This is a genomic window from Allobosea sp. OK403 (genome assembly GCF_900113835.1).
In the GTDB taxonomy this organism is placed as follows: Bacteria; Pseudomonadota; Alphaproteobacteria; order Rhizobiales; family Beijerinckiaceae; genus Allobosea.
In genome coordinates this window covers 111,763-168,024 of the sequence record NZ_FOQV01000002.1, presented here as the reverse complement: position 1 = coordinate 168,024, position 56,262 = coordinate 111,763, and the positions used below count along the sequence as shown (strand labels likewise).

Sequence of the window (56,262 nt, the reverse complement as noted above, 5' to 3'; positions counted from 1 at the left end):
CGTCTGGCCGATGGTTGTTGACTTGCTCCCTGGATCTGGCGCGGCAGCGAAGCTGCGCGCAGCCGGACGAAAACGGTCCCGCGAGAGGGCCGGTCCTCCAAGGGAGATACGCCATGACTCTGACACGCCGTACCATGCTGAGCTCCGGTGGGGCCGCCGTCACGCTTGCTGCCACGGCCGCGCAGGCGCAGCCTGTTGCCACCGTGAAGACGCCCTTCGCGGTTGCGCAGACGACGATCCCGATCGTCGGCTCACAGGATGTCTTCCCGGTCCGGCGAATCTACTGCATCGGGCGCAACTATGCTGCCCATGCCCGGGAGATGGGCTCCGACCCGACACGCGAGCCGCCCTTCTTCTTCCAGAAGCCGACCGATGCGATCCAGCTGGTCAAGCCCGGCGAGGTCGCCGACCATCCCTATCCCTCGCTGACCAAGAACTATCATTACGAGGTCGAGCTCGTCGCCGCGCTGAAATCGGGCGGGCGCAACATCCCGATCGACAAGGCGCTCGACCATGTCTTCGGCTATGCGCTTGGCCTCGACATGACGCGGCGCGACCTTCAGCGCGCCTCGGGTGATGAGAAGAAGCCCTGGGAGATCGGCAAGAGCTTCGACAGCTCGGCCCCGATCGGCCCGATCCACCCTGTCGGCACGGTCGAGCACTTCACCAAGGGCGCGATCTCGCTTTCCGTGAACGGCACGGTGAAGCAGAATTCGAACCTGACCCATATGATCTGGTCGGTGGCCGAGCAGATCTCGAAGCTGTCGGAAGCCTTCGAGCTCAAGGCCGGCGACATCATCTATTCCGGTACGCCAGAGAATGTCGGCCCCGTGGTCAAGGGTGACGTGATCCTGTGCAAGCTCGACGGCCTGCCGGATCTCTCGATCAAGATTGTCTGAGGCGCGGCTCTCAAGCGCTTGCACCGGGCGTTACCCTCGGAACCACGCCGTCATCCCGGGCTTGACCCGGGATCCATCGGAGGGCTCCGGAGCCTTACGATGGATCCTGGATCTGCGCGGCTTTGCCGCTTGTCCGGGATGACGGCGTGGTTCCGAGCCAAGACGGGATAGCGCGATAGCCGAAGCGCAACCTACTCCCGCCGCAACGCCTCGATCGGATCGAGCCGCGCTGCCTGCCTTGCCGGATAGAAGCCGAAGAAGACGCCGATCATCCCGGAGACGCCGACCGCGATCAGGATGGTCTCGATCGAGACGACGGATGGCCAGCCGGCGAAATTCGCGATCGTCACGACGACGCGGCGATGTCGAAGTGAAAAACCTTGGCGATGATGCGCCACCGCCCGTCGAGCCTGACGAAGCTCAGCAGGTCGGTGAAGCGCTTCTCGCCGATTGCGCATTCGACCCGCGCCAGCGCCGTGACTGGACCGGCGAATTCGATCGACAGGATGCGGTCGCGCCTCTCTTCGCCACCACTCGCCGGCGACGGCCGGTTCGCGACCATGGGCAGATAGGCGTCCATGGTCAGATGGGTGAGCCTGCCTTCGCAGGTGCAGGCATAGATCGCCTGCTCGTGGAAGACGCGGCCGAGTTCGGCCGCGTCGCTGTGGTGGAGGCTGTCGAAATAGCGCCCCAGGGTTTCAACGACCTCGGAGAAGCGCGGGCACATTGCGCTCACTGGACCAGCCCTTCGGCGCGCATCGCCTGCCGAACCGAATCGCGGGTCGCCACGCGGCTCATGAAGGCCTGAAGCCTCGGCCAGGGCTCCAGCGCGAGCCCGACATGGCCACCCCAGTTCACCACGGTGAAGAGATAGGCGTCGGCGACGCTGAAGTCCTTGCCAAGCAGATGGTCGCGCCCGTCCGAGAGCGTTTTCTCGACATGATCGAGGCGTCTGGCGACGATGGCGCGGGCGTCGCGCTTGCCGTCCTCGCTGGTGGTGGGGCGAAGCAGCGGCACAAAGGCCTTGTGCAACTCGGTGGCGACGAAATTGAGCTCCTCCTGCAGCCGCGCCCGGGCGAAGGTGCCGGCTTTGGGGGCGAGACCGGCGTCGGGAGCAAGGTCGGCGATGAACTGGACGATGGCCGCGCCTTCGGTCAGCACCGCGCCGTCGTCGAGCTGCAGGGCGGGTACGTAGCCCTTCGGGTTGACGGTCGCGAAGGCCTTGCCCGTTTCCGTGGTGCCGGCCTTGGTATCGACCTTCTCGATGGTGAAGGGCAGCCCGGCCTCGCGCAGCGCGATATGGGGGGAAAGCGAGCAGGCGCCGGGGGAATAATAGAGCTTCATGTCCGTCGGTCTCCGTGTTGGCTATGCGGCGGAGTTAGGCGGAGCTGATAACCTTTGTATATGAGATAACTTGTTGTAATCGAATTTTCGGGTATCATTCCGGTAACCGGAGCTTTGCTGCCATGGTCTTGAAAATTCGACGGAATCGCGCGCCAAAGCCGCCGCAGACCTGCGATATCGGGACCTGCATGCAGATCCTCGGCGGAGCCTGGACGCCAAATGTAGTTTGGCTTTTGAGCGGCGGCCCGCGCCGTTTCGGCGAGCTCAGGCGCGACATTCCGCTGATCTCCGCGAAGATGCTGAGCGCAAGGTTGCGGGCGCTGGAGGAGAAGGGCGTGGTGGCACGCCGGGTCGTGCCGAGTTCGCCGCCTTCGGTCGAATACAAGCTGACCGCGCTGGGCGAGGAACTGATGCCGGCGATCCAGGCGATCGCAGGCGTGGGCGTCAAACTGAAGGCGCAGGCGCTTGCAGCAGCGCAGGCGGCCTGAGCCTATTCGCGCCTGAGCGCTTCGATCGGGTCGAGCCGCGCCGCCTGCCTTGCCGGGTAGAAGCCGAAGAAGACGCCGATCATGCCGGAGACACCGACGGCGATCAGGATCGTCTCGATCGAGACGACGGATGGCCAGCCGGCGAAATTCGCGATGGTCAGCGCCGCTGCGATGCCGAGCGCGATCCCGACCGCGCCGCCGATCGTCGCCAATGTGGTCGCCTCGATCAGGAACTGCGCCAGCACGTCGCGCTGGCGCGCGCCGACGGCGAGCCTGAGCCCGATCTCGCGGGTACGCTCCGTGACCGAGACCAGCATGATGTTCATGATGCCGATGCCGCCGACTAGGAGCGAGACGGCTGCGACCGCCGCGAGCAGCCAGGACAGCGTGTTGGCGGCGGCGGTGGCGGTGTTGGCGATCTCGGTCAGATTGCGGATGATGAAGTCGTCATCCTGTTCCTCGGCGATGCGGTGGCGCTGGCGCAAGAGCGCGCGCGTCTGCTCGATGCCGGGATCAATCGCCTGCTCGTTGGCGAATTTCACCATCACCGTCTGGACAGAGCCGTCGCGGGCGTAGTTGCGCCCGACGATGCGGCGGCGGCCGGTGTCGAGCGGCACGAAGATGACGTCGTCCTGGTCCTGGCCGAGCGCCGACTGGCCCTTGCCCGCCATCACGCCGATGACCTTGAAGGGCACGTTGCGGATGCGGAACTGCTGGTCGAGCGGGTTGACCTCGCCGAAAAGGTTCTTCGCCACCGTCTGGCCGATGACGGCGACGATCTCGCCGCGGCGCAATTCCTCCGGCTCGAACAGACGCCCCTCCGCGATATCCCATTCGCGCGCGGTGAAGAAATCGAGATCGGTCGCGGTGATCTGCGTCGACCAGTTCGTGCCGGCAAAGACCGCCTGGGCGCGGGTGACGAGAATGGGGGCGGCGGCCACGACGTCGTCGACCTCGCGAATGATGGCGCGGGCGTCCTCGTCCGTCAGCGTCGAGGAGGCGCCGGCGCCCAGCCTGACGCCGCCTTGCGTGACATTCCCGGACTGGATGATCGCGAGATTGGCGCCGAGCGACTTGATCTGCGCGGTGACGCGCTCACGCGCGCCCGAGCCGATCGCCACCATGGCGATGACGGCGGCGACACCGATGATGATGCCGAGCATCGTCAGCGCCGAGCGCAAGGCATTGGCGCCGATGGCTGAGAGCGCCGAACGGATCGCTTCGATCAGGCTCATGCCGCGACCTCGGTTGTCGATGGAGAGCCCTCCAGAGCGGCGAGGGCGATGCGAGCGTCGGCCGCCTCCTGCCTCTCGTCGGACAGCAGATGGCCGTCGCGGAAGCGGATGACGCGGCGGGCGTGACGCGCCACCTCCGCGTCATGGGTGACGATGACAACCGTGACGCCTTCGCGGTTGAGATCCTGGAACAGGCCCAGGATTTCGAGCGCGGTGCGGCTGTCGAGCGCGCCGGTCGGCTCGTCGGCGAGTAGCAGGCGCGGTTCGTTGACCAGAGCGCGGGCGATGGCGACGCGCTGCTGCTGACCGCCGGAGAGCTGCATCGGCCGGTGATGGGCGCGATCGGCCAGGCCGACGCGGTCGAGCGCGGCGAGCGCGCGCGCCTTGCGCGTCCGGCCGTCGATCCCGGCATAGACCATCGGCAATTCGACATTGGCGCAGGCGTCGACACGCGGCAGCAGGTTGAACTGCTGGAAGACGAAGCCGAGCTTGCGGTTGCGCAGTTCAGCGAGGCCGTCGCTGGAGAGCGTCTCGACGGCGACGCCGTCGAGACGGTAATGCCCGCCGGTCGGCCGGTCGAGGCAGCCGATCAGGTTCATGAAGGTCGATTTGCCCGATCCCGACGGACCCATGACCGCGACGAGATCACCGGTCTCGATTGCGAGCGAGACGCGGTCGAGCGCGGTGACGCGGCCGGAATCGAGGTCGTAGACCCGGGAGAGCTCATGCGCTTCGATCAGGGGCATGGCGTATCTCCGGCATCAATTCGGTGCAGGCAGCCGGATTGAAGGGCGCGGGGAACCCTTCTCCCGTGTGGGAGAAGGGCAGGGATGAGGGCCCGCCCTGACCGCAGAAAGCGCAGCGGCCCCGCTGCGGCATCAATTCGAGATGGCAGGCCCTCACCCCTGCCCCTCTCACTGAACCCGGGTACACCCGGGTTCAGCTCTTGGGTGTCGAAGTCGGGTAGACCCGACTTCGATGCGGGAGAGGGGATCCCGCGCCAGCTCTCGTTGGCGTTGGCTGGCGACGAAGGCTTCAACGTCGCCATCAGAACAGACGCGGGCCGCGCGCCGGCGGGCCGCTGGTTGGTGCAGCGGGACCAGCCGGGCGGGGCCCGCCGCCGATGATGACCTGCGTCGCGTCCTTGATCTCGCCCGCGAGGATTTCGGTATAGGCGCCGTCGGTCGGCCCCAGCATGAGGGCGACCGCCTTGGGCTGCCCCTCAGCATCGAGGGTGTAGACCCGGCCCGGAATGCCCGCCTGCTGCGGGCTGGGGCGGCCTTCCCGCATCAGCACCTCGAATTTCGCGCGCCGCTCGGGGTCGAGCGCGGCGGCGATCTTCTTGATCATCTCGATGCGGGCGGTGCGGAAGGCGGCGCGGCGCTCCTCCTCGGAGAGCCCGGCCAGCGCCTCGCGCCCGCCGCGCCGCTCCTGGAAGATCGCGGCTATGGCCTGCTTCTGCTCCGGCGTGGGCTGGATATCGGCTTCGATGCGCTCGCGCAGGGCGGCGGCGCTGCGATTGCCGCCGCCGGCCTGCTGGCTCTGGGCGGCTACGGGCAGCACGACCGGTGCGGGGCCTTGGGCCATGCCGACAGGGCGGAAGCGCAAAGCCGCATTGGGTGCGCGCAGGACGTTGTCGCGGTCCTCCGTGACCACCTGGAGATTGGCGGTCATGCCGGGCAGCAGCGCCATGTCGGTGTTGGCGACGCGGACGACCCCGGTATAGGTGACGACGTTCTGGATCGTCTGCGCGCCGAGCCGGACCATTTCGACGCGGCCCTCAAAAGTGCGGTTGGGATAAGCGTTGACGGTGAAGCTGACCGACTGTCCGACCTTGAGGCGGCCGACATCGGCCTCATCGACATTGGCGTAGATGTCGATGACGCGCAGATCCTGCGCGATCAGGAACAACGTCGGCGTCGAGAGCGAGGCCGCGACCGTCTGGCCGAGATCGACCTGGCGCTGGACCACGACACCATCGACCGGCGAGCGGATATCGGTGCGCTCCAGATCGATCAGGATGTCCTTGAGCTTGGCGTCGCGCTGGGAGATTGCCGCCTCGCCGGACTGGACCTGGCCCTCGGCCAGAAGGATGTCGGCATCGAGCCCGTTCAGCTCCGCCTTGGCGGAGGCGATCTGCGCCTCGCAGGAGGCGAGCGTCGCCGCCTGGACCTCGACTTGTGTGCGCGCCGTGTCGAGGTTCTGCTGCGAGCCGGCCTTGCGCGAGAACAATTCGTTCTGGCGTTCAAAGGTGCGCTTGGCGTCTGCGAGCTGGGCTGCGGTGCGATCACGCTGGGCCTCGAGATCCTTGATCGTCGAATTGGCCCTGATCCGCGTCGAGCGCGCCCGGTCGAGCTGGGCGCGCTTGACCACGAGGTCGGCCCTGGCTTGCGCGACATCGGCCTGGGCTGCGTCGCGGCGCGTCTTGATCTGGTCGCTGTTTAGCCTGGCGACGACCTGGCCGGCCTTCACCTGCGAATTATAATCGGCGAGGATCTCGACGATCTGGCCCGAGAGCTGCGAGCCGACAAGGACGGTGGTGACCGGGGTCAGCGTGCCGGTGGCGCGCACCGCGGCGGTGATCCGGCCGCGATCGAGCGCGGCCGTGCGATAGGCTGCGTCATTCGCCGAGCCTCCGGTCGGACGCAAGGTCCAGTAGCCGGCTGCGATGGAGAGCACCGCCAGTCCCGATCCGATCAGCCACTTGCGCAAAACCGTTCCCCGATGCGGCGCAGCTCCGAGAATGGGCGCGCACTTGATTTCAGAATGCCAGAATGGCGTGCGAACGGCGAGTTAACTTACCGCAATGTTGCGGGGCGATTGGTGGTGCGTCGGTTTTCTGCATGCGCGAACCGGACGTTCGCCAAGAGCAGTTTGAAAGCCGGCATCGTGCCCAAAGCCGGGCCTCAGCAATAACGTGTACGAGGAGCGCCGCCAGCGCCTGTCAGAATCTGTACCGCAGCCCGACGATCCTGCCGTCCTCCGACCAGGCGATACGGAACGTCAGAGCGCCAGTGTCGAATGTAGCTTTATAAACATCGTGACCGCCTAGTCCGACTCTCCTGAATTGCAGGGCCCGTAGCGACCCCTTAGCCACCAGGATCGCGGAGGAAGCGTCAAATTGTTCGCGCACCGCTTGCGCTAGTTCCGGCGTCATGCGGTCGACGCAAGGCCGCCCCGCCTGGTACTCAGAAATAAGGTGGCGGAGCGTCGCTTCGCTATCAGGGTTCGGAGAACCGCTTTTGATGCGGTCGTCGAGCGCTGCGGCGGCTTTGTGCGCCTCTTCGGCCTCTATGCGTATGGCCTTCCGCTCATGGCCGTTGGCGTGGAGAACCAGTTCGGCTGCGGGGCCATCTGCGCTTGGAATGAATGTGACTTGAGCGGGAGTTCCTTTGCGAAAGAAGGTCCGCTCGCTCTCGGCAAGAAATTCAATCGCGACATCTTCCCCGGGCCCGCGAACGAATAGCCTCCCCGTTTCCGCAGTGACCTCGAATATTGGGCCGGCGGTGTAGCGATAGTATCCGACATAGTTTTTCAAAAGCGTCGAATCGACCCGGATTGCAGATCGAGGTCTGGCTTGCTCGTAGCGGCGCCATGCGATCTCATCGGTCGTTGTTTCCGTCATATTGGCCTCCTTCGCGAGCTTGATCAGGTCGTCGGTTGAGACAGGGCGGCCGTCAGCAAGCGCGGCACGCGCGGCGCCAACCAGCGAAAGCCCGCGCTCGAGGCGTACCCGCTGCTGCGATAGCGCCGCGTGCTGCAAGGCAAGCGTGCTGTCGAGATCGACCGCCTTGCCCTGCAAGAGCGCGGTGATACGGGATAGGCTTAGCCCAAGCAGCTTCAGCGCGAGGATCTCGTGCAGCCGAGCGATTTCCGCCGCGCCGTAGAGGCGCCAGCCTTTCGCGGTCCGTGGTGGCCGGATCAGCCCTCGTTGCTCGTAGAGACGCAAGGCCCGTACACTCAGGCCGATGCGGGCGGCGCATTCATTCGCGGCCAGCAGCGTTTCGTCATTTCGCCGATTGATCGTCATCCAGCCCTCCTGAATATCCGTCTAAGCTATGACGCAGGGGCCGGCTCAAGTGGCTTTATTTGAGCCAAACACGCGTATGCACCAAGCGCCTGCCACGACGGGCATTGCGCTGATGAAGAGGTCTGAAATTCGTCGATGCGGGAGAGGAAGAGGGGTCGCGGCAGCGAAGAGCGCGGGGGACCCTTCTCCCGGATGGGAGAAGGGCAGGGATGAGGGTGTGCCGCTGATTACTGGGGCGCTACGGCACCGCTTTGCCTTCTATTGAGAGGGCACACCCTCATCCGGCGCTCCGCGCCACCTTCTCCCATCCGGGAGAAGGGAAGAGGCGTCGCGGTAGCGGCGAAGGGGCGCGGGGAAACCTGGCGGAGTTCAAACCGATGCACGAACAAGAGGTCCGGATCGGCCTCACCCCGTCCGCGCTTCCCGGGTCATGGCCAACAGATCGCGTAAGGTGGTGATCGTCGAGGCGTCGGCGACGCCGTCGACCTTCTCCTGCCGCCAATGGCGCTGGAAGGCCGCGACCACGGCCTCGAGCCTCTCGTCGAAGACGCCGTCGACCGTCACGCCATAGCCCAGCATCGCGAACATTGCCTGCAGCGCCTCGACCGGCTGGCCGCTCTCGCCACGCGCCAGGAAACGGCCGCTGCGGATCGGAGCGGGGTCCGCCCAGACACCGACGCCGCCTTCGGCGAAATAGCGCCAGGGAAATTTCTCGCCGGGGTCGATCTTGCGACCGGGCGCAATGTCGGAATGGGCGAGCACGCGCTCGGGCGGAATGGCCCAGCGCTCGCAGATGTCGCGGCACAGGTTCAAGGTCGCCGCGATCTGTTCGGGTGGGAAATCGGGCAGGCCGCCGGGATGGCCGGGATTGGCGATCTCGATGCCGATCGAGCAGGAGTTGATGTCGGTCTCGCCGGCCCAATGCGAGGCCCCGGCATGCCAGGCGCGACGGCCCTCCGGCACGAGCTGCAGCGTGTGGCCGTTCTCGAAGACGAAATAATGTGACGAGACCTGCGAGACAGGATTGCACAGCCATTGCAGCGCCTCGCCGGCGTCGCTCATGCCGGTGTAGTGCAGGATCAGCATGTCCGGGCGGCGGGGAGGGGCGTCATCTCCGGCACTATTGCCGGCGGGCTTGCGCTCGCCATGGTTCGGAGACGGAAAGATCTTGGCCGCGAAGCGGCTGTCGGGATGCGGAGTTTGGCTCATGGCGGGTTCTCTCAGGCCGGCTCGCGCGGGCGTTTGGCCGCCAGGCCTCGTTCCGCCTCGATCATATCCCAGGCGGCGTTGATTGCGGCGAGGCGGCGCGTGGCGATGGCCACAGCCTCCTCGGGCAGGCCACGCGCGATCTCGCGGTCGGGATGGGTCTGCGCGACCAGCTTGCGATAATGCTGCTTCAAGGCGGCGTCGTCCATTTCGCGCGCCGCGCCCAGCACCAGATAGGGATCGTCGGGCCGGCGCATATGGCGCGCCTCGATACGAGCGAACCCGGCCTCGGCGATGCCGAAGATCGTGGCGACGTCGCGCAGATAGGCGTGCTCGTCCTGATGGATCGCGCCATCGGCCGCCGCTATCAGGAACAGCCCGTCGAGAACGTCCTCGAGCAGGGCAGGCTCATCGCGGAAGGCTTCCGCGATCTGCGTCGCATAGGCCTCGAAGCCGGCGCTGGTCTGTTTGGCGAGGTCGAACAGGCTTTCGATGCGGGCCTGCTGGTCAGGCGGTACGATGACGATACGCCGGAAGGCGGCGATCTCGTCGCGCGTCACGACGCCGTCCGAGCGCGCCATCTTGGCCGCAAGCGCGACCAGCCCGGTGGTGAAGACGAGCTCGCGTGGGGCCGGCCCGAACGGTGCGCCCTCCCGGTCGATCAGGACATGGCCTGCGACCGCGCCGATCAGCGCGCCGAGCGGGCCGCCGAGCGCAAGACCGAGGCCGCCACCGCTCAGCGCCCCCCAGAATGACGAAACCATGATACGGGCAACTCCCGGCCTGACTTGGTGGATAAGGATAGTGACGAAGGGCCGCGTCGGACAGGCCGGCTCGGCGCGGGATGGAGCTGTTGGCGATATTTTTTCGCTGCGGCGTCGCCCGAGAAGGCGATTTCACCACTCCGGCCGTGAAATGCGTCCTCAATGGGGCAATGTCTTCGGTCGAGATTGTCGCTGCGTCAGCGCAACCCTTGGTTGCTCGCTCTTGATTCGAATACATGCCGAATACTCCAGCGACAAATATCGAATAATTTCCTGTTGATAGCGCCTAAGCATAGCTTTGTTTTGCGTGGGGTCAGATTATAGTCACATTTACTGATCATTTGCCTCTGCCCTTCAGCCATGTTCCAGCATGAAGGGTAAAGTTGATCATGCGATATACCACAAGCGCCGCCGCCGTTTTCGCGATTTGCCTCGTCGGATTTCAGCCTGCCAGGGCTGAATCGGTCAACGACGAAAAGGATGCCCTGGCGTTCATCGTGAGGGACGCCGAGATTGCTCGCGAGAAGGCTGCCGCGCAGGGCGGGCACGAGGCCGTGAAGACAGAAAAGGCCTCGCAGGCGCGGCTTGCCCGCTCCGGGAAGATGGCGACGCGCGCGGCCCCTGCGCTGGCCGCGCCGGCCGGTTCTGAGGGTCTCAAGGCGCTGGTTGCGCGCCATGCCGCGGCCAATGGCGTGCCGTTCGCGCTGGCCGATGCCGTCGTGCGGATCGAGAGCCGCTATAATCCCCGTGCCACCCATGCCGGCAATTACGGCTTGATGCAGATCCGCCACCAGACCGCGCGCGGCCTGGGCTATACCGGCGGGGCGAGCGGCCTGCTCGATGCCGATACCAATGCGCGCTTTGCGATGAAATATCTGGCTCAGGCCTATCGTCTTGCCGGCGGCGACACCTGCAAGACCGTGATGAAATATCAGAGCGGCCACATGACCGAGCGGATGAGCGGTGCCAACCGGACCTATTGCGCCAAGGTCCGCACCATCAGCGCCCATAGCTGAGCCGCAACCCGGCTGGCTTGACGCGGCGCGCCCAAGCGCGCACTAGCGGATCCGCCAGTCGGCCGGACGGCCGCTCCCGTTCGCGGGGGAGGGAAAGTCCGGGCTCCACGGAAACACGGTGCCGGATAACGTCCGGCGGGGGCGACCCCAGGGAAAGCGCCACAGAGATCGAACCGCCTTCTGCCAAGCGCTTCGGCGCCTCGGTGCGAAGGTAAGGGTGAAAAGGTGCGGTAAGAGCGCACCGCGGACCCGGCAACGGGGACGGCATGGCAAGCCCCACCGGGAGCAAAACCGAATAGGGACGATGCTTTCCGCGCAAGCGGGGAGGGGCCTGTTTCTGAGCCTTGTCGTCCGGGTTGGTTGCTCGAGGCGCGCAGCAATGTGCGTCCCAGAGGAATGGCCGTCACGTCGGGGGAGCGATCTCCCGGCCATCCAGAACCCGGCTTATAGGCCGACTGGCAATTCTACTCCGGTGGCCGGCTGAAGCGATGCCCTGCGCTTCCGGTGCTCACGGACAAAACGTCCGCTCCGCTCCGGTTCTCGGGCACCGCTCCATCCGGCTCACCAGAGCGAATTGTGCCGCGCCTTTGCCTCGGCGATCATGCGACCTTCAGCTCGACGTCGATATTGCCCTTGGTCGCGTGCGAGTAGGGGCAGACGATATGGGCTTTCTGGACCAGATCTTCGGCCACAGCCTTGTCGATGCCCGGTACCGAGATGGTCAGCTTGACCGCGATGCCGAAGCCGGCGCCGTCATCGCGCGGGCCGATGCCGACATCGGCGCTGACGCGGGCGTCCTCGGGAATCTTCACCTTTTCTTTGCCGGCGACGAATTTCAGCGCGCCGAGGAAGCAGGCGGAGTAGCCGAGCGAGAAAAGCTGCTCGGGATTGGTGCCGTTGCCGCCGCCGCCGCCGAGCTCCTTGGGCGTGTTGAGCACGATTTCGACATTGCCGCTGTCGGTGGCGGCCTTGCCCTCGCGGCCTCCGGTGGCGGAGCCATGGGCGGTGTAGAGGATTTTCATCGGGGGTCTCCTTGATCTTGGTGATCGTTCGGCGGGTCGCGATGCGGGACCGGTTGATCGGTGAGCTTGCATCGGCGATTTAGATCGTGCACAATTAAATTGTCAACGAGCAAAATAGCTCCGCTCACATTGAGTTGATTGCGCCGCCGGCTGCGTTCTGGTCTTCGGTGTGCAGGAGGCGGCGGCTCGTGCTGGGAAGGGAAGCGATGACGGCTAAGAAGGTTCCCGGGCAGCATTCGCCCCGGCTGGAGGATCAGCTTTGCTTTGCCGTCTATCAGGCCGGCCACGCCTTCAACCGTGTGTATCGCTCGGTGCTGGCCGAGCTCGGCCTGACCTATCCGCAATATCTGGCCATGCTCGTGCTGTGGGAATGTGACGGGTTGACGGTGAAGGCGATGGGCGAGCGGCTCATGCTCGATTCCGGCACGTTGACGCCGCTCCTGAAGCGACTGGAGGCCGCCGGCCTGATCCGCCGCGAGCGCGACCGCGAGGATGAGCGGCAGGTGCGGTTATACCTGACGGCGCAGGGCGAGAGCCTGCGTGAGAAGGGGGGCTGTGTGCCCGACAGCATGGCGCGCGCACTCGGCGGCTCAGTGGAATCCAGGGGCGGACTGCTGGAGCAGTTGAACGCTTTGCGCGATGCGCTGCTCGCAGCGGCCGAGCCGGCCTGAGGCTCAACAGAAGCCCCGAAATTATTTCGCATGGGCTGCCGCCTGCGCGGCTGCCGCATGGTCGCCGCGGAGGCGGTTTCAGCGTCAATCCGCGCGTGCTTACGGATACTTAACCTTAACGGGCTGTGATGGGGCGAAGCATCGGCAGGCACCTGTCGGCGCATGCGATTCCATTGACGCCCATAAGAACCCATGCTATCCCAAATCATCCCGTCGAAGCAGACAGGCGACAGTCAGGTCAAGGTCCGTGTGCCGCGCGGATTTCGGCCCGCCCTCGCGCTTTGCCTGCTTCGACGGGGTGTTGTGCCCCCGGCTGTTGCCGAGCCGGGCACGCATGTGAAGAGCAGGCCGGGAGGCGGCGTTGACAGACCGCTTCGTCTCGAACTTCACCAATCGGCTCGACGCCAAAGGGCGCGTGTCCATCCCTGCGAGTTTTCGATCGGTCCTGGCGAAGGACGGCTACGAGGGGCTTTACGTCCATCGCACGCTGGACCTGCCGGCGCTGGATGCGGGCGGCCACGCCTTGCGGGCGACGATCGACGATATCTTGGCGCGCTTCTCGCCCTTCTCGGACGAATGGGAATTGCTGTCGACGGCTCTGAACGGCGCCTCGGAGGTGCTGAAAGTCGATCCGGAGGGACGCATCATGCTCAGCGAGGCGCTGAAGACGCATGCCGGCATCGGCGATGCGGTGACCTTCGTCGGCCATGGCCACAAATTCCAGCTCTGGGAGCCCTCTCGCTTCGAGGCGCATCTGGAGGCGGCGCGGACGCGGCTGCGCGACGTCAAGCGCAGCTTGGGAGCATCATTGCCCGCTCCAGCGGCTTCGGGGGTGGGGACATGAGGGGACGTCGCAGGCCCGATGAGATCGCGGTCGACACGGGCGCCCGCCATGTGCCGGTGCTGCTGGCTGAGGTCTTGCAGGCGCTCGCACCGCAGCCAGGCGGCCGCTATCTCGACGGTACCTTCGGGGCGGGCGGCTATGCCCGCGCCCTGCTCGAGGCTGCGCCCGGCGCGACCCTTCTGGGGCTCGACCGCGACCCGACGGCGATCGCGGGCGGAGCGGATCTCGTCGCCGAGATGGCTGGCCGGCTGACCTTGTCGCAGGCGCGCTTCGGAGAACTCGCCGAGGAGGCGCAGCGCTTCCAGATGGTGCCGCTCGACGGCGTTGTGCTCGATATCGGCGTCTCTTCCATGCAGATCGATCAGGCAGAGCGGGGTTTTTCGTTTCGCTTCGACGGGCCGCTCGACATGCGCATGGGGCGCGAGGGTCAAAGCGCGGCCGACATCCTCAACGAGAGCGAGGAAGGGCTGCTCGCCAACATCTTCTATCACTATGGCGAGGAGCGGCGCTCGCGCGCCGTGGCGCGCGCCGTGGTCGAGGCACGGCGCAAGGAGCCGCTGACGACGACCAAGCAGCTTGCCGATCTCGTCGCCGGCATCGTCCGGACCGAGCCCGGCGGGGCGCATCCCGCGACGCGGGTGTTCCAGGCCTTGCGCATCGCGGTCAATGACGAGCTCGGGGAGCTGGTCAAGGCGCTCCACGCCGCCGAGGCCGTGCTCAAGCCCGGCGGACGGCTGGTCGTGGTGACCTTCCACTCGCTGGAGGACCGCATCGTCAAGCAGTTCATGGCGGCGCGTTCGGGCCGCAGCCCTGCGGGCTCGCGCCATGCGCCCGTGGTCGCCATCGCCGAGCCGACCTTCAGTCTCGTCTCGAAGGGGGCGGTCGCGCCGAGCGAGGCCGAGATGCGGCTCAACCCGCGGGCGCGCTCCGCCAAGCTGCGCGCGGCACAGCGGCTGGCCACAGCCGCGCGCGCGGCCGAGCCCGATCTAGTGGCGCTTGCCGAAGTGCCCGACCCACAGCCGCGCCGGAGGCCCTGAGCGTGATCAAGCTGCTCCATGTCGTCGCCATCGGCGCGCTCGTCTCCTCGGCGCTCTATGCCTACACGATCAAATACGGCACCACTCTGGAGGCCGAGCAATTGCAGAAGATCAAGAGCAAGGCGCAGCGCGAGCGCGAGGCCATCGCCGTGCTCAAGGCCGAATGGCAGTTCCTCACCCGGCCTGATCGCTTGCAGGCGCTGGCCGAGCGCCACCTCGATCTGCAGCCTTTCTCGGTGACGCAGGTCGTGCGCGCCTCCGACATTCCCAATCGCGGCCCCAAGGTCGACGCCATCGGCCGCAAGCTCGAGGATCTCGGGCTGGGCCTGCCGACTGAGACCCCCAGGGATCGCAAGGCGAGCGCAACCACGCCCGGAGGCCGGCCATGAGCGTTGAGACGACCTCCGAGCCTGGCGTCGAGGCGCCGCCGCCGGCACGCCGGCTCTTCAGCTTCCTGCGCGAGGTCTTCCGCATGAGCGGCGAGAAGAGCCAGCCGCGCGTCGGCCTGGTGATCCTCGCCTTTTCCGCGCTGTTCCTCGCCATCACCGGCCGGCTCGTCATGCTGGCGACACTGCCCAGCGAGCAGGTCGGCCTGCGCCGGGCCACTGCGAATGCAATCTCCGCGGCGCGGCCCGATATCCTTGACCGCAACGGCGTGGTGCTGGCGACCGATATCAGGACGGTTTCAGTCTTCGCCGAGCCGCGAAATATTCTCGACAAGGACGAGGCGACGGAGCTGCTGACCGCCGTCCTGCCCGATCTCGACGCCAAGGAATTGCGCGAGAAGCTCGGCACCAAGAAGGGCTTCGTCTGGGTCAAGCGCGAGATCACGCCGCGCCAGCAGGCAGAGGTCCACCGGCTGGGCATTCCAGGCGTCGGCTTCGTGCCCGAGAACAAGCGCGTCTATCCCAACGGGCCGGCTGCCGCCCATGTGCTGGGCTTCGCCAGCGTCGACAATGTCGGTATCGCCGGCATCGAGAAATATATCGACACGCAGGGCCTGCAAGATCTGTACGGGGCGGGGCTCGCGACGCAGGCTTCCGACCTGAAGCCGGTGACGCTCTCGGTCGATCTGCGCGTCCAGCACCTGCTGCGCGACGAATTGGTCAAGGGCATGGAGCGGTTCAAGGCAATCGCTGCCGCTGGCGCAATCCTGGACGTCAATACAGGTGAGGTGCTGGGGCTGGTCTCGCTGCCGGATTTCGACCCGGGCAATCCGGTCGACGCGCTGGAGAAGGACCGGATCAACCGGATGAATGTCGGCGTCTACGAGATGGGCTCAACCTTCAAGGCACTGACCATCGCGATGGCGCTGGATTCAGGCAAGGCCAACATCAATTCGAGCTACTCGACCGCGGGCGGAATGATGCGCTTCGGCCGGCAGGTCATCAAGGAATACCATGGCACGGGGCGCACGCTGACCGTGCCGGAGGTGTTCGTGCATTCGTCGAACATGGGTTCGATCAAGATGGCGCTCTCCGTCGGCGTCGAGGGCCACAAGGCCTTCCTGAAGAAGATGATGCAGCTCGACCGGATGACGACGGAACTGCCCGAGAGCGCCGCTCCGATCGTTCCGAGCCGTTGGGGCGAGATCAACACGGCGACGATCGCCTTCGGTCACGGGCTCGCGGTCGCGCCGATACAGGCGATGGCGGCGGTGGGGGCGCTGGTCAATGGCGGCACCTTCATCACGCCCACCTTCCTGAAGCGTTCCGAAGAGGACGCGAAGAAGATCGGTGTGCGCGTGATCAAGCCAGAGACCTCGGAAGCGATGCGCTTCATCATGCGCATCAACGGTGAGAAGGGCTCGGCGCGCAAGGCCGACATCCCCGGCTACTTCGTCGGCGGCAAGACCGGGACGGCCGAAAAGGTCATCAACGGGCGCTATGCCAAGAACCGCAACTTCACCACCTTCACGGCGATTGCGCCCTCCGACAAGCCGCGCTTCCTCTTCCTTGCGATCTACGACGAACCCAAGGGCTATGCCGAAAGCGGCGGCTATTCGACGGCTGCATGGAACGCCGGCGTCACCACCGGCAAGGTCATCGAGCGCGCTGCGCCGATCCTCGGCCTGGCGCCGCGCTTCGAGCCTCCGATCGCGCCGTTCCCGCTGATGGCGAAGCTCGGCGCCTGGGGCAGTCGCTGATACGATGGCGGGGCGATTGTTGTGGGCAGCAGGGCTTTGACCGAGCGATGAATGCGCGAAACTGGAGCCTCGGCAAACTCTTTCCCCGAGCCTTCCCCTCAGACACGGAGCGCAGCGTAACGGGTGTCGCCTTCGACAGCCGCAAGGTCGCGCCCGGCATGGTCTTCGTCGCGCTCAGCGGGGCCAAGGCTGATGGCGCGCGCTTTATCGCGGACGCGGTCGCGCGCGGTGCAACCGCCATCGTCTCGGGCCAGCCCAGGCCGGCCGATCTCGATGGTGCGATCGCCTTTGCGCAGGTCGAGGATCCACGCCTCGCTCTGTCTCTGGCCTCGGCGGTTGTCCATCCGCGCCAGCCAGCAACCATCGTCGCGGTGACGGGCACGAGCGGCAAATCCTCGGTCGCCGACTTCACCCGCCAGATCTTCCAGGTGCTCGGCCATGAGGCGGCGAGCCTCGGCACGGTCGGCATCGTCACCGCCAAGGGCTCGAAATACGGCTCGCTGACGACGCCTGATCCGCTGTCGCTGCACACCTCGCTCGACAAGCTCGCCGGCGAGGGCGTCACGCATCTGGCGATGGAGGCCTCCTCGCACGGGCTCGACCAGCGCCGGCTCGACGGGGTGCGGCTTGCTGCCGGCGCCTATCTCAACCTCGGCCGCGACCATCTCGACTACCATCCGACCGTCGAGGACTATCTCGATGCCAAGCTGCGGCTCTGGGACCTGCTGCCCGCTGGCGCCCCGGTCGTGATCAATCGCGACGGCGCGTTTGCCGACAAGGCGTCGGCCGCAGCTGTGGCGAAGGGCCACCCCATCATCGGCGTCGGCCGCGCAGGCGAGACGCTGAGACTGCTGGAGGTGCTGCGCGAGGGTTTTTCGCAGCGTCTGCGGGTCCGCGCCCAAGGCCGGGAGATCGAGGTCGTGTTGCCGCTGGTCGGCGATTTCATGGCCGGCAATGCGCTGGCCGCCGCCGGGCTCGCTATCGCGGCGGGCGAGGCGCCGGAGGCGGCGCTCAACGCCTTGTCGGGCCTCGTCGGCGTGCCGGGACGGCTCGAACGCGTCGGTTCGCTGAAGGGTGGGCTCGCCGTTGTCGATTTCGCCCATAAGCCCGACGCGCTGGAGGCGGTGCTTGCAACCTTGCGGCCCTATGCGGCCGGGCGTCTGATCTGCGTTTTCGGCTGCGGTGGCGATCGCGACCGTGGCAAGCGGCCGGTGATGGGCCAGATCGCGGCCGACCTCGCCGATCTGGCGATCGTCACCGACGACAATCCACGCAGCGAGGATCCCGCAGCGATCCGGGCCGAGATCCTGGCGGCTTCGCCCAAGCTGACCGAGATCGGCGGCCGGGCTGAGGCCATTCGCCACGCCGTCGGCTTGCTGGGAACAGGTGATGTCCTCGTCGTAGCCGGAAAAGGTCATGAAACCGGCCAGATCATCGGCGACCGGACATTGCCGTTCTCGGATCAGGACGTAGTGCGGGCGGCGATTGCGGAGATGGATCAATGAGCGCGCCCTTGTGGAGCGGAGACAGCCTGGTCGCGGCCATGGGGGCGCGGCCTGCCGGCGCAATGCCGTCCGTCGTGAGCGGGGCATCGATCGACACCCGCACGCTGGAGCCGGGCGACGCCTTCTTCGCCATCCAGGGGGAGGCGCGCGACGGCCATGAATTCGTCGCCGGGGCGCTCGCGAAAGGCGCCGCGCTTGCGGTGATCGACGAAGCGCATGCCGCAAGATTCAGCGGCGAGGGGCCTTACGCCGTGGTGCCCGACGTGCTGCGGGCGATGGAGCTGGCCGGTGCGGCGCGCCGGGCCGAACTCAAGGCCCAGGTCGTCGCGGTGACGGGCTCCGTCGGCAAGACCGGCACCAAGGAGGCGCTGCGGCTCGTCCTGTCGCATCAGGGCAAGACGCATGCGCCGGTCGCCTCCTACAACAATCACTGGGGCGTGCCGCTGACTTTATGTCGTACTCCCCGCGACGTGGCATATGCGGTCTATGAGATCGGCATGAGCAACCCCGGCGAAATCCTGCCGCTGGCACGGCTCGTGCGCCCGCATGTCGCGATCATCACGACGATCCAGCCGGTGCATCTGGCGGCCTTCGCCTCGCTCGAAGGCATCGCCGAGGAAAAGGCCTCGGTGTTCTGGGCCCTGGAGCCCGGCGGCACCGCCATCGTCAACGCCGACATCCCGCAGACCGAGCTTTTGCGCAGTCTCGCCAAGGCCGGCCCGGCCGGACGCATCATCAGCTTCGGCGAGAGCATGGATGCCGATGTCAGGCTGGTTTCTTGCGCGCTGAAGCCCGATGTCTCCACGGTGGACGCCGTCGTGATGGGCCAGCCGGTTACCTATCGGCTCGGCAGCCCGGGCAAGCATATCGTGCTGAATTCGCTCGCGGTTCTCGCTGCCGTCACGGCGCTTGGCGCCGATCTCGCTTTGGCGGCGCTGGCGCTGGGTGATCTCAAGCCGCCGGCCGGACGAGGCGCGAGGCAGATCCTGCAAGGGCCGGGCGGGGCCTTCGCGCTGATCGACGAGAGCTACAACGGCAACCCGGCCTCGATGCGGGCGGCGATCGAGAATCTCGGCCGCATGCCGGTCTCCGGGCGCGGCCGGCGCGTTGCCGTGCTGGGTGACATGCTGGAGCTCGGGCCGAGCGGGCCCGACCTCCACAAAGGTCTGGCCGAGGTCGTCCTCGGCAACGGCGTCGACAAGGTTTTCGCCTGTGGTCCTTTGATGCGCGGGCTCTACGACAGCTTGCCATCCACCCTCAGGGGTGCTTATGCCGCCCAGTCGAGCGGGCTCGAGCCGCTCGTACTGGATGCGATCAGGGCCGGAGACGTCGTCACGGTCAAGGGGTCGCTGGGTTCGCGCATGGGGCCGATCGTGAAGGCGATCGTGGCGCGTTTCCCGACCCTGCAGGCCGATGAATAGAACAAGAGACTGAAAACCGATGCTCGTCTGGCTCGCCGATTTCTCCGGCACGTTCCCGATCCTGAACGTGTTCCGCTACATCACATTCCGCGCCGGCGGCGCGACCGCTACTGCGTTGCTCGTCGTCTTCTTCTTCGGTCCGGCCGCGATCTCCTGGCTGCGCATCAAGCAGGGCAAGGGCCAGCCGATCCGCACCGACGGACCGGAATCCCATCTCGCCAAGCGCGGCACGCCGACCATGGGCGGGCTGATGATCCTGGCCGGGCTGTTCGCCGCTACGCTGCTGTGGGGCAATCTGCGCAATCCCTACGTCTGGATCGTGCTCGGGGTCACCGCGAGCTATGGCGCCATCGGCTTCTACGACGATTTCCTCAAGGTCACGAAGCAGTCCCACAAGGGCTTCTCCGGCAGGGCGCGCATCGCGCTCGAGGTGGTGATCGCGGTGATCGCCTGCACCTTCATCATGCAGACGCAGCCGCCGGCGATCTCGTCGAGCTTCGCCATGCCCTTCCTCAAGGAAGCGATCATCCCGCTTGGCATCCTGTTCCCGCTGGTCACAGCCTTCGTCGTGGTGGGCGCTGGCAATTCGGTGAACCTGACCGACGGGCTCGACGGGCTCGCCATCGTGCCGGTGATGATCGCGGCCGGCACCTTCGGTTTCATTGCCTATCTCGCCGGTAACGCCATCTTCGCCAACTACCTGCAGATCCATCATGTACCCGGCGTCGGCGAGCTCGCCGTGATCTGCGGCGCGATGATGGGGGCCGGGCTCGGCTTCCTTTGGTTCAATGCGCCGCCAGCGCAAATCTTCATGGGCGACACCGGCTCACTCGGCCTGGGCGGCATGCTCGGCACCATCGCGGTCGCGATCAAGCATGAGATCGTGCTCGCCATCGTCGGCGGCCTGTTCGTGGTCGAGGCGCTCTCGGTCATCATCCAGGTCGCGGTGTTCAAGCGCACGGGCAAGCGCGTCTTCCTGATGGCGCCGATCCACCATCATTTCGAGAAGCTGGGCTGGACCGAGCCGCAAGTGGTGATCCGCTTCTGGATCATCTCGGTGGTGCTGGCGCTGGTCGGTCTCTCCACGCTCAAGCTGCGCTGATCATGACACCTGTGACTGTTTTCAAGGGCAAGCGCCTGGCTCTGTTCGGGCTTGGCGGCTCGGGGCTGGCGACGGCGCGCGCCCTGAAGGCGGGCGGGGCGGAGGTCGCGGCCTGGGACGACAACCAGACGAGCCGCGACAAGGCCGCGGTCGAGGGCATTGCGATTGTCGATCTCGCACTGGCGGACTGGGCGGGTTTCGCGGCGTTCATCCTGTCGCCGGGCGTGCCGCTGACCCATCCGCAGCCGCATTGGACGGTCGAGAAGGCCAGGGCTGCCGGGGTCGAGATCATCGGCGACGTCGAGTTGTTCTTCCGCGAGCGGGAGGCGATCGCGCCTGCCGCGCCGGTCGTCTGCATCACCGGCACCAATGGCAAGTCGACGACGACGGCGCTGATCGCGCATGTGCTGGGCCAAGCCGGCCGCGACGTGCAGATGGGCGGCAATATCGGCACGGCCGTGCTGGCGCTGGAGCCGCCGACGCAAAACCGCATTCATGTCATCGAATGCTCGAGCTACCAGATCGACCTCGCGCCTTCGCTGGCGCCGACCGTCGGCATCCAGATGAACCTGACGCCGGACCATCTCGACCGGCACGGCACCTTCGAACACTACGGCGCGATCAAGGAGCGCCTCGTCGCCCAGTCCGACATCGCCGTAATCGGCGTCGATGACGAGCCGTCCAAGCAGATGGCGCGGCGCCGCGCCGCCTCCGGGCGCCCCTTGGTCAAGATCAGCGGCGAGCAGCCGCTCGATGAGGGCGTCTTCGCCGGCATCACAGCCAATGCCGGCAAGCTCGATACCCGCATCGTCCAGGTCAGGGACGGCAAGCCCAAGGTTGTGGCGAACCTCGCCGGCATCGGCAGCTTACGCGGCTCGCACAATGCCCAGAACGCGGCGGCGGCTTTCGCCGCCTGTTTCGCGCTAGGGCTGAGCGCTGAGGAGATTGCGGCGGGCTTCAAGACCTATCCGGGCCTAGCCCACCGCATGGAGGAGATCGGCCGCGTCGGCCGTGTCGTCTTCATCAATGATTCCAAGGCGACCAACGCGGATTCCACCGAAAAGGCGCTGACCTCCTTCCGCGACATCTTCTGGATTTTGGGCGGGAAGGCGAAGGAGGGCGGCATCGAGAGCCTGACGCGCTACTTCCCCAATATCGCCAAGGCCTATCTCATCGGCGCGGCGAGCGATCTTTTCGCTGCGACCTTCGATCAGGACGGCCGCGTCGCTTACGAGCGCAGCGGCACGCTCGATGTCGCAGTCGCTGCCGCGACCCGCGACGCGCAGGCTCAGCCCGGCGAAGGCGAGATCGCGGTGCTGCTCTCGCCGGCTTGCGCCTCCTTCGACCAATTCCCGAATTTCGAGGTGCGTGGCGACGCCTTCAGGACGCTGGTCAAGGCGCTGCCGGGCTTGGTACCGTTCGGAGCGGGCTAGAGCATTTCCGCGTTTCTCCGAATCGCGGAAATGCTCTAGCTCCTTGTTTTAACGCGTTTTCTTCACGCGAACCGGTGTCCACTTCGCTCGAAAACGCTCTAGCCCGGGACAACCGGGCGTTCGCGCATCACATAGCTGCTGGCTGCGTCGCGATCGAAGAGATGCTGTATCGTCCGCGTCCGGCCTCCTTGGCCGCGTAGAGTTCGCGATCGGCTTTTTGCAGGAGCGCGTCGGGCTCGTCGCCCGGTGGTTTGCAAATCGTGACGCCGACGCTCACTCCGACCCGGATTTCGCGCCCGTCGATCATGACCGGCGCGGCTACGGTCTCGACCAGGCGCAGGGCCAGGGCGCAGGCCTCGGCCTGCTCCGTGAGAGGCGTCTGAATCAGCGCGAACTCATCTCCGCTCAATCGCGCGACGATATCCGACGACCGGGCCGCCGCCTTCAGCCGCCGGGCGATCTGGCGCAGGAGCTCGTCGTCGGCGGCATGACCCAGCGTGTCGTTGACCGCCTTGAAGTGATCGAGGTCGAGATAGAGAACCGAGAAGCTCTGGCTGTAGCGCCGGGTCCGGTCGCACTCCTCCTGGAGGCGCTGGCGGAAAAGGGCGCGGTTGGGCAGCATGGTCAGATCGTCATGCAAGGCCTGCCGCGCCAATTCGCGATGGGCGACGATCCGGTCGAGGATGGTCAAGTGCAGGTGCGCGATCATCTCGAAGCCGATAATCAGATAGGCGATCAGCATGGCCGCCATCAGGAGATGCTCGGGCTCGCCATTGACCAGGCTTGCGACGATCGGCGGGGCGAGCGTCAGGACAAGCTGGACACGAGCGATCATTGGCCGAACGGCGACGCGAATGATCATCCCGCAGGGATAGGCGACCAGCACGGTCGCGATCAGCAATTGCGCCGAGGCGTCACCGGTCAGGAAGACATAGGCTGCGACACCGCCCAGCAGCGCGCAAAATGCGAAGCCCCCGACGGCATAGCGACGCTCCCACCGTCGGGCCTGTTCAGCGCTTTGGATCCGGGGCCTGGCCCGCCGATACGCAACCGTGATCAGGACGCGCCCGGTCGTGACGATCGCCGCCGCGATGCCCGCCGCCGCGACGATCTGATCCTCGTACAGGGCCGAACTCATCCACGCTGCCGCGGCCAGAGCGATGCCGACGGTGACGACGGAGGCCAAGGACGTGAACATGATGTCGACGAGCTCGGGCAGGACGTTGTCCGGGGCTCGGGCGGGCGCTGTCGTCATGAACCTATCTCCGTGCGTGCAGGTAGCATGGAGGGCTTAATCAAAGTTGTCTCGCGGAACTCGAATTCTGCCGGTGACCGGCTCTACGAAACATCGAAGCCGGGGTGAAAGGTGACTTCGCCTTTCGGCGCAGGTCCCTGGAATGTCAGGAACTGCAGATAGCCGGGCGGGACATCGCCGTAATGGAGATCGGAATCGCTCTCGAAGCCGAAGCGAGAGTAGTAGGCGGGGCTGCCGAGCAGGATGCAGCCGGCCGCCCTCATCGCCTTGAGTCTGCCGAGACCATCGTGAATCAAAGCCTGGCCGATGCCCTTGCGTTGCTGGGCGGGCCGGACGGAGACGGGCCCCAGCCCATACCAATCGCCCGGTTCGCCGTTGATCCTGACAGCCGAAAAGGCGACATGGCCGACGATCTCGCCGTTCTGACGCGCAACCAGCGACAGCGTCAGTGCCCCTGCCGCCCGCAAGGCGTTGACGATCCTGGCTTCGGTCTGCTGGCTGAAGGGTATGTCCTTGAAGGCTTCCTCCGTCAGACGGTGGATCGCCAAGGCGTCTTCAGGGTGCTCTTGTTCAATCTGCATCGGGGGTCTCCATCGCAGTTCTTGCATGCCTCAGCGCCGCGCTCGGAATCAAACGCTTAACCATTCATTGACAGAGTGATTCGGAAACGAGGCGCATCTCTGCGCCGTGCTCGATCTTGGAGCCAAGCATGGTCTCTCGCGCGGAACCCAGTCTCAGCGGCCGCTGGTGGTGGTCGATCGACCGCCTCATCCTCAGCGCTCTCGTGGCGCTGATGGTGTCGGGCGTCGTCTTGCTGATGGCGGGCGGGCCGCCGGTTTCGGAGCGGCTCGGGCTCTCGACTTTCCATTTCGTCAACCGGCAGGCGGTCTATCTGCTGGTTGCGCTCACGGTCGTCATCGCCGTCTCGTTCATGACGCCGCGCCAGGTTCGGCGCTCGGCTTTGCTGCTCTTCGTGGTCTCGCTAGCCATGGTGGTGGCGACGCTCTATCTCGGCGTCGAGGTCAAGGGCGCGCGGCGTTGGCTGACCATGGGGCCTCTGGGCTCGGTGCAGCCTTCCGAATTCCTCAAGCCCGCCTTCGTCGTGCTTGCGGCCTGGGCCTTCGCCGAGGGCACGCGCCGGCCCGACCTGCCGGGTACGATCATGGCCTTTCTGCTGCTGCCATTGACGATCGTGCCGCTCGTGCTGCAGCCCGATTTCGGCCAGACCATGCTGATCACGCTGGTCTGGGCCGGGCTGTTCTTCGTTGCCGGTCTGCACTGGTTCTGGGTGCTGGGACTGGGTGGAGCCGGCGCCTTCGGCATCCTGGTCGCCTATCAGCTCGTGCCGCATGTCCGCGCCCGCATCGAGCGCTTCATGGACAAGGGCTCGGGCGACACCTTCCAGGTCGACACCGCGCTGGAGAGCTTCGCGCAGGGCGGCTGGCTCGGCAAAGGGCCGGGCGAGGGCACCGTGAAGCGCATCCTGCCCGATGCGCATACCGACTTCATCTTCGCCGTCACGGCGGAGGAGTTCGGCATCATCGTCTGTATCGCGCTGGTCATGCTGTTTGCCTTGATCGTGCTGCGCGCACTGTTCGTGGCGCAGAAGGCCGAGGATCCCTTCGTGCGCCTGGCAACGACGGGCCTCTCGCTGCTCTTCGGCATCCAGGCGGCGATCAACATGATGGTCAATCTGCACATGATGCCGGCCAAGGGCATGACGCTGCCCTTCATCTCCTATGGCGGCTCGTCACTGATCTCGCTGGCGATCGGCACAGGCTTCCTGCTCGCCTTGACGCGCAAGCGCCCGCGCGCCGTCGAACTCGGCGCATTCAGGCGCTGACCGCGATGGCACGGGAGATGGCAACAAGGGACCTGCTCGTCGTCCTGGCCGCCGGGGGGACTGGCGGCCATCTCTTTCCGGCTGAGGCACTGAGCCATGCGCTGCATGCGCAAGGAGCGCGTGTCGTGCTGATGACCGATACGCGCGCCGCCGAATATGCCGGCGATTTTCCAGCCGAGGCGGTGCATGCCGTCCAGGCGGCGACGCCGTCGGGCCGTTCGCCCTTGAAGATGGCAGGCGCGTTGCTGACGCTGGCGAAGGGCGTCTTTGCGGCGCGGCGGATCGTCAAGGAACTGAAGCCCGCGATCGTCGTCGGCTTCGGCGGCTATCCGACGGTTCCCCCGGTGCTCGGCGCCTCGCTTGCCGGCGCCAGGACGCTGATCCACGAGCAGAACGCCGTGATCGGCAGGGCCAACCGCTTCCTTTCAGGCCGGGCCGATGTGATCGCGACCAGCTTCGCCGAGGTCGGAGGCTTGTCTGCCTCCGCCAAGACGAAATGCGTCCAGGTCGGCAATCCGGTGCGTCCGGCCGTGATCGCGGCGGCCTCGCCCTATGCGGCGGTCGGCGACGGCATGCTCAATCTGCTTGTCTTCGGCGGCAGCCAGGGCGCCCGGATCATGGCCGACATCGTGCCGCCGGCGGTCCAGTTGCTGACCGAGGCCGAGCGCGCGCGCCTGAGCGTGACGCAGCAGGCTCGGCCGGAGGATGACGAGCGGGTGCGCCGCATCTATGCCAGCGCCGGGGTCAAGGCCGAGATCGCACCCTTCTTCAAGGACCTGCCGGCACGCATGGCGGCCGCGCAACTCGTCATCGGGCGCGCCGGCGCCTCGACCGTGGCGGAATTGACCGTGATCGGCCGGCCGGCGATCCTCGTGCCGCTGCCGGGCGCGCTCGACCAGGATCAGGCGGCCAACGCCGCCGTGCTGGAACGTGCCGGCGGCGCGATCCGCATGCTGCAATCCGATTTCACTCCGAGACGGCTGGCGAGCGAGCTCTCCGGTTTGCTCGCCGATCCCAGCCGCTTGACGGCGATGGCGGCAAACGCCAAGAGCGCTGGCATTCCCGACGCAGCCGATCGGCTCGCCCGTCTCGTCATCGACGCCGCTGCGTCCTAGTCTCCACAGGAGTTTCCCGATGAAGCTGCCGCCAAAGCTCGGCTCCATCCATTTCGTCGGCATTGGCGGCATCGGCATGTCCGGTATCGCCGAGGTGCTGCACAATCTCGGCTACAAGGTGCAGGGCTCGGACGCCGCCGACGGCGCCAACGTCAAGCGCCTTGCCGACAAGGGCATCAAGACCTTCGTCGGCCACAAGGCGGAGAATCTCGGCGAGGCCGAGGTCGTCGTGGTCTCGACCGCGATCAAGCGCGACAATCCCGAACTTGTCGCCGCGCGCGAGCAGCGCCTGCCGGTGGTGCGCCGTGCCGAAATGCTGGCCGAGTTGATGCGCCTGAAGAGCTGCGTTGCCATCGCCGGCACCCATGGCAAGACGACCACGACCTCGCTCGTCGCGACTCTTCTGGAGAAGGGCGGGCTCGACCCGACCGTGATCAATGGCGGCATCATCAACGCCTATGGCACCAATGCCCGCATGGGCGAGAGCGACTGGATGGTGGTCGAGGCCGATGAGTCGGACGGCACCTTCCTGAAGTTGCCGGCCGATGTCGCTGTCATCACCAATATCGATCCCGAGCATCTCGACCATTTCGGCACTTTCGACGCGATCAAGGCGGCCTTTCGCAGCTTCGTCGAGAACCTGCCCTTCTACGGCTTCGCGGTGATGTGCATCGACCATCCGACCGTGCAGGGGCTGGTCGGGCAGATCGAGGATCGCCGCGTCGTCACCTATGGCGAGAATCCGCAGGCCGATTTCCGCCTGATCGATATCGACCTCACCGGCGGCCAGGCCAAGTTCACGCTCCTGATCCGCGACCGCAAGCGCGGCCGCGACGAGGTCGTGCGTGACCTGATCATGCCGATGCCGGGTCACCACAATGCGCTCAACGCGACGGCGGCGATCGCGGTCGCCTATGATCTCGGCATCCCGGTCGAGAGCATCCGTGCGGCGCTCGCGGGCTTTGGCGGGGTCAAGCGGCGCTTCACCAAGACCGGCGAATGGAACGGCGCGCAGATCTTCGACGATTACGGCCACCACCCGGTCGAGATCGCTGCCGTGCTCAAAGCGGCGCGCGCCTCGACCAAGAGCAAGGTGATCGCCGTGGTGCAGCCGCATCGCTACACCCGGCTCTCCAGCCTGTTCGACGATTTCGCCGCCTGTTTCAACGATGCCGACACGGTGATCGTGGCCGAAACCTATGCGGCCGGCGAGACGCCGATCGCCGGGGCCGACCGCGATTCGCTGGTCTCAGGCATCAAGGCGCGCGGGCATCGTCATACGCTGGCGCTGGAAGACCCTTCCAGCCTTGCAGGAATGATCGCCGAGCTGGCTGGGCCGGGCGACTATGTCGTGCTCCTGGGCGCCGGCAACATCACGCAATGGGCCTATGCACTGCCGGGAGAGCTGGCGGCGTTGGGTTGAACCGCGACGGTTGCCCCTTCTCCCCCATCAAAGTCGGCTGTTGCCGACTTTGACACTTTGGGTTGCCCCATCTCGGGCAAGCCCGAGATGGGCGGGAGAAGGTGGCCGGCGAAGCCGGTCGGATGAGGGAAGTCAGGTGCTGGAGCGAAAGAACTCGCCCGAAACGCTCGACTTTGCCCGTCAGCAGCGCGGACAGCCGACCCGGGCGGAAGCCGCGTTTTGGCCGGCGGTTCGGGGTCGCCGGTTCTCGGGCCTGAAGTTCAAGCGACAGGTGACGATCGGGCCGTTCATCGCGGATTTTTGCTGCTTCGAGCATCGGCCGATCGTCGAGCTGGATGGTGAGCCGTACCAATCCGACGAAGCGAAGCTCAAAGACGCCTCTCGCGACGTCTTCTTGAGGCGCGAAGGCTACAAGGTCTTGCGCTTTCCGAATGAGCGCGTGCTAGGAAACCTCGAATTCGTTTTGCGCGAGATCGCCGACATGATCGGTCTCGCCGGACTTCCCTCATCCGACCCGGCTTCGCCGGGCCACCTTCTCCCCCAAGGGGAGAAGGGTTAGCGCAGCGACCCTCATGACCTTCCCCGACATTACCTCCGCCATCCGCGCCTCGGCTCCCGATCTGCGCGGCCGGCTTTTGCCCAATCACGACATGTCCGGCCTGACCTGGTTCCGCGTCGGCGGGCCGGCGCAGGTGCTGTTCACGCCGGCGGATGAGGGGGATTTGGCTCATCTGCTGGCTCATCTGCCGGCCGAGATACCCGTCACGGTGGTCGGGCTCGGCTCGAACCTGATCGTGCGCGATGGCGGCATCCCCGGCGTCGTGATCCGGCTCGGCGGCAAGGCCTTCGGCGAGATTTCGCTGGAGGCGGGCGACCGCCTGCGCGCCGGAACCGCCGTGCCCGACGTCAAGGTCGCGCGCGCTGCGGCCGATGCCTCGCTCGACGGGCTTGCCTTCTATCGTGGCATTCCCGGCTGCATCGGCGGGGCGCTGCGCATGAATGCCGGCGCCCATGGCGGCGAGACGACCGATGTGCTGGTCGAGGCGCGCGGCGTCACCCGCAAGGGCGAGATCGTCACGCTGAGCCATGCGCAGATGGGCTTCACCTACCGCAACAGCGCGGCCGAGACCCATGAGATCATCTTCACTTCGGCGTTGTTTCAGGGCCGTCCAGGCGATCAGGCGGCCATCTTCGCCGAGATGGACCGGGTCACGGCAGCGCGCGAGGCGGCCCAGCCGATCAAGGAACGCACCGGTGGCTCGACCTTCAAGAACCCGCAAGGCGGCAAGGCCTGGCAGTTGATCGATGCGGCCGGCTGCCGCGGCCTGCGCATTGGCGGGGCGCAGGTGTCCGAGATGCACTGCAACTTCCTGATCAACACCGGTGGCGCCACGGCGGCCGATATCGAAGGGCTGGGCGAAGAGGTCCGGCGCCGGGTGAAGCAGAACTCCGGCTTCGAGCTGCAGTGGGAGATCAAGCGGCTCGGTGTGGCGGGCCAGCATTAGCTCCAGCCGCCGCCCCCCGCCATCTCTTAACGCCGCATTAACCATGATGGGTCGAGGTTCGCCGTAACAGGGAGCCATGACCCCGATGACCAGACACGTCGCAGTGCTGATGGGCGGATGGTCCGTCGAGCGGGAGGTCAGCCTCAGCAGCGGCACGGCCTGCGCCAAGGCGCTGGAGAGCGTCGGCTTCCGCGTCACGCGCATCGACGTGCAGCGCGACATTGCCCAGGTGCTCGCCGATCTGCGCCCCGATGTCGCCTTCAACGCGCTGCATGGCCGTTTCGGCGAGGATGGCCTGATTCAGGGCGTGCTCGAGATTCTGCGCATCCCTTACACGCATTCGGGCGTGCTCGCCTCGGCGCTCGCGATTCGCAAGGACAAGGCGAAGCTCGTCGCCGCGGCGGCCGGCGTGCCGGTGGCGCATGGAATCGTGGTTTCGCGCTTCGATGCGGCGAAAAAACACGTTCTGCAGCCGCCTTACGTGCTCAAGCCGGTCAACGAGGGCTCGTCCGTCGGCGTCGTGATCGTCAAGAAGGGCCGCGAGCATCCGCCGCAGGAAATCGCCCGCGAGGACTGGCCCTGCGGCGATACGCTGTTGGCTGAAAGCTTCATCAGGGGGCGCGAGCTGACCTGCGCTGTCATGGGCGGCAAGTCGTTGGGCGTGACCGAGATCCGGGCCTCGACCGGGGAGTTCTACGACTACGATGCGAAATACACGAAAGGTGGTTCGATCCACATCTGCCCGGCTCAAATTTTACCAAAAATTTACCAGCAGATCGAAGAGTGTGCGTTAACGGCGCATCAAGCAATCGGGTGCCGGGGCGTTAGCAGGTCTGACTTCCGCTATGACGACGAGACCGACACTCTCGTCTGGCTGGAAGTCAACACGCAGCCCGGCATGACCGAAACGAGCTTGGTGCCCGAATTGGCCGCCCATGCGGGCATGAACTTCGGTGAACTCGTCAAATGGATGGTGGAGGACGCCTCCCTCGATCGGTGAATGCGGTGATGGCGTCAGCCACCTCCCGCTTGCCGGTCCCTGCCGCCGGGCCGCAACTCCTCGTCGGGGAGCGGTCTGGGCGCTGGCTGCGCCGCTCGCGGCGCAGCGCGGTCGCGGTGCCTCTGGCGCAGCGCCTGCCGCGCCGCATCGGCACCTGGCTTGCGCTCGGTTTCCTGAGCCTGAGCATCGGCGCGGGCAGCGTTCTGGGCGGCCATGTCGAAGCCTTGCGCCAGGCTTATGGCGAGCCGCACCACATGCTGGCCCGGTTGGTCGGGCTCGGCATCGACCGCGTCACGATCTCGGGCCTCACGGAGCTGTCGGAGGTCGAGGTCCTGGTCGCGGCAGGAATCGATCCGAAGATCTCGCTCGCCTTCTTCGATGCCGACCAGGCGCGCAAGCTCCTGGAGGCGACGCCGCTGATTCGCGAGGCGACGGTCCGCAAGCTCTATCCGGGTGAGATCTCGATCACGCTGGTCGAGCGCGAGCCTTACGCGCTCTGGCAGGTCAAGGGCGACCTGTTCGTGATCGCGGCCGATGGCACGGTGATCGACAAGATGGATGACGGACGCTTCGCGCATCTGCCGCTCGTCGTCGGGCCCGGCGCCAATCTGCGCGCGGCCGAGTACATCGCGCTGCGTGGCGAGGCCGGGTCGCTGGCGGCGCATATCCGAGCGGCGACACTCGTCTCCGGACGCCGTTGGACACTCAAGCTCGACAACGGAATGGATGTGCGCTTGCCCGAGATTCAGCCTGGCGTGGCGGTGAAGCGGCTTGCCGGGCTCGAAAGCGATTTCCGCGTGCTCGATAAGGATCTGCTCGCGATCGACCTGCGCCAGCCCGACCGGGTGGTGATGCGATTGTCGGAAGAGGCGGCCAGCGCCCGCGCCGAACAGCTCAAGAGCAAGACCAAGAAGAAGGGAGGCGAAGCATGAATCTGACCTCCCAGGGCCTGACGCCGCGGATGCGGCCCTTGTCGTCGCGCAAGAGCGCGACCTTGTCGATTCTGGATATCGGCACCAGCAAGGTCGTTTGCCTGATCGCCGAACTGAACCCGGCCGAGGCCAATGAACGACTGCGCGGTCGCACCCATGTCGCACGCATCATCGGCATCGGCCATCAGCGCTCGCTCGGCCTCAAGGGCGGGGCGATCATCGATCTCGAAAGCGCCGAGCGGGCGATTCGCGCGGCAGTCGACGCGGCCGAGCGCATGGCCAAGGTCGAGGTCCAATCGGTCATCGTCAACCTGACCGGCGGCCGGCTCGGCTCCCAGCATTATGCTGCGGGCGTCGATCTGCGCGCCGGCGCGGTCGGCGACAGCGACGTCAAGCGCGTGCTGGCCGCGGCCGCGATGCATGCGCTCAAGCCCGGCAAGGCCGTGCTCCACGCCCTCCCCACCGGCTATGCGCTCGACGGTTCTCCCGGCGTGCTCGATCCGCGTGGCCTGATCGGTAGCAAGCTCTCGGTCGACATGCATGTCGTCGCCAGCGAAGCCTCGGCCGCGCGCAATGTCATGCTCGCAGTCGAGCGTTGCCATCTCGAGGTCGAAGCGGTCGTCGCGACGCCTTACGCGTCCGGCCTTTCCGTGCTGGTCGATGACGAGGCCGAGATGGGCGTCGTCGTGGTCGATATGGGCGGCGGCACGACGAGCCTCGGCGTCTTCTCCGGCGGCCATCTAATGCATGCCGATGCGATTGCTGTCGGCGGCAACCACATCACCATGGACGTGGCGCGCGGGCTCTCCACCCGTGTCTCGGCGGCCGAGCGGCTGAAGACGCTGCATGGCTCGGCGATCTCCAGCGCCTCGGACGAACGCGACATGATTTCCGTGCCGCAGGTCGATGACGACGAGCGCGACATGCCCAACCACCTCGCCAAGTCGCATCTCGTGCGGATCATCAAGCCGCGCGTCGAGGAGATCCTCGAACTGGTACGCGACAGGCTCAGCAATGCCGGCTTCTCCGCCCAGGCGGGACGCCGCGTCGTGCTGACCGGTGGCGCCTGCCAGCTCACCGGCCTGCCGGAGGCGGCGCGTCGCATCCTCGGCGGCCAGGTCCGCACCGGCCGGCCGCTCGGCATCAAGGGCTTGCCGGAAGCGGGCAAGGGGCCGGCCTTCGCAGCGGCCGTCGGGCTCTTGGTCTATCCGCAGGTGGCGCATGTCGAGCATTTCGAGCCGCGCGCCAGCTCGGCTTATTTCGCCACGGGAACGGACGGGTATTTCTCGCGCGTCGGCCGGTGGCTGAAGGAAAGTTTCTAAGGGGTAACGGTGCGCCGGGGCGTTTTTCCGGCGGCGCCAAGTGTCAATCGTAGCAATCGGGACGGCTCCCGCCAGGCGCCGGACAAGGATCAAAAGAGGCAACCATGGCGATGAATCTGCAAGCCCCGGACATCCGGGAACTCAAGCCCCGGATCACGGTGTTCGGTGTTGGTGGAGCCGGCGGCAACGCCGTGAACAACATGATCGAGGCCGGTCTCGACGGCGTCGATTTCGTGGTCGCCAACACGGACGCCCAGGCGCTGGCGCTCAGCCGCGCCTCGCGCATCATCCAGATGGGCCTGCAGGTCACCGAAGGTCTTGGCGCCGGCTCGCAGCCTGAAGTCGGGCGCGCGGCGGCCGAAGAGGTCATCGACGAGATCCGCGACCATCTGGCGGGCGCGCATATGGTCTTCATCACTGCCGGCATGGGCGGCGGCACCGGCACGGGCGCGGCTCCCGCGATCGCCCGCGTCGCCCGCGACATGGGCATCCTCACCGTCGGCGTCGTTACCAAGCCGTTCCAGTTCGAGGGCCATCGCCGCATGCGCATGGCGGAAGCCGGCATCGGCGAGCTGAACGAGGCGGTCGACACGCTGATCGTGATCCCGAACCAGAACCTGTTCCGTGTCGCCAACGAGACCACCGGCTTCGCCGACGCCTTCGGCATGGCCGACCAGGTGCTCTATTCCGGCGTCGCCTGCATCACCGACCTGATGGTGCGTCCGGGCCTGATCAACCTCGACTTCGCCGACGTTCGCGCCGTGATGCGCGGCATGGGCAAGGCGATGATGGGCACCGGCGAGGCGCAGGGCGAGAAGCGCGCGCTGTCTGCCGCTCAGGCTGCGATCAACAACCCGCTGCTCGACGACGTCTCGATGAAGGGTGCGCGCGGTCTGCTGATCTCGATCACCGGCGGGCGCGACATGAAGCTCTATGAGGTCGACGAAGCCGCCACCCGTATCCGCGAGGAGGTCGATTCCGAGGCCAACATCATCGTCGGCGCGACCTTCGACGAATCGCTTGAAGGCATCGTGCGTGTCTCGGTCGTGGCGACCGGCATCGACAAGCCCGTCACCACCCAGGCCGAGATGGACGAGACCGAGGCCCGCATCGCCCAGGTCGCAGAGCGCCTGAAGGCGGAAGCCCGCCTGCGCAGCACCAGCGCCCCGGTGCGCGGCTTCACGCCGCCGCCGGCGCCCGAGCCTGTCATGGATCTGCGCATGCCGCAGCAGGCCGAGCCGCTGCGCGCCCCGGCGCCCGCGCCGATCAACGAGGACATCCATATCGAGCCGGTCCAGCCGCGCGCGATGATGCCGGCGGCTGCGGCTCCCGAGCCGATGCTGTCGGTCCCGCAGCATGCCATGCCGGAGAGCAGCTTCATTCCGCCGTCTCCGGAGCGCGCCGTGATCCGCCCGACGCGGATGCCCCGCATCGAGGATCTGCCGGTGCCGGCGCAGAACCAGATCGCGGCCCAGCGTGGCGCACAGTCGGCTCCCCAGCCGCCGAACGCCGCCGACCAGAAGCGGATGTCGCTGATGCAGCGGCTGGCCTCGGTCGGCTTCGGCCGCAAGGAGGATGAGGCTCAGGAGCCGCAGGCTCCGCTGCGCCACGCTCCGCAGCCTCCCGCCGCGGCGCCCGCGCCGAGCGCGGCCCATGCCGAGTATATGCGCCGTCCGGCGCAGCCGGTCGCGCGCCCGGCGCAGGGTCAGCTCGACCAGATGGGGCGCGCCGCCCCGAATCGCAGTAGCGAGGAAGACCAGCTGGAAATCCCCGCATTCCTGCGCCGCCAGGCAAACTGACCTTAGGGTCGTTCTTCCGCCTCTGTAACAAAGCCCGGTGCGCTGCAGCGAACCGGGCTTTGTTCATGTCTGGAAAACCATATTTATCAACGGGATGATCAGTCTTTCCTGGCTTTGTGAGAGCTGTAACAGAGCGAAAGAAAGCGTGATTTTGTCACCCTGTCCGAAGCGCTTATGTTGCATCTGCACTAACGGGGACATCGGCGCAGGGCTTCGGCCAGGGGTTTGATGTCCGAGGCATCGCAGCGACGGTCGGTTCGGGAGCCATGTCAGGCTCCGCCACGTTCCCGGCGATCAGGATTGGATACCAGATGAGCTTCGATCGGCAGACGACACTGCGCGCCCCCGTGACCTTGACCGGGATCGGCGTGCACTCCGGAGCACCCGCCACCATTTGCCTCAAGCCTTCCAGCGCCAATTCGGGCGTTGTCTTCCTGCGCAAGGGGCTTGATGCCGAGCCGGCGCAATTGATCCATGCCAAGCACACCAAGGTCAGCGCCACCGAGCTTTGCACCGTGATCGGTGACAGGGCTTCGGCTTCGGTCGCGACCATCGAACACCTGATGTCGGCTTGCGCCGGCCTTGGCCTCGACAATGTACTCGTCGAGATCGACGGCCCCGAGATGCCGATCATGGACGGCAGCGCCACCGAATTCGTCAACGCGATCGAATCGGCCGGCGTCACGACGCTGCAGGCCGCCCGGCGCTATCTGAAGATCCTGCAGCCGGTGCGCATCGAGCATGGCCGCGCCTTCGCCGAATTGCTTCCGTCGGATCAAGACGGCTTCCGCCTCGATGTCGAGATCGATTTCGACACCACCGTGATCGGCCGCCAGCGCAAGGTCTTCGACCTGGAGCCGGTGGCGTACGCCCGCGAGATCTCCCGCGCGCGGACCTTCGGTTTCATGCGCGATGTCGAGCAGCTCTGGAAAGCGGGCTTTGCGCTCGGCGCCTCGCTCGACAACACGGTCGCGATCGGTGACGATAAGGTCATCAATCCCGAGGGCCTGCGCTATGCTGACGAGTTCGTGCGCCACAAGGTGCTGGACGCGATCGGCGATCTCGCGCTTGCCGGCTATCCGATCCAGGGTGAGTTCCGCTCCTATTGCGGCGGCCATCGCATGAATGTCCGCATTCTGGAGGCGCTGTTCGCCGACCGCGCCAATTACGCGATCGTCGAGGCCGAGCCGGTTTACGCCGCTCCGCGTGCGGTCCAGATGGCGGCGGCCGCGCCGGCCGCCTTCGCGCCGGATTTGCACTGACGCGTGCCGCGAAGACGCGTTAGCGCCTTCCATTCGCCTGCTTTCTGTCGAATGTATGCTGCTGGAATCGGCTCGCACCGGATGTTATCGCGGGGCGGCAAGTTCCGCGCCGCAATTGCCACTCGTCCGGTTGTTCCGGATCATGCGCCTCGTTTTCGACGGTGGCGCGCGGGCGGTGTCTGAGGTAAGGCATGCTTCCCCATCGAGTGGGGACGATCGAAAGAGGACAGACGACGTGAGCGTCAAGCGGCTGACCATTCCGACAATCCATCGCGCCGGATCGATGCGCAGCAGCACGGGCCTTGCTCTTGGTGTCGCCCTGATGCTGGGCGGCTGCGATACGCTGTCGAACATGAATCCCTTCGACAAGCCCGAGGTCTACAAGCCCGAGGTCGTCGCCGAGGTTCCCGCCGACAGGCTCTATAATGAGGGCCTGGCGCGGATGCAGAACGGCGACAGCGAGGGCGCGACCAAGAAATTCGGCGAGATCGACAAGAACGCGCCGTTCTCTCCCTTCGCCAAGAAGGGCCTGATCCTGTCCGCCTATACGAACTACCAGGCGAGCAAGTGGGACGATGCGATCACCGCCTCGAAGCGCTTCATCGCGCAGAACCCGGCGAGCCCCGACGCTGCCTATGCGCAGTATCTGATGGCGATGTCCTATTATAACCAGATTCCGGATGCGACGCGCGACCAGGAGCGGACGGAGAAGGCGATCGCCGCCTTCGACGAGCTCATGCAGAAATATCCGAAGTCCGAATATGTCACCGACGCCAAGGAGAAGGTCCTCGTCGCGCGTGACCAGCTCGCGGGCAAGGAGATGAATGTCGGGCGCTTCTATCTGGAGAAGCGCAACTATACCGGCGCTGTGAACCGGTTCCGCGACGTCATCACCAAGTACCAGACCACGCGCCATGTCGAGGAGGCGCTGATGCGTCTGACCGAGGCCTATATGGCGCTGGGCATCACCAATGAGGCGCAGACGGCTGCGGCCGTGCTCGGGCATAACTTCCCCGACAGCCCCTGGTACAAGGACGCCTATGTGCTGCTCGAGAGCGGCGGGCTGGCTCCACGCGAGGATCGCGGCTCCTATATCAGCCGCGCTTTCCAGGGCTTCAGCAAGGCGGTCGTCAGCCTGAACCCGTTCTAGAGCGTTTTCGAGCGAAGTGGGCACCGGTTCGCGTGAAGAGAACGCGTCGAAACGAAAAGATGGGACAGTCTCCGGTCCAATCGGATCGGACCTTGCCCTAGATCGAATGCATGAGGGTTTTCCGCGCATGCCCCGCTTTCTGAGCCTGCGCTAAGCGCCATGCTGGCGCAGCTCTCGATACGCGACATCGTCCTGATCGACCGGCTCGATCTGAGCTTCGGCGAGGGCTTGAGCGTGCTGACCGGCGAGACCGGTGCCGGCAAGTCGATCGTACTGGATGCCTTCGCGCTCGCTTTGGGCGGGCGCGGCGATGGCGGGCTCGTGCGCCATGGCGAGGCGCAGGGACAGGTCGGAGCGGTTTTCGACTTGCCGATGCAGCATCCGGCGCGGCTCCTGGCGCAGGCGCAGGAAATCGACACCGATGGCGACCTGATCCTGCGACGGGTGCAATATGCGGACGGGCGCACGCGCGCCTTCGTCAACGACCAGCCGGTCAGCGTCCAGATCCTGCGGATGATCGGCGCGGCCATCGTCGAGATCCACGGCCAGCATGACGATCGCGCCCTGACCGACCCGGCGCAGCACCGCCTCATCCTCGACGGTTTCGGCGGGCTGGAAAGCCAGTCTGCGGCCGTGGCTGAAGCCAGCGAGACGCTGAAGCGCGCACGCCAGGCCTTGCAGGCGCAGCGCATCCGCGTCGAGGCCGCGCGCAAGGAGGCCGATTTCCTGCGCCATGCGGTTCAGGAACTCGGCAAGCTCGCGCCCCAGCCCGGCGAGGAAGACAGCCTCGCGGCAACCCGGCAAGGCATGATGCAGGCGGAGAAGGTCGCGCGCGACCTGATCGACGCGCATGAGGCCGTGGGCGGGCAGGGCTCCCCGGTGCCGGCGCTCGCCGCCGTGCTGCGCCGGCTGGAGCGCCGTGCCGCGCAGGCGCCGGGCCTGATCGATCCGTCGCTCGCCGCGCTCAACACTGCTCTCGTCGCGCTGGAGGAGGCGTCCGAGACGCTCGCCGCTGCGATGCGCGCGGCCGAATACGATCCGCGCGAGCAGGAGCGCGTCGAGGAGCGCCTGTTCGCCTTGCGCGCTGCTGCGCGCAAATACGACGTGCCGGTCGACGGCTTGGTCGTGCTCGCCGAGAGCATGGCCGCCGATCTCGCGGCGCTCGACGAGAGCGAGACTTCGCTCGGCCGGCTTGAGGCGGAATTGCGCGAGGCAGAGGCCGCCTTCGTCAAACTGGCGAAGGCCTTGTCGGCGGAGCGCAAGCAGGCTGCTGCCAGACTCGACGGCGCGGTCAAGGCGGAGTTGCCGCCATTGAAGCTGGAGCGGGCGCGCTTCATCACCCAGATCGACTCAGACGAGACGGCGCGCGGGCCCGAGGGCTTCGACCGCGTCGAGTTCTGGGTCGAGACCAATCCCGGCACGCGGCCGGGCCCGATGATGAAGGTCGCTTCCGGCGGCGAGCTGTCGCGCTTCATGCTGGCGCTGAAGGTCGTGCTGGCCGAGCGCGGCTCGGCCCCCACTCTGGTCTTCGACGAAATCGACACCGGTGTCGGCGGCGCGGTCGCGGATGCGATCGGCGAGCGCCTGGCGCGGCTCGCGCAAAAGGTCCAGGTCATCTCGGTGACCCATGCGCCGCAGGTCGCGGCCAAGGCCGGGCAGCATTTCCTGATCGCCAAATCGGCGCTCGACGGCGACAGCGCCTCGCGCACCGTCACCCGCGTCTCGGCACTGGCCGATCAGGCGCGGCGCGAGGAGATCGCCCGCATGCTGGCGGGAGCGAGCATCACCGAAGAGGCGAGGGCGGCGGCTGGGCGCTTGCTGAACGCCGCGGTCGCGCGAGCCTGATAACAGCGTCGTACCCGGAGCTTGCTGCCTTAATTCTGAAACGCGCCGTCATTCCGGGGCGATCCGAAGGATCGAGCCCGGAACCCAGAATCGCAGGTGGTGACGGCACAGGCGCTGCTGATGACGGCGCGTGATTCCCAGCTCCATCGGTTCTGGGTTCCGGGCTCTTGGCTTCGCCAAGCCCCGGAATGACGGTGCGGTTCCACTACAAAACAGCAGATTCTAGAGCATTTCCGCGTTTCTCCGAATCGCGAAAATACTCTAACTACTTGTTTTATCGTATTTTCTTCACGCGAACCGGTGTCCACTTCGCTCGAAAATGCTCTAGCTGCGCAGGCCCGGCGCTTCCTGGCCCGTGCGCGCGACATATTCCGTGTAGCCGCCGCCATAGGCGTGCACGCCCTCGGGCGTCAGCTCCAGCAAACGGTTCGACAGGGCCGCCAGGAAGTGGCGGTCGTGGCTGACGAACAGCATGGTGCCCTCATACTGCGCGAGTGCCGTGATCAGCATCTCCTTGGTGGCGATGTCGAGATGGTTGGTCGGCTCGTCCAACACGAGGAAATTCGGCGGATCATAGAGCATCTTCGCCATGACGAGGCGCGCCTTCTCGCCGCCCGAGAGCACCCGGCAGCGCTTCTCGACATCGTCGCCAGAGAAGCCGAAGCAGCCGGCGAGCGCCCTGAGCGAGCCCTGCCCAGCCTGGGGAAAGCTGTCCTCCAGCGATTCGAACACGGTCCGGTCGCCGTCCAGAACCTCCATGGCGTGCTGGGCGAAATAGCCCAGCTTGATGCTGCCGCCGAGCGCGACCGTGCCATTGTCCGGTACTGTGGCACCCGTCACCAGCTTCAACAGCGTCGATTTGCCGGCGCCGTTGACGCCCATCACGCACCAGCGCTCCTTGCGGCGCACTTGGAAGTCGAGCCCCTCATAGATGCTGCGGCTGCCATAGGCTTTGTGCACGTTCTTGAGCGTGACGACGTCCTCGCCGGAGCGCGGCGCCGGCTGGAACTCGAAGGACACCGTCTGGCGGCGCTTGGGCGGCTCGACCCGGTCGATCTTCTCGAGCTTCTTCACCCGGCTCTGGACCTGGGCCGCGTGCGAGGCGCGTGCCTTGAAGCGCTCGATGAAGTTGATCTCCTTGGCCAGCATCGCCTGCTGGCGCTCGAACTGGGCCTGCTGCTGCTTCTCGGCAAGCGCGCGCTGCTCCTGGTAGAACTCGTAATTGCCGGAATAGGCGGTCAGCGAACCGCCATCGATCTCGACCACCTTGTTGACGATCCGGTTCATAAATTCGCGATCATGCGAGGTCATCAGCAGCGCGCCGTCATAGCCTTTCAGGAACTCCTCCAGCCAGATCAGGCTCTCCAGGTCGAGATGGTTGCTCGGCTCGTCGAGCAGCATCGCGTCGGGCCGCATCAGCAGGATGCGGGCGAGGGCGACGCGCATCTTCCAGCCGCCCGAGAGCGCGCCGACATCGCCGTCCATCATCTCCTGGCTGAAGCCCAGCCCTGCCAGTACCTCGCGCGCCCGGCCGTCGAGCGCATAGCCGTCGAGCTCCTCGAAGCGGCCCTGGACCTCGCCATAGCGCATGATGATCTCATCCATCTCCTCAGCGCGGTCGGGATCGCCCATGGCGGCTTCCAGCTCGCGCAATTCGGCGGCGACGCTGCTCACCGGGCCCGCCCCGTCCATGACGGCGGAGACGGCACTGACGCCCTTCATGTCGCCGACATCCTGGCTGAAATAGCCGATGGTCACGCCGCGATCGACGCCGACCTGCCCTTCATCGGGCTGCTCCTGCCCGGTGATCATCCGGAACAATGTGGTCTTGCCCGCGCCATTGGGGCCGACCAGGCCGACCTTCTCCCCCTTCTGGAGCGCCGCCGAGGCCTCGATGAAGACGATCTGCTGACCGTTCTGCTTGCTGATGTTTTCGAGGCGGATCATGCGTTCACGGAACCTGGGGAAAGGGGATTTCCCGCGCCCTTACGCCATGGGGGCCGTCTGCGGAAGAGCTGGCGGGCAAATCAGGTGGCGGTGCTAGCCGCGTCATCCGCCCCCTCCATTCCCTTTTGCCGCAATCTGCTTTATGAGCCCATTTCAATCGATGGCTGCGGACTGGCTGCATTTGCGCGCCGCGCCGCTCATCGCCCGAATTCCTGCGCCGTTTCCTGATCTGCGCCGTAACCCTAGGCACGACACCTCATGTCCTTTCTTCCTACGAGCCCGCCGCTTGCGCGTGCGCTCGCCGAACGCAACTATTCCGATCCGACGCCGGTGCAGAACGCCGTGCTCGAGGATGCCGCCGCCGGGCGCGACCTGCTCGTCTCGTCGCAGACCGGCTCCGGCAAGACGGTGGCCTATGGCCTTGCCATCGCCACGACCCTGCTCGGCGAGGCGGAAGCCTTCGGCCGCGCCGGCAAGCCGCTGGCGCTGATCATCGCGCCGACGCGCGAACTGGCGCTGCAGGTCCAGCGCGAGCTCGCCTGGCTCTACAAATACGCCAATGCCCGTGTCATCGCCTGCGTCGGCGGCATGGACCCGCGCCGCGAGGCCGCGCTGCTCGATGAAGGCGCCCATATCGTCGTGGGCACGCCCGGACGTCTGCGCGACCATATCGAGCGGCACCGCCTCGACGTTTCCGCGCTCAAGGCCGTCGTGCTCGACGAGGCCGACGAGATGCTCGATCTCGGCTTCCGCGACGATCTCGAATTCATCCTGAAGACGACGCCCGCCGAGCGCCAGAGCCTGCTGTTCTCCGCAACGCTGCCCAAGGCGATCATCCAGCTCGCGACCAACTACCAGCGCAATGCGTTGCGCATCGAGGTCACTGGCGGCTCACGTGGCCATGCCGATATCGAATATCGCGCCATCCGGGTTTATCCGAAGGAGGCCGAGCTCGCTGTCGTCAATCTGCTGCGCTTCCATGATTCGCCGTGCTCGCTGGTGTTCTGCAACACCCGCAACGCCGTGCGGCATCTCGAGGCGATCCTGTTGGAGCGCGGCTTCTCGGCCGTAGCGCTCTCGGGCGAACTCAGCCAGAGCGAGCGCAATTCGGCGCTGCAGGCGCTGCGTGACGGCCGGGCGCGGGTCTGCGTCGCGACCGACGTCGCGGCACGCGGCATCGATCTGCCCGGCCTGACGTTGGTCATTCATGCGGAACTGCCCAACGATCCCGAGGTCATGCAGCATCGCTCGGGTCGCACCGGTCGTGCCGGCAACAAGGGCACGAGCGTCCTGCTGGTGCCGGTGTCGCGCCGCCGCAAGGCCGAGATGCTGATCGCCGAGGCCAAGGTCGAGGCGGTTTGGGCCGGGCCGCCGACGGCCGAGGAAATCCGTGCGCTCGACCAGCAGCGGCTGTTGAGCGATCCGCTGTTGACCGGAGAGGCCGACGAGGACGACGCCGCCATGGTCGAGGCGCTGTTGGCGGGACGTTCGCCGCAGGAGATCGCGGCCGCGCTGGTGCGGGTCTACCGTTCGCGCCTGCCGGGCGCCGAAGAGGTCGGGGATCCGAACTTTCAACGCGATTCGCGGCCGATCCGTTCGCGCGAGGAGTATGCGCCACGCGAGGGTGGCCGGTTCGGCGAAGGCCGCGAGGACAGTCCGCGCGGGGAGGGGCCGCGCAAGGCCGGCCCGCGTGGCAATACGGTCTGGTTCGTTCTGAATATCGGTCGCAAGGACGGCGCCGATCCACGCCAATTGCTGCCGATGCTGTGCCGCCGCGGCAAGATCACACGCGACGAGGTCGGTGCGATCCGGATCTTCGACAAGGAGACCAAGGTCGAGATCGACGCCGATGTCGCCGAGCGCTTCTACGAGCTGGCAAAGGCTGTCGATCGCGACAAGATCGTGATCCAGCCCGTCACCGGCGAGGAGGAACGGCGCCCCGCGAAGCCTTTCGCGGAGAAGGCGAGCCATGCGCCGGCCGCCTATGCGCGCCCCGAGCGTGACCAGGAGCGCGCTCCCGCCAGGGCCTATGAGAAGAAGCCTTACGAGAACAAGCCGTTCGAGAAGAAGCCCTATGAGGGCAAGAAGAAGGCCTATGAGGGCAAGGGCAAGCCGTTCGGCGCGGCCAAGCCCTATGATCCGGTTCGCAGCGACCGGGATGCGCTGTCAGACCCCAATGTCTCGTTCAGGTCGGGTCCGAAGCCCTATGCCGGCAAGCCGGGCGGCGCGAAGCCCTATGCCGGGAACAAGCCCGGCTTCGGCGGCAAGCCTGCGGGCAAGCCCTTCAAGGGCAAGAAGCCTGGCCGCGACGACCGCGGCTGATCGCTGCCCGGCCTGGTCTCTCCTGTTTTACCGAGAGCCGGATGATTTCAGATGGGCTCACAGAGTGATCCCATCTGAAATCTGAATCCGTCTCTCATCAAGGAGTTAGAGCCGGATCAACGCGAAAAACCGGTTCCCACTTTTTCGCATCCTGCTCTAGGCTCTCAGCGCAGGCCGAGGAAGGACAGGATCGCCAGGACGATCACGATCAGGCCGACGATATAGATGATGTTGTTCATGGTAGCCCCGGTTTCGGGCGGGCTACGGCGGCCCGCGTGAATTGTGCGTCACGATTTGCGTGACGCGAAGTGAACCGGGTTCGCTGGCAAAGGTTCCTGGATCGCGGCGCGCTTGCGAGCATGAGCTGCGCGCTCCAGTCTCAAACGTCGAGGGAGCCGGATCGCTCCGGCTCCCTGTATGGCGCGGCATGATCGTGATCAGCGGCAGCGCGTCACGGGGCGCTCGACATAGCCGAGGCCGGGGACGAAGCGGGTCCGCAGCACGGTGTAGCAGCCGCCATAATAGCCGCCGGCATAGATCGGGCGGCCCCAGCCGCGATGACCCCAACGGCCGTGGCCTCCGCCGAAATGACCGAAATGGCCGTGATGTCCGTAGCCGCCATGCCAGCCGGGCGCTGCCTGGGCGGCGGAGGAGGTGGCGAGCGAGCCGCCGATCAGGGCGCTTGCGCCCAGGACGAAGGCGGTGGCGAGGCCGGCGACGGTGGTGCGAGTGGTCATGATCGTCTCCCTTGGAGTTTTGGAAGGAGCCGCACCATGCAGCCCCATGCCCATTGGTCGCGGGAGGCGCCGGGAAGGTTCAAAGCAATCGCGAATATTTTCCCGGGCGGGCGAGGGTGCGCTTGGCCCAATCAATTTCCGCGCGGCTTGAACCGTTATTGCGAGGGCTTGGGCATGAGGCAATCCAGAAGGGCTCGCTTTACGCGTTCTGGATTGTTCGCTGCGCTCGCAATGGTGGTGTGGGGTGCTTATATACATACGGTCCGTTTGTATATAGAACTTGCGCGGAGCGAGAGGCGCATTCCGTGCGAAGAACCAAAGAGCAGGCTGCGGAGACGCGGCAGACGATCCTGCGGGCGGCCGAAGCGCTGTTCCTGCGGCGCGGTTTTGAGGCGTGTTCGCTGGACGAGATTGCTGTCGCCGCCGGCGTCTCGCGCGGAGCCGTCCATTTCCATTTCCACAACAAGCTCGGACTGCTCTTCGCGATGCGGGACGAGATCATCCAGCCGATGCAGCAACTCGCCCGGAGCCTGACGGAGGATTCGGTGCTCGCGCCGCTCGAGGCGTTCGGCGATCTGGTCGCGACGACATTCACCGAGCTTCAAGGCGACGCCGCGAAGCGGCGCCTCCTCGCGCTGCTCAAGGTGGTCGACGTCAACGGTGCGCCCGACGATGTCGGTAATATGCGCCATTTCCGCCAGCAGATCCGCGCGTCCTTGATGGGCATCTGCGAGGCCGCGCAGAGCAGCGGCGCCCTGGCGCAGCCCTGGACGGCGCGCTCCGCCGCGCTCGCGCTCTATGCCATGCTGGATGGCCTGATCACGGAGTGGCTGATCGAGGAGGTCGAGCTCTCGCTCATGCCGGAAGGGGGGGCGATCATTCGCAGTTTCCTGACATCCTTGACGACGCCGCGACGGGGCATGCCGGTCGCGGAGCGGGCAGCACGATGATGATGGGCTCCCCCAACCACCTGGCGTTCGCGCTCTGCCTGCTGCTGGGAGCCTGCGCGACGCAGCCGTCGAAAATCCTCGAGCCGGTCGCCGTCTCCGTGCCAGGCGCGAGCCGGGTCGACATGCTCGTCGCCACCACGCGCAAACCGGCGAGCGACCCGGGGGAGCTCTTCACCGGGGAACGGGCGACGGCGATCTCATTGACGAATATCGTGGTCTCCATCCCGCCCGACAGCAATCGCAAGGTCGGGGAAATCCAGTGGCCCGGCCGGTCGCCGGGCAATCCGCAGACCGATTTCGTCACGCTCGGGGTCAAACCGGTCCTGTCGACCAATGCAGCCATGGATTGGTACCGGCGCAATCGCGGCCCGAAGCGCCGGGTGCTCGTCTTCGTACACGGCTTCAACAATACCTATTCCGACGCCGTCTATCGCTTCGCCCAGATTTCCCATGATGCGGGCATCGACGCCTCTCCGGTCCTGTTCACCTGGCCCTCGCGCGCCAGCGTATTCGACTATGTCTACGACAAGGAGAGCACGAATTTTTCCCGCAATGCGCTGGAGGAGCTGCTGCGGGAGGCCGCAAAGAGCCCCGATGTCGGCGAGGTGACGATCCTGGCGCATTCGATGGGAAGCTGGCTCGCCACCGAAGCGCTGCGCGGCATCGCGCTGCGCGACAAGGCGATCTCCGCCAAGATCCGGAACGTGGTGCTCGCCTCGCCGGACATCGATGTCGATGTGTTTCGCCGTCAGATCATCGAAATGGGCGCGAAGCGGCCGCATTTCACGATCTTCTCCTCCCGCAACGATCGCGCGTTGGCCTTGTCGCGTTGGCTTTCAGGCGATGTCGACCGCGTCGGCGCAGCGGATATGCGGCCCTATGCGGCCGAGCTCGCCACGCTCGGCATCTCGATCATCGACACCTCGGACGTGAAGGCTGGCGATCCGCTTGCGCACAACACCTTCGCCGACAGCCCCGAGATGGTGCGGGTGCTGGGTCAGCGCCTGTCCGGCCAATCGCTGGCGGGCGGCGAGGCCAGCCTAGCCGACCAAGTGGGGATGGCGGCGCTGGGAGGCGCGCGCGTTGCCGGAGCTGCGGTTGCCGCTCCCGTCGCGGTGATGAGACAGGTAGGTAGCCGCGAATTCCTACAGCAGTTCGAAGCGGCCGCCAGGCCAGGTGCAAAAACGCTGAACTACTGAGGTGCTCAGGCGGCGCTCGCGCTCCGGCAAGCGCCGCAGTCAGCGTGTGGCCGGGACGGAAGGCCTGCCGATCAAGCCTCGACGATCTTGCGGTAGAGATGCCAGGTCGCGTGGCCGAGCACCGGCATGACCACGATCAGGCCGGTCAGCACGGGCAGGCAGCCGAGCACCAGAAGCCCGGTGATCATCAACCCCCAATACATCATCACGCGCGGATTGGCCTCGACGGCGGCGATCGAGGTTTTGATCGCGGTCGGCGCGTCGACGCCCTGGTCGATGATCAGAGGGAAGGACACCACCGAGATCGAGAAGGCGAGGATGGCAAAGAGCAGGCCGAGCGAATTGCCGACGATGATCATCACCCAGCCATCGAAGGTGGTGAAGACCGCGCGCAGGAAGTCCGGCGTCGAGACGTCCGCCGGTAGGCCGAGCAGGCCGCGATAGATGAACCAGGCGGCAAACAGCCAGGTGATGAAGAGCCCGGTCAGCATCGCGCCGAGCAGGAGGATCTGGCTGATCGAGGGCGATCTCAGGATGCCGAAGGCATGACTCCAGCCGGAATCCAGGCCGAGCTCGCGCCTACGGCTGATCTCGTAGAGGCCGATCGCGGCGAAGGGGCCGAGCAAGGCGAAGCCGCCGAGCAGCGGGAAGAGCAGCGGGAAGATATTGTAGGTCACGGTGAGCTGCGCGATCATCACGCCGGCGATCGGGTAGATCAGCGCGATGAAGACAAGGTGGCTTGGCTGCGCCTTGAAATCCTCCCAGCCGCGCAGGAGCGCGTCGCGAAGGTCGTGGGTGGTGATGATGTTGATCTTCGGTTCGGCGTGTTGCGCCGCGAGGCGTGTACCGGCATCGGGCAGCATGCCGTCGAGGTTTGCCATGGCGTTTCTCCCGGTTCTGGCCCGGTTCGCTTGCGGCAATCGACGCCATCCTTGGGTCAACGGCCTGCAGGCGTCGAGCTTCCAATTCCCAGCTCCGGTATTATACGCGCGAATAGGCGTTTTGTCGCATGTATGTCGAACACGAAAGCGGAACGCAGAGTCGAGGTCGTGCCGGCTCCTGCCCTTTCTCGTCACAGGCATCTCGCCTAATGAAGGGCCATGAGCGAGTCCCAAGCCATTCCCGTCGCGGAGTTGACGCAGCGCCAGGCCAGGGCGGAGCATAAGCTGCTCGCCGCCGAGATCGCGGCCGCCGACAGCGCCTATTTCCAGGACGACCAGCCGATCCTCGACGATGCGAGCTATGACGCCAAGCGCCGCCGGCTCGTCGCGCTGGAGGAGGCGTTCCCGATCCTGAAGGACGCCGCTTCCGTCAGCGACAAGGTTGGCGCCAAGCCCTCGGGGAAATTCGCCAAGATCCGGCACCGCGTGCCGATGCTCTCGCTCGGCAACGCCTTTACCGACGAGGATGTCGGTGATTTCGTGCAGCGCGTGCGCAGCTTCCTCGGCCTGAAGGAGGAGGGTGGCATCGCCTTCACGGCGGAGCCCAAGATCGACGGGCTTTCGCTCTCGCTGCGCTACGAGAAGGGCACGCTGGTCTCCGCCGCGACGCGTGGCGATGGCGAGGAGGGCGAGGACGTCACGCTGAATGCCCGCACGATCTCCGAAATCCCACATGTGCTGTCTGGCGACGATGTGCCGGAGATCGCCGAGGTGCGTGGCGAGGTCTATCTCGGCCATGCCGATTTCGCGGGCATCAACGAACGCCAACGCGAGAAGGGGCTGCCCGAATTCGCCAATCCGCGCAATGCGGCAGCGGGCTCGCTGCGCCAGCTCGATGTTTCGATCACCGCGGCGCGACCCTTGCGCTTCTTCGCCTATGCCTGGGGTGAGATGCCGGTCGTGCCGGCGCAGACGCAATTCGGCGTGGTCGAGGCCTTCAAGCGCTGGGGTTTTCGCACCAACCCGCTGATGAAGCGCTGCGAGAGCGTTGGGGACTTGCTGGAGCGCTACCGATTGATCGAGAGCCAGCGGGCCACGCTCGGCTACGATATCGACGGCGTCGTCTACAAGGTCGACGAGCTTGCCTTGCAGACGCGGCTCGGCTTCGTCGCGCGCGCGCCGCGCTGGGCGATCGCGCATAAATTTCCGGCAGAACTGGCGACCACGGTGCTGGAGGCGATCGAGATCCAGGTCGGGCGCACCGGCGCGCTCAGCCCCGTCGCCAAGCTCAGGCCGGTCACGGTCGGCGGCGTCGTCGTCTCCAATGCGACGCTGCACAACGAGGATTATATCCGCGGCTTCGATTCGAAGGGCGAGCGCATCCGCGATGGCGAGCCGCCCGACATTCGCATCGGCGACACGGTGACAGTGAAGCGCGCCGGCGACGTGATCCCGCGCGTCCAGTCGGTCGATCTGTCGAAGCGGCCAGCGGACGCCCTGCCTTACGAATTTCCCAAGCACTGCCCGGTTTGTGACTCGGACGCGGTGCGAGAGCATAATCCGCAAACAGGTGAATTTGACTCCGTCCGCCGTTGCACAGGCGGTTTGATTTGCCCGGCGCAAGCTGTGGAGCGTTTGAAGCACTTCGTCTCGCGCAGCGCTTTGGATATCGACGGTGTCGGGGATACCAACATTGAGATTTTGTTTGAGGCCAAACTGGTTCAATCCCCTGCTGACATTTTCAAACTGAATTACGATGCAGTCCGCAGCGCGATGGAGAAGCGACGCAACGAGCAGATAGATGCCCGCTTCGCGGCGGCTGGAAAGGTTCGACCTAAGAAGGAAAAGAAAAAAGAAGAGGAGGCTCGAGCGGTCGATCTTCTTTTCGCAGGCATAGAACAACGACGTATCGTCAAGTTGCCGCGCCTCATCTTCGCTCTAGGAATTCGACATATCGGAGAAACGACCGCGGCTGCTTTGGCTCGGCGTTTCAAGGATATGCCGGACCTGATCGCGGGTGTTGACGCCGCGGGCCTCCAGCAGCCGGGAGCGGCTTATGTCGCGCTGGACAATCTGCCGAGCATTGGCCCGGTTGCCCGCGAAGATATTCTCGTTTGGGGCCGTCGCGAGGCAAAGAGCGAGACGCCGTTGCTTGCCCATCTCGCAATGCCAAAGCTCAACAAGGCGCAACAGACAGCACTGAGGCAAGCGTTTGGCGCTGACCCATCCAATTGGCAAGCTGCTGCGGCGGCGGCAGCGTTAGCGGCACCGGGGCCGGACTATTTATATCTCGCGAGTGATAGCGAAATCGGAGCGGTGGCGACAGAATCGCTCATCGAGTTTTTTCGTGAACCTCACAACCGAGAGGTCGTCACGGCGCTGCTTGAACAGGTGCGCACCGAACCAGCCGAGACGGTCGCTCAAGAATCTCCGATTGCAGGGAAGACGGTGGTTTTCACTGGAACCCTTGAGCAGATGACGCGTGGTGAAGCAAAGGCGACAGCCGAGCGCCTTGGTGCAAAAGTTTCCAGCTCGGTTTCTGCCAAGACAGACATTCTTGTGGCAGGGCCGGGAGCTGGCTCGAAGTTGAGCGATGCAAAAAAGCTCGGGATTGATATCAAGTCTGAGGCTGAATGGCTTGAGTTGATACGCTGAAGTTTGCTTGCGATTTTGAACTAGATCCTTCGCGCACCAGTCTTCTAGAGTGCGGCGGCCGCTCCACAATCGCGCCGCCACCTCGCTTATCATCATCGGCGGAGCGAGTTTCACAAGCTCTGTGCCCAGTGATCTTCGGAGACGATCGAGATCGGCACGCGCTGGGCCCTCATGTCGACTGCCTTCAGGATTTTGAGCCCGTGGTTGGAGTGCTTCCAAGAATCTGTCACGTAGGTGCCGATTACGAGGTAGCGCGTTTCCCGGGTCAGGCTTCCAGTGGCGCCGCCACGTTCAGTCACCGCAGCTTCGCAATCCCTGCGCTTGCCGAAAGCGAAATTCCCTGTGAAGCAGAATAGTGCAGCCGGAAATGTGATTGTCGGCGCCGGCGCGCACAAAGGCAGCGTGGTCGCCTTCAGCGCCTCGCCGAGCTCGCTCGGCTGGCCGGTGAATTTTAAAAGCGTGTCGAGCAGCTCTGCCTTTTCATCCTCGTCGACGATGCCGTCGGCGAGGATGGCATTAACCCTCTGATAGAGGGTTCCAATCAGTGGTTGGTCGCTGACGGCGAGGTTGGCGGCGAGCCAGCTTTGCAGGAATTCGACTTCAGCCGGCTGAATTTGACCGTCCGCGGCGATGCCTTTCGCCAACCCGATCAGTTCGTCGATCTGCCGATCGCTGATGCGCTCCCGCCCGTAGCGATTCCATAGCTCATTGTCCATGCTTGCTCCTCAACCTAGGGGAGCATTGCGCGGCGTCACTCGTTCGAAAGTCAACAACGACTTGCGGCCAAGGCGATGGCTGAGCGGCTCGGCGCCAAGGTCGCGGGCTCGGTCTCCTCAAAGACCGATCTCTTGGTCGCGGGGCCGGGCGCTGGATCGAAGCTCAAGGACGCCGCAAAGCACGGCGTCCAGGTCATTGACGAAGCAGGCTGGTTCAGCCTCGTCGGAGGCTGAGACCGCCTTCAGTGGCGATGATGGCGCCTGTGGTGGTGGCGATGGCGATGCGGAACGCCGGTCCTCTGCGGAATGCCGACGACGCCCTTGACGCCGCCCGCCACGCCGCCGGCAACGCCGCCAACGACCGCGCCCGCAGCGCCGCCGACCGGGCCGGCCGCCTGGTTGCCGACGCGCGCACCTTCGGCTGCGCCGCGCGGAATGCCCTGCGCGCTTGCGCTGAGGGGAAGGGCCAGCAGCGCCAACGCCGCTGCGCCGGCCAAGGCGATATGTTTGATTGTCATGATGAGTATCCGTTCGCATGGACCGCAGCGCCGGCTTTCGGGCGCTCGGCGGTCCCAAACAGAACCGGCGCGGCGCGTCATTGTTCCGCTCGGGTCGACGCATCGCTGCCATGCCCGAGATTATGTCGCCGATTATTTTTGCTGAGCTCGGATTGCCGCTCCGAGCTTGCAAGCTGAACGCGCCGGGGCGGATGGTGTCAGGCGGTCAGTTGCCCGCACTTGGCCGCGTCGCTCCATTCTGTCCGTTGGCGCCGTCTGCCCGGACATGGCTTGGCGCCGTGCCGATGACGCGCTTGAAGGCACGGCTGAAGGAGGCTTCCGATTCATAGCCGAGACGCCGGGCCACGACCGAGATCTTGAGCTTGTCGCCGGCGAGCCATTGCCGGGCCTGATGCATGCGCATCTGGGCGACATAGCGGGCCGGCGTCTCGCCAACGACGCTGGCGAAGCGCTCAGCGAAGGCGGAGCGCGAGGCGCCCATCAGCCTGGCCAGCGAAGCGACCGTCCAGTCGCGCTCCGGGTCGAGGTGGATCGCCGCGAGCACCTTGCCGACATCGGGGCAGCGCGCTGCAGCGATCCAACCGGTGGCGTCGCCGCAGCCGCTCTCGACCCAGGAGCGGATGATGCTGGCCGCCAGCACATCGGCGAGCCGCGCCAGGATGCCGCCGGCGCCGACCCGGTCCATCGCCACTTCGCGGGCCATCGCCTCCAGGAGATGGGGGATGCCCGATTCGCTCGTCGCCAGATCGCACATGCGCATCAGCTCGGGCATCATCCGCAGCAAGGGATGGGCGCTGTCGACATTGAAGGTCATGCTGCCGCTGAAGAGCAGGGTGGCCTCGCCGCCGCCGCCGCCCTTGAGATCGAAGATGTTGCCGCAGACCTTCTGGACCTGGCAGCTTCCCAGCGGAAAGGCCTCGACATCCGGCGCACTGGCAAGCACATGCTCGGCCCCGCGCGGGAACAGCAGCGCGTCGCCCTCGTGCAATGCGATCCATTCCTTCGCGGGCGTCAGCAGCCAGCAGCCGCGCTTGCCGATGAAATAGAAGCGCGCGGCCTTCTGGGCGGGCACTGCAATGGCCCAGGGCGCCGCCATCTGGCAGCGGCCATATTCGACGCCATCGAGCCGCAGACCCCGCAGCATCTCGGTCAACGGGTCGTTCGCAGGCGCAGCATTTTTGGACGAATAGTCAAGCATTACGGATAAACTAGCATGGAAGCTCTAGGCGGTCACGCCCATCTTGTGGCAACCCTTTGGAGACAGCCATGTCCGAATCCGCCACTGCCGTCGCAACCCTGCCATTCGATTCCCAGGCCGATGCCGATGAGCAAAGCCCGGCCTGGGCCGCGATCTTCTCGCTCACCCTTGGCGTTTTCGGCCTGGTCACGGCCGAATTCCTGCCCGCCAGCCTGCTGACGCCGATGGCGGCCGATATCGGCGTCTCGGACGGCGCTGCCGGACAGACCGTGACCGCGACCGCCGTGGTCGCCATCTTCGCCGCGCTCTTCACCTCGATCCTGACGCGCGGGCTCGACCGTCGCCTCGTCATCTGGGGCTTCACCGTCCTGCTGGTGCTGTCCAACATCCTCGCCGCACTCTCCGACGGCCTTGCCACGCTCTTGGCGGCGCGGGTGCTGCTCGGCATCGGGCTCGGCGGCTTCTGGTCGATGATGGCGGCAACCGCGATGCGGCTGGTGCCGGAGCGCGCATTGCCGCGCGCCATGTCGATCATCTTTACCGGCGTCTCCTTCGCGACTGTCAGCGCCGCGCCGGTCGGCGCCTATCTCGGTGACCTGCTCGGCTGGCGCTCGGTCTTCGCGATCGGGGCCGTGGTCGGGATCCTCGCCCTGATCGCGCAGCTCGCCACCATGCCGCGCCTGCCGCCGTTGGCGGCGGCGCAGCTCGGGACGCTGTTCGCACTGCTGCGGCGCGGCAATGTCCGGCTCGTCCTGGCGACGGTGCTCATCGTGATCTCGGGCCATTTCGCCGGTTTCACTTATGTCCGCCCCTTCCTCGAGCAGGTGCCGCGGCTTTCGGTCGAGACAATCTCGCTTGTGCTCCTGGCTTATGGAATCGGCGGCTTCTTCGGCAATTTCGCAGGCGCCGCGATCGTTGAGCGCAGCGCGCCCGCCGCCGTGATCTTCGGCGCCTTGCTCGCCGCAGTGACGGCGGCGGTGCTCGTCGCCTTTGGCGGCAGTCTCTGGGTCGCGACCGGTGCCGTCGCGCTCTGGGGCTTTGCCTTCGGTGCGCTGCCGGTCGGCCTCCAGACCTGGATGGTGCGTGTCGCGCCGGACCAGGCGGAAGCCGTGGGTGGCTTGCTGGTCGCGGCCTTCCAGGTTGCGATCGCCAGCGGGGCCGTTCTCGGCGGGGTTCTGGTCGACCATTTCGGCGCCACGGGCGCGACCGGCTACTGCGCCCTGGCAACCCTGGCGGGGGCGCTGCTCGTCGCCTTCGCCGGGCGCGGCGAGGTGAAGCCGGCCTGATCGACTTCATCACTTTTCTTCAAGACAGGGCGGCGCGGTTCCGGTCTAAACTCGCTCCATGGAACTGATCAGCCAGGGACAGGCCTTGTCGGCATCGCCGCTGCGGGCGGAGGAGAGGGCGCACCTCTTCACCGCTGCGCGCTTCGGCGCGCTTGAGTTCCTCGCCGCGACCTTCCGCACCCATGCCTATGCGCCGCATGCGCACGACACCTACGCGATCGGGACGATCGAGACCGGTTGCGAGGTCTGGCATGCGCGCGGCCGCAAGCTCTATGCCGGGGCGGGCGACATCGTGATGAACCACCCGCTCGACGTTCATGACGGCGCGCCGAGCGAGGGCGGTTACCGCTATCGGATGAGCTATCCGACGATCGGGTTGATGCAGGAGCTGGCCGCCTCGCTGACGGGGCATGACGGCATCGGCACGCCGTTCTTCCGCGAGCCCGTGGTGCATGATCCCGTTGGGGCGGCGCTGTTCAGCGCGGCGCACCAATTGTTGGAGGAGGGCGACGACGCGCTCGCCGGTGAGGAGGGGCTGGTGCGCGCCTATGCGCATTTCCTCGGCCACCACGCCAATCTCGCCGTGCGCGATGTCGGGCGGGAGACGGGTCCGGTCGCGGCCGTCAAGGCGCTGATCGAGGCGCGCCATGGCGAGGATCTCTCGCTCGCGGAGCTCGCCCGGGCTGCGGGATTGCCGCGCCATCACCTGATCCGTGCCTTCCGGCGCGAAACCGGGCTGACCCCTCATGCCTGGCTGATCGATGTCCGCGTCCGGCGCGCCCGCGACCGGCTGCGCCGCGGCGAGACGCCGGGCGATGTCGCCGCGGCGACCGGCTTCTGCGACCAGGCCCATCTGACCCGAGCCTTCAAGGCGCGCTATGGCGTGACGCCCGGCGTCCTGCGCTCCGCCCATCTCTCCTGACCTTCAGCGCCCCATCCTCAGCAGCTCATGTCATCAGCTCTCGACGACGCCCGCACGGGCTTTTCCGACATCTGGCCGGCCATGCTTGCGGCTGCCCCCTTCGCCCTGCTGTTCGGCGCGCTTGCGGCAGGCAAGGGCCTGTCGCCTTTCGAGGTTTTCCTGATGAGCGCGCTCGTCTTCGCCGGCGGGGCTCAGTTCGCCGCCGTTGAATTATGGGCGACACCGGCTCCGGTCGCGGCGCTGATCTTTTCGACTCTCCTGATCAATGCCCGCCATGTGCTAATGGGCACCTCGCTGGTGCCCAAGCTCGACAGCTTCGCGCCATGGCAGAAATGGCTCGGCCTGGCCTATATGGCCGATGAGAACTGGGCCCTGGCCGAGAAGCGGGCGCGCACGCATAGCCTGACGCCGGGCTACTGGTTTGGCATGATCGTTCCGTTCGTTGGCTGCTGGCTGATGATGACGACGCTCGGTGCCGTGGTCGGCCCGGCGCTGGGCGATCCACGACGCTTCGGCGCGGATTTCGCCTTCACCGCCATCTTCATCGCGCTGACGGCCGCCTTCTGGAAGGGGCGCGTGACGGCCTGGACCGTGGCGGCCTCCGGCATCGCCTCGGCCCTGACCTATCGCCTGGCCGGACCGCCCTGGCATGTGCTGGCCGGCGCGCTTTGCGGGCTTGCCGCGGCGTGGCTCGCGGCCGGCGGTGATGCGGTGGTCGCGACCGAGGAGGCGGCATGATGGCGTTCGACACCCTCAACCTTCTCGCCATCCTCGGCATGGCTGTGGTGACCTATGCGACACGGGTGGCGGGGCTGGCGCTGGCCGGGCGGTTCGACCTGTCGCCGCGCGCCCAGGCTGCTTTTGACGCGATTCCACCGGCGGTCCTGATCGCCGTGATCGCGCCGAGCGCGCTCGCGACCGGCTGGCCCGAGACGGCCGCCGCCGCTGTGACAGGGCTGGCCGCGACGCGGCTGCCCTTCCTGGCCGTGGTGGTGGTCGGGGTGATCGCGGTGGTGGGGCTCAGGGCGCTGACATAGCGCGCTCTCTCCTTCTCCCCATCAAAGTCGGCTGCTGCCGACTTTGACACTTAGGTTGTCCATCTCGGGCAAGCCCGAGATGAGCGGGAGAAGGTGGATCGGCGAAGCCGAGACGGATGAGGGGGCGCTCGGCGGTGACCGTTTGGCCATGTGAAAACTAGCGGGAGAGGGCACGGCGCCCCCTCATCCGGCGCTGCGCGCCACCTTCTCCCGCGAGGGGAGAAGGGAAGGCTCTCACAGCGGCAGGCACGCCTTTTCCAGCCAGGCCTTCGCCTCGCCCTCGACCAGCGGGGCGAGCTTGCTCCAGACTTTTGCGTGATAGGCGTCGATCCAGGCGATCTCGCCGGCATCGAGCAGCTTCACATCGATCAGGGCGCGCTCATAGGGCGCCCAGGTGATGGTCTCGAAGCCGTAGATGGTGCGGTCGCCGCCAGGAATGACGCGCTCCTCGACCACGATCAGGTTCTCGATGCGGATGCCGTATTCGCCCTGCTTGTAGTAGCCGGGCTCGTTGGAGAGGATCATGCCCGGCTCCAATGGCGTGGTGCCGAGCTTGGAGAGGCGCTGCGGCCCCTCATGCACCGAGAGATAGCTGCCGACGCCATGGCCTGTGCCGTGGTCGAAATCCAAACCCGCCTGCCAGAGCGGCAACCGCGCCAGTACATCGAGCTGCGCGCCCGAGGTGCCCTTGACGAAGACGACGCGCGAAATCGCCAGATGCCCCTTGAGCACGCGGGTGTAGCGGTCGCGCATCTCGTCGGTGGGCTCGCCCACGGCCATGGTGCGGGTGATGTCGGTGGTGCCGTCCTCATATTGCCCGCCGGAATCGACCAGAAGGATGCCGGGCTCGATCTTGCGGTTGCTGGCCTCGCTCACGCGGTAATGCGGCAAGGCGGCATTGGGGCCGGCGCCGGCGATGGTGGTGAAGGAAACGTCCTTGAGCAGCCCGGTCTTCATGCGCTCGGCTTCGAGCGCGGCGACGGCGTCGATCTCGGTCAATCCACCCTTGGGCGCTTCGCGCGCCAGCCATGCGAGATAGCGCACGATCGCCGCGCCGTCGCGCAGATGGGCGTCGCGCGCGCCTTTCAGCTCCGCCTCGTTCTTGCGCGCCTTCATCAGCGCGATCGGGTCCGCGCCAGCATCCGGTATGCCGCCGGCCTTGGCGATCAGCGTCGCGAGCGCGGAGGCTGCGGTCGCCGAGTCGAGCCGGACCTTGGCCTTGGCCGCGCCCAGCGCGTTGAGCTGTGTTTCCAACGCCGCGGGAGGAGCGATCTCGCCGA

52 protein-coding genes and 1 other RNA gene (1 of these 53 only partly in view) are annotated in these 56,262 nt (G+C 66.1%); 34 read left to right on the top strand and 19 right to left on the bottom strand.

All coding sequences use genetic code 11. The annotated features are described in order from the left end of the window. Positions 1-113 precede the first annotated feature (113 nt). Entirely contained in the window at positions 114-899 is a 786-nt protein-coding gene (locus tag BMZ97_RS06630; RefSeq protein WP_092166938.1) for a fumarylacetoacetate hydrolase family protein, read from the top strand. Between the two features lie 191 nt (positions 900-1,090). Here BMZ97_RS06630 and BMZ97_RS31170 read toward each other — a convergent pair whose 3' ends face one another. Genes BMZ97_RS31170 through gstA form a run of 3 tightly spaced genes read right to left on the bottom strand, consistent with a single transcriptional unit; the run spans position 1,091 to position 2,243 of the window. Next, positions 1,091-1,249, bottom strand: coding sequence for an ABC transporter permease (locus BMZ97_RS31170; protein ID WP_175525453.1), 159 nt, complete (start codon positions 1,247-1,249; stop codon positions 1,091-1,093). Continuing rightward, positions 1,246-1,626 (bottom strand): nuclear transport factor 2 family protein, encoded by a 381-nt coding sequence (locus BMZ97_RS06625; RefSeq protein WP_092166937.1) that lies wholly within the window; start codon positions 1,624-1,626, stop codon positions 1,246-1,248. The genes BMZ97_RS31170 and BMZ97_RS06625 overlap by 4 nt, the downstream gene beginning before the upstream one ends. Positions 1,627-1,631: 5 nt before the next feature. Further along, a complete protein-coding gene (gene gstA / locus BMZ97_RS06620; protein WP_092166935.1) occupies positions 1,632-2,243 on the bottom strand; it encodes a glutathione transferase GstA in 612 nt (203 codons plus the stop codon). A gap of 188 nt (positions 2,244-2,431) precedes the next feature. On the opposite strand from gstA, the gene BMZ97_RS06615 reads away from it, so the two are divergent. Continuing rightward, a complete protein-coding gene (locus BMZ97_RS06615) occupies positions 2,432-2,731 on the top strand; it encodes a winged helix-turn-helix transcriptional regulator (protein WP_244546283.1) in 300 nt (99 codons plus the stop codon). Between the two features lie 2 nt (positions 2,732-2,733). Here the strand turns inward: BMZ97_RS06615 and BMZ97_RS06610 are convergent, their stop codons facing one another. The 6 genes from BMZ97_RS06610 to BMZ97_RS06585 form a co-directional block, all read right to left on the bottom strand. Further along, positions 2,734-3,966 carry an ABC transporter permease gene (locus BMZ97_RS06610; RefSeq protein ID WP_092166932.1) on the bottom strand — a complete coding sequence of 411 codons (1,233 nt, stop codon included), beginning with the start codon at positions 3,964-3,966 and terminating at the stop codon, positions 2,734-2,736. Next, on the bottom strand, positions 3,963-4,712 hold the full coding sequence (locus tag BMZ97_RS06605) for an ABC transporter ATP-binding protein (protein WP_092166930.1): 750 nt from the start codon (positions 4,710-4,712) through the stop codon (positions 3,963-3,965). The genes BMZ97_RS06610 and BMZ97_RS06605 overlap by 4 nt, the downstream gene beginning before the upstream one ends. A 301-nt stretch (positions 4,713-5,013) precedes the next feature. Beyond that, positions 5,014-6,678 (bottom strand): efflux RND transporter periplasmic adaptor subunit, encoded by a 1,665-nt coding sequence (locus tag BMZ97_RS06600; RefSeq protein WP_175525452.1) that lies wholly within the window; start codon positions 6,676-6,678, stop codon positions 5,014-5,016. Positions 6,679-6,910: 232 nt separating this feature from the next. Further along, entirely contained in the window at positions 6,911-7,996 is a 1,086-nt protein-coding gene (locus BMZ97_RS06595) for a MerR family transcriptional regulator (protein WP_092166927.1), read from the bottom strand. A 405-nt stretch (positions 7,997-8,401) separates the two neighbouring features. Further along, a complete protein-coding gene (locus BMZ97_RS06590) occupies positions 8,402-9,205 on the bottom strand; it encodes a peptidoglycan recognition protein family protein (protein ID WP_092166925.1) in 804 nt (267 codons plus the stop codon). Positions 9,206-9,216: 11 nt separating this feature from the next. Next, on the bottom strand, positions 9,217-9,966 hold the full coding sequence (locus tag BMZ97_RS06585; RefSeq protein WP_092166924.1) for a J domain-containing protein: 750 nt from the start codon (positions 9,964-9,966) through the stop codon (positions 9,217-9,219). Between the two features lie 389 nt (positions 9,967-10,355). On the opposite strand from BMZ97_RS06585, the gene BMZ97_RS06580 reads away from it, so the two are divergent. Both BMZ97_RS06580 and rnpB read left to right on the top strand, forming a co-directional pair. Next, positions 10,356-10,982, top strand: a complete 627-nt coding sequence (locus BMZ97_RS06580; RefSeq protein ID WP_244546282.1) for a lytic transglycosylase domain-containing protein — start codon at positions 10,356-10,358, stop codon at positions 10,980-10,982. Between the two features lie 54 nt (positions 10,983-11,036). Continuing rightward, positions 11,037-11,445: RNase P RNA component class A (gene rnpB / locus BMZ97_RS06575), an RNA gene on the top strand. Between the two features lie 136 nt (positions 11,446-11,581). On the opposite strand, the gene BMZ97_RS06570 is transcribed toward rnpB, so the two are convergent. Further along, complete coding sequence (locus BMZ97_RS06570; RefSeq protein ID WP_092166922.1) at positions 11,582-12,004, bottom strand: organic hydroperoxide resistance protein; 423 nt, start codon at positions 12,002-12,004, stop codon at positions 11,582-11,584. A 206-nt stretch (positions 12,005-12,210) separates the two neighbouring features. On the opposite strand from BMZ97_RS06570, the gene BMZ97_RS06565 reads away from it, so the two are divergent. The 9 genes from BMZ97_RS06565 (at position 12,211) to murD (ending at position 22,163) form a co-directional block, all read left to right on the top strand. Beyond that, positions 12,211-12,675, top strand: coding sequence for a MarR family winged helix-turn-helix transcriptional regulator (locus tag BMZ97_RS06565; protein ID WP_092166920.1), 465 nt, complete (start codon positions 12,211-12,213; stop codon positions 12,673-12,675). Between the two features lie 361 nt (positions 12,676-13,036). Continuing rightward, positions 13,037-13,519 carry a division/cell wall cluster transcriptional repressor MraZ gene (locus BMZ97_RS31535; protein WP_092166919.1) on the top strand — a complete coding sequence of 161 codons (483 nt, stop codon included), beginning with the start codon at positions 13,037-13,039 and terminating at the stop codon, positions 13,517-13,519. After that, a complete protein-coding gene (gene rsmH / locus BMZ97_RS06555) occupies positions 13,516-14,556 on the top strand; it encodes a 16S rRNA (cytosine(1402)-N(4))-methyltransferase RsmH (RefSeq protein ID WP_092166917.1) in 1,041 nt (346 codons plus the stop codon). Before BMZ97_RS31535 ends, rsmH begins: the two co-directional genes overlap by 4 nt. A 2-nt stretch (positions 14,557-14,558) precedes the next feature. Next, entirely contained in the window at positions 14,559-14,945 is a 387-nt protein-coding gene (locus tag BMZ97_RS06550; protein WP_092166915.1) for a cell division protein FtsL, read from the top strand. After that, positions 14,942-16,702, top strand: coding sequence for a peptidoglycan D,D-transpeptidase FtsI family protein (locus BMZ97_RS06545; protein ID WP_092166913.1), 1,761 nt, complete (start codon positions 14,942-14,944; stop codon positions 16,700-16,702). The genes BMZ97_RS06550 and BMZ97_RS06545 overlap by 4 nt, the downstream gene beginning before the upstream one ends. 47 nt (positions 16,703-16,749) lie before the next feature. After that, positions 16,750-18,207, top strand: coding sequence for a UDP-N-acetylmuramoyl-L-alanyl-D-glutamate--2,6-diaminopimelate ligase (locus tag BMZ97_RS06540; protein WP_092166912.1), 1,458 nt, complete (start codon positions 16,750-16,752; stop codon positions 18,205-18,207). After that, positions 18,204-19,628 (top strand): UDP-N-acetylmuramoylalanyl-D-glutamyl-2,6-diaminopimelate--D-alanyl-D-alanine ligase, encoded by a 1,425-nt coding sequence (locus BMZ97_RS06535; protein ID WP_092166910.1) that lies wholly within the window; start codon positions 18,204-18,206, stop codon positions 19,626-19,628. Before BMZ97_RS06540 ends, BMZ97_RS06535 begins: the two co-directional genes overlap by 4 nt. 19 nt (positions 19,629-19,647) lie before the next feature. Further along, positions 19,648-20,730 (top strand): phospho-N-acetylmuramoyl-pentapeptide-transferase, encoded by a 1,083-nt coding sequence (gene mraY, locus BMZ97_RS06530; protein WP_092166908.1) that lies wholly within the window; start codon positions 19,648-19,650, stop codon positions 20,728-20,730. Positions 20,731-20,732: 2 nt separating this feature from the next. After that, positions 20,733-22,163, top strand: a complete 1,431-nt coding sequence (gene murD / locus BMZ97_RS06525; protein WP_092166907.1) for a UDP-N-acetylmuramoyl-L-alanine--D-glutamate ligase — start codon at positions 20,733-20,735, stop codon at positions 22,161-22,163. Positions 22,164-22,290: 127 nt separating this feature from the next. Here the strand turns inward: murD and BMZ97_RS06520 are convergent, their stop codons facing one another. Beyond that, positions 22,291-23,418: a GGDEF domain-containing protein gene (locus tag BMZ97_RS06520; protein ID WP_092166905.1), complete on the bottom strand. Its 1,128-nt coding sequence runs from the start codon at positions 23,416-23,418 to the stop codon at positions 22,291-22,293. An 83-nt stretch (positions 23,419-23,501) separates the two neighbouring features. Further along, complete coding sequence (locus BMZ97_RS06515) at positions 23,502-23,999, bottom strand: GNAT family N-acetyltransferase (RefSeq protein ID WP_092166903.1); 498 nt, start codon at positions 23,997-23,999, stop codon at positions 23,502-23,504. 128 nt (positions 24,000-24,127) lie between these two features. On the opposite strand from BMZ97_RS06515, the gene BMZ97_RS06510 reads away from it, so the two are divergent. The 12 genes from BMZ97_RS06510 (at position 24,128) to recN (ending at position 38,614) form a co-directional block, all read left to right on the top strand. After that, positions 24,128-25,261 (top strand): FtsW/RodA/SpoVE family cell cycle protein, encoded by a 1,134-nt coding sequence (locus tag BMZ97_RS06510; RefSeq protein WP_092166902.1) that lies wholly within the window; start codon positions 24,128-24,130, stop codon positions 25,259-25,261. 17 nt (positions 25,262-25,278) lie between these two features. Continuing rightward, positions 25,279-26,376, top strand: coding sequence for an undecaprenyldiphospho-muramoylpentapeptide beta-N-acetylglucosaminyltransferase (gene murG, locus BMZ97_RS06505; protein WP_092166900.1), 1,098 nt, complete (start codon positions 25,279-25,281; stop codon positions 26,374-26,376). A gap of 19 nt (positions 26,377-26,395) precedes the next feature. Further along, on the top strand, positions 26,396-27,799 hold the full coding sequence (murC, locus tag BMZ97_RS06500) for a UDP-N-acetylmuramate--L-alanine ligase (protein WP_092166898.1): 1,404 nt from the start codon (positions 26,396-26,398) through the stop codon (positions 27,797-27,799). Between the two features lie 136 nt (positions 27,800-27,935). Next, entirely contained in the window at positions 27,936-28,358 is a 423-nt protein-coding gene (locus tag BMZ97_RS06495) for an endonuclease domain-containing protein (RefSeq protein WP_244546281.1), read from the top strand. A 13-nt stretch (positions 28,359-28,371) separates the two neighbouring features. Further along, positions 28,372-29,304 (top strand): UDP-N-acetylmuramate dehydrogenase, encoded by a 933-nt coding sequence (gene murB, locus BMZ97_RS06490; RefSeq protein WP_092166895.1) that lies wholly within the window; start codon positions 28,372-28,374, stop codon positions 29,302-29,304. Positions 29,305-29,389: 85 nt separating this feature from the next. Then, a complete protein-coding gene (locus tag BMZ97_RS06485) occupies positions 29,390-30,304 on the top strand; it encodes a D-alanine--D-alanine ligase (protein WP_092168652.1) in 915 nt (304 codons plus the stop codon). Positions 30,305-30,312: 8 nt separating this feature from the next. Beyond that, entirely contained in the window at positions 30,313-31,236 is a 924-nt protein-coding gene (locus BMZ97_RS06480) for a cell division protein FtsQ/DivIB (protein ID WP_244546280.1), read from the top strand. Further along, positions 31,233-32,558, top strand: coding sequence for a cell division protein FtsA (ftsA, locus tag BMZ97_RS06475; protein WP_092166892.1), 1,326 nt, complete (start codon positions 31,233-31,235; stop codon positions 32,556-32,558). Before BMZ97_RS06480 ends, ftsA begins: the two co-directional genes overlap by 4 nt. 104 nt (positions 32,559-32,662) lie before the next feature. Continuing rightward, positions 32,663-34,357 (top strand): cell division protein FtsZ, encoded by a 1,695-nt coding sequence (gene ftsZ, locus BMZ97_RS06470; RefSeq protein WP_092166890.1) that lies wholly within the window; start codon positions 32,663-32,665, stop codon positions 34,355-34,357. A 311-nt stretch (positions 34,358-34,668) separates the two neighbouring features. Further along, positions 34,669-35,619, top strand: coding sequence for a UDP-3-O-acyl-N-acetylglucosamine deacetylase (lpxC, locus tag BMZ97_RS06465; RefSeq protein ID WP_092166888.1), 951 nt, complete (start codon positions 34,669-34,671; stop codon positions 35,617-35,619). 283 nt (positions 35,620-35,902) lie between these two features. Next, on the top strand, positions 35,903-36,769 hold the full coding sequence (locus BMZ97_RS06460; RefSeq protein WP_092168649.1) for an outer membrane protein assembly factor BamD: 867 nt from the start codon (positions 35,903-35,905) through the stop codon (positions 36,767-36,769). 159 nt (positions 36,770-36,928) lie between these two features. Continuing rightward, the gene (recN, locus tag BMZ97_RS06455) at positions 36,929-38,614 is read left to right on the top strand and encodes a DNA repair protein RecN (RefSeq protein ID WP_092166886.1); all 1,686 of its coding nucleotides are present in this window, start codon (positions 36,929-36,931) and stop codon (positions 38,612-38,614) included. A gap of 324 nt (positions 38,615-38,938) precedes the next feature. Here recN and BMZ97_RS06450 read toward each other — a convergent pair whose 3' ends face one another. Further along, the gene (locus tag BMZ97_RS06450; RefSeq protein ID WP_092166885.1) at positions 38,939-40,561 is read right to left on the bottom strand and encodes an ABC-F family ATP-binding cassette domain-containing protein; all 1,623 of its coding nucleotides are present in this window, start codon (positions 40,559-40,561) and stop codon (positions 38,939-38,941) included. A 258-nt stretch (positions 40,562-40,819) separates the two neighbouring features. On the opposite strand from BMZ97_RS06450, the gene BMZ97_RS06445 reads away from it, so the two are divergent. Next, positions 40,820-42,883 carry a DEAD/DEAH box helicase gene (locus BMZ97_RS06445; RefSeq protein ID WP_092166883.1) on the top strand — a complete coding sequence of 688 codons (2,064 nt, stop codon included), beginning with the start codon at positions 40,820-40,822 and terminating at the stop codon, positions 42,881-42,883. A 437-nt stretch (positions 42,884-43,320) separates the two neighbouring features. Here the strand turns inward: BMZ97_RS06445 and BMZ97_RS06435 are convergent, their stop codons facing one another. Then, on the bottom strand, positions 43,321-43,620 hold the full coding sequence (locus tag BMZ97_RS06435) for a hypothetical protein (RefSeq protein WP_092166881.1): 300 nt from the start codon (positions 43,618-43,620) through the stop codon (positions 43,321-43,323). Between the two features lie 305 nt (positions 43,621-43,925). On the opposite strand from BMZ97_RS06435, the gene BMZ97_RS06430 reads away from it, so the two are divergent. After that, positions 43,926-44,570, top strand: coding sequence for a TetR family transcriptional regulator (locus tag BMZ97_RS06430; protein ID WP_175525450.1), 645 nt, complete (start codon positions 43,926-43,928; stop codon positions 44,568-44,570). Continuing rightward, positions 44,567-45,769 (top strand): alpha/beta hydrolase, encoded by a 1,203-nt coding sequence (locus BMZ97_RS06425; protein ID WP_244546279.1) that lies wholly within the window; start codon positions 44,567-44,569, stop codon positions 45,767-45,769. Before BMZ97_RS06430 ends, BMZ97_RS06425 begins: the two co-directional genes overlap by 4 nt. 71 nt (positions 45,770-45,840) lie before the next feature. Here BMZ97_RS06425 and BMZ97_RS06420 read toward each other — a convergent pair whose 3' ends face one another. Further along, on the bottom strand, positions 45,841-46,650 hold the full coding sequence (locus BMZ97_RS06420; RefSeq protein ID WP_244546278.1) for a DUF2189 domain-containing protein: 810 nt from the start codon (positions 46,648-46,650) through the stop codon (positions 45,841-45,843). Between the two features lie 219 nt (positions 46,651-46,869). Here BMZ97_RS06420 and ligA point away from each other — a divergent pair, with 219 nt between their 5' ends. Further along, a complete protein-coding gene (gene ligA / locus BMZ97_RS06415) occupies positions 46,870-49,305 on the top strand; it encodes an NAD-dependent DNA ligase LigA (protein ID WP_092166878.1) in 2,436 nt (811 codons plus the stop codon). Between the two features lie 110 nt (positions 49,306-49,415). Here ligA and BMZ97_RS06410 read toward each other — a convergent pair whose 3' ends face one another. After that, entirely contained in the window at positions 49,416-50,021 is a 606-nt protein-coding gene (locus BMZ97_RS06410; RefSeq protein ID WP_092166877.1) for a BRCT domain-containing protein, read from the bottom strand. A gap of 24 nt (positions 50,022-50,045) precedes the next feature. On the opposite strand from BMZ97_RS06410, the gene BMZ97_RS06405 reads away from it, so the two are divergent. Next, positions 50,046-50,255, top strand: coding sequence for a BRCT domain-containing protein (locus tag BMZ97_RS06405; protein WP_280141733.1), 210 nt, complete (start codon positions 50,046-50,048; stop codon positions 50,253-50,255). Between the two features lie 8 nt (positions 50,256-50,263). Here BMZ97_RS06405 and BMZ97_RS06400 read toward each other — a convergent pair whose 3' ends face one another. Both BMZ97_RS06400 and BMZ97_RS06395 read right to left on the bottom strand, forming a co-directional pair. Further along, the gene (locus BMZ97_RS06400) at positions 50,264-50,539 is read right to left on the bottom strand and encodes a hypothetical protein (protein ID WP_092166874.1); all 276 of its coding nucleotides are present in this window, start codon (positions 50,537-50,539) and stop codon (positions 50,264-50,266) included. A gap of 205 nt (positions 50,540-50,744) precedes the next feature. Next, positions 50,745-51,737: an AraC family transcriptional regulator gene (locus BMZ97_RS06395; RefSeq protein WP_092166872.1), complete on the bottom strand. Its 993-nt coding sequence runs from the start codon at positions 51,735-51,737 to the stop codon at positions 50,745-50,747. A gap of 68 nt (positions 51,738-51,805) precedes the next feature. On the opposite strand from BMZ97_RS06395, the gene BMZ97_RS06390 reads away from it, so the two are divergent. The 4 genes from BMZ97_RS06390 to BMZ97_RS06375 are packed head-to-tail and all read left to right on the top strand — an operon-like array spanning position 51,806 to position 54,982. Further along, positions 51,806-53,023, top strand: a complete 1,218-nt coding sequence (locus BMZ97_RS06390) for an MFS transporter (protein ID WP_092166870.1) — start codon at positions 51,806-51,808, stop codon at positions 53,021-53,023. Between the two features lie 58 nt (positions 53,024-53,081). After that, positions 53,082-53,945, top strand: coding sequence for an AraC family transcriptional regulator (locus BMZ97_RS06385; protein ID WP_092166869.1), 864 nt, complete (start codon positions 53,082-53,084; stop codon positions 53,943-53,945). A 27-nt stretch (positions 53,946-53,972) separates the two neighbouring features. Beyond that, positions 53,973-54,683 (top strand): AzlC family ABC transporter permease, encoded by a 711-nt coding sequence (locus tag BMZ97_RS06380; RefSeq protein WP_092166868.1) that lies wholly within the window; start codon positions 53,973-53,975, stop codon positions 54,681-54,683. After that, positions 54,683-54,982 (top strand): AzlD family protein, encoded by a 300-nt coding sequence (locus BMZ97_RS06375; protein WP_092166864.1) that lies wholly within the window; start codon positions 54,683-54,685, stop codon positions 54,980-54,982. The genes BMZ97_RS06380 and BMZ97_RS06375 overlap by 1 nt, the downstream gene beginning before the upstream one ends. Positions 54,983-55,216: 234 nt before the next feature. On the opposite strand, the gene BMZ97_RS06370 is transcribed toward BMZ97_RS06375, so the two are convergent. Beyond that, positions 55,217-56,262, bottom strand: partial view of an aminopeptidase P family protein gene (locus BMZ97_RS06370; RefSeq protein ID WP_092168637.1) — the 3' portion only. Its footprint extends 787 nt past the window's final position; 1,046 of the gene's 1,833 nt are visible here — the last part of the coding sequence; the start codon falls outside the window, past its right edge — the gene reads right to left on this strand; its stop codon occupies positions 55,217-55,219.

Coding starts and splice junctions, on each gene's coding strand:
- BMZ97_RS06630 (WP_092166938.1), top strand. CDS start 114: ATGACTCTGACACGCCGTACCATGCTGAGCTCCGGTGGGGCCGCCGTC.
- BMZ97_RS06625 (WP_092166937.1), bottom strand. CDS start 1,626: ATGTGCCCGCGCTTCTCCGAGGTCGTTGAAACCCTGGGGCGCTATTTC.
- gstA (WP_092166935.1), bottom strand. CDS start 2,243: ATGAAGCTCTATTATTCCCCCGGCGCCTGCTCGCTTTCCCCCCATATC.
- BMZ97_RS06615 (WP_244546283.1), top strand. CDS start 2,432: ATGCAGATCCTCGGCGGAGCCTGGACGCCAAATGTAGTTTGGCTTTTG.
- BMZ97_RS06610 (WP_092166932.1), bottom strand. CDS start 3,966: ATGAGCCTGATCGAAGCGATCCGTTCGGCGCTCTCAGCCATCGGCGCC.
- BMZ97_RS06605 (WP_092166930.1), bottom strand. CDS start 4,712: ATGCCCCTGATCGAAGCGCATGAGCTCTCCCGGGTCTACGACCTCGAT.
- BMZ97_RS06595 (WP_092166927.1), bottom strand. CDS start 7,996: ATGACGATCAATCGGCGAAATGACGAAACGCTGCTGGCCGCGAATGAA.
- BMZ97_RS06590 (WP_092166925.1), bottom strand. CDS start 9,205: ATGAGCCAAACTCCGCATCCCGACAGCCGCTTCGCGGCCAAGATCTTT.
- BMZ97_RS06585 (WP_092166924.1), bottom strand. CDS start 9,966: ATGGTTTCGTCATTCTGGGGGGCGCTGAGCGGTGGCGGCCTCGGTCTT.
- BMZ97_RS06580 (WP_244546282.1), top strand. CDS start 10,356: ATGCGATATACCACAAGCGCCGCCGCCGTTTTCGCGATTTGCCTCGTC.
- BMZ97_RS06570 (WP_092166922.1), bottom strand. CDS start 12,004: ATGAAAATCCTCTACACCGCCCATGGCTCCGCCACCGGAGGCCGCGAG.
- BMZ97_RS06565 (WP_092166920.1), top strand. CDS start 12,211: ATGACGGCTAAGAAGGTTCCCGGGCAGCATTCGCCCCGGCTGGAGGAT.
- rsmH (WP_092166917.1), top strand. CDS start 13,516: ATGAGGGGACGTCGCAGGCCCGATGAGATCGCGGTCGACACGGGCGCC.
- BMZ97_RS06545 (WP_092166913.1), top strand. CDS start 14,942: ATGAGCGTTGAGACGACCTCCGAGCCTGGCGTCGAGGCGCCGCCGCCG.
- BMZ97_RS06540 (WP_092166912.1), top strand. CDS start 16,750: ATGAATGCGCGAAACTGGAGCCTCGGCAAACTCTTTCCCCGAGCCTTC.
- BMZ97_RS06535 (WP_092166910.1), top strand. CDS start 18,204: ATGAGCGCGCCCTTGTGGAGCGGAGACAGCCTGGTCGCGGCCATGGGG.
- mraY (WP_092166908.1), top strand. CDS start 19,648: ATGCTCGTCTGGCTCGCCGATTTCTCCGGCACGTTCCCGATCCTGAAC.
- murD (WP_092166907.1), top strand. CDS start 20,733: ATGACACCTGTGACTGTTTTCAAGGGCAAGCGCCTGGCTCTGTTCGGG.
- BMZ97_RS06520 (WP_092166905.1), bottom strand. CDS start 23,418: ATGACGACAGCGCCCGCCCGAGCCCCGGACAACGTCCTGCCCGAGCTC.
- BMZ97_RS06515 (WP_092166903.1), bottom strand. CDS start 23,999: ATGCAGATTGAACAAGAGCACCCTGAAGACGCCTTGGCGATCCACCGT.
- BMZ97_RS06510 (WP_092166902.1), top strand. CDS start 24,128: ATGGTCTCTCGCGCGGAACCCAGTCTCAGCGGCCGCTGGTGGTGGTCG.
- murG (WP_092166900.1), top strand. CDS start 25,279: ATGGCAACAAGGGACCTGCTCGTCGTCCTGGCCGCCGGGGGGACTGGC.
- murC (WP_092166898.1), top strand. CDS start 26,396: ATGAAGCTGCCGCCAAAGCTCGGCTCCATCCATTTCGTCGGCATTGGC.
- murB (WP_092166895.1), top strand. CDS start 28,372: ATGACCTTCCCCGACATTACCTCCGCCATCCGCGCCTCGGCTCCCGAT.
- BMZ97_RS06485 (WP_092168652.1), top strand. CDS start 29,390: ATGACCAGACACGTCGCAGTGCTGATGGGCGGATGGTCCGTCGAGCGG.
- BMZ97_RS06480 (WP_244546280.1), top strand. CDS start 30,313: ATGGCGTCAGCCACCTCCCGCTTGCCGGTCCCTGCCGCCGGGCCGCAA.
- ftsA (WP_092166892.1), top strand. CDS start 31,233: ATGAATCTGACCTCCCAGGGCCTGACGCCGCGGATGCGGCCCTTGTCG.
- ftsZ (WP_092166890.1), top strand. CDS start 32,663: ATGGCGATGAATCTGCAAGCCCCGGACATCCGGGAACTCAAGCCCCGG.
- lpxC (WP_092166888.1), top strand. CDS start 34,669: ATGAGCTTCGATCGGCAGACGACACTGCGCGCCCCCGTGACCTTGACC.
- BMZ97_RS06460 (WP_092168649.1), top strand. CDS start 35,903: ATGCGCAGCAGCACGGGCCTTGCTCTTGGTGTCGCCCTGATGCTGGGC.
- recN (WP_092166886.1), top strand. CDS start 36,929: ATGCTGGCGCAGCTCTCGATACGCGACATCGTCCTGATCGACCGGCTC.
- BMZ97_RS06450 (WP_092166885.1), bottom strand. CDS start 40,561: ATGATCCGCCTCGAAAACATCAGCAAGCAGAACGGTCAGCAGATCGTC.
- BMZ97_RS06445 (WP_092166883.1), top strand. CDS start 40,820: ATGTCCTTTCTTCCTACGAGCCCGCCGCTTGCGCGTGCGCTCGCCGAA.
- BMZ97_RS06435 (WP_092166881.1), bottom strand. CDS start 43,620: ATGACCACTCGCACCACCGTCGCCGGCCTCGCCACCGCCTTCGTCCTG.
- BMZ97_RS06425 (WP_244546279.1), top strand. CDS start 44,567: ATGATGATGGGCTCCCCCAACCACCTGGCGTTCGCGCTCTGCCTGCTG.
- BMZ97_RS06420 (WP_244546278.1), bottom strand. CDS start 46,650: ATGGCAAACCTCGACGGCATGCTGCCCGATGCCGGTACACGCCTCGCG.
- ligA (WP_092166878.1), top strand. CDS start 46,870: ATGAGCGAGTCCCAAGCCATTCCCGTCGCGGAGTTGACGCAGCGCCAG.
- BMZ97_RS06410 (WP_092166877.1), bottom strand. CDS start 50,021: ATGGACAATGAGCTATGGAATCGCTACGGGCGGGAGCGCATCAGCGAT.
- BMZ97_RS06400 (WP_092166874.1), bottom strand. CDS start 50,539: ATGACAATCAAACATATCGCCTTGGCCGGCGCAGCGGCGTTGGCGCTG.
- BMZ97_RS06395 (WP_092166872.1), bottom strand. CDS start 51,737: ATGCTTGACTATTCGTCCAAAAATGCTGCGCCTGCGAACGACCCGTTG.
- BMZ97_RS06390 (WP_092166870.1), top strand. CDS start 51,806: ATGTCCGAATCCGCCACTGCCGTCGCAACCCTGCCATTCGATTCCCAG.
- BMZ97_RS06385 (WP_092166869.1), top strand. CDS start 53,082: ATGGAACTGATCAGCCAGGGACAGGCCTTGTCGGCATCGCCGCTGCGG.
- BMZ97_RS06380 (WP_092166868.1), top strand. CDS start 53,973: ATGTCATCAGCTCTCGACGACGCCCGCACGGGCTTTTCCGACATCTGG.
- BMZ97_RS06375 (WP_092166864.1), top strand. CDS start 54,683: ATGGCGTTCGACACCCTCAACCTTCTCGCCATCCTCGGCATGGCTGTG.